The organism is Streptomonospora halophila, from assembly GCF_039542725.1.
Taxonomy (GTDB): Bacteria; Actinomycetota; Actinomycetes; order Streptosporangiales; family Streptosporangiaceae; genus Streptomonospora; species Streptomonospora halophila.
This window is the reverse complement of record NZ_BAABIK010000023.1, coordinates 1-56,178: the sequence shown is the minus strand read 5'-3', so window position 1 is coordinate 56,178 and position 56,178 is coordinate 1. Positions and strand designations below refer to the sequence as shown.

General features: G+C 72.0%; 52 protein-coding genes, 3 tRNA genes and 1 pseudogene (1 of these 56 only partly in view). 31 read left to right on the top strand and 25 right to left on the bottom strand.

Features of this window, described 5'->3' with window-relative positions:
• From ABEA15_RS18700 to ABEA15_RS18690, 3 genes are all read right to left on the bottom strand, one after another.
• On the bottom strand, positions 1-1,066 hold the 5' portion of the coding sequence (locus ABEA15_RS18700; protein ID WP_345557894.1) for a pyridoxal phosphate-dependent aminotransferase. 113 nt of this gene lie to the left of the window's left edge; 1,066 of the gene's 1,179 nt are visible here — the first part of the coding sequence; its start codon is at positions 1,064-1,066; its stop codon lies off the left edge, out of view.
• Positions 1,067-1,136: 70 nt separating this feature from the next.
• A complete protein-coding gene (locus ABEA15_RS18695) occupies positions 1,137-1,511 on the bottom strand; it encodes a BlaI/MecI/CopY family transcriptional regulator (RefSeq protein WP_344141701.1) in 375 nt (124 codons plus the stop codon).
• Between the two features lie 177 nt (positions 1,512-1,688).
• A complete protein-coding gene (locus ABEA15_RS18690) occupies positions 1,689-2,591 on the bottom strand; it encodes an SDR family NAD(P)-dependent oxidoreductase (RefSeq protein WP_344141703.1) in 903 nt (300 codons plus the stop codon).
• Between the two features lie 777 nt (positions 2,592-3,368).
• Here ABEA15_RS18690 and ABEA15_RS18685 point away from each other — a divergent pair.
• From ABEA15_RS18685 to ABEA15_RS18670, 4 genes are all read left to right on the top strand, one after another.
• The gene (locus ABEA15_RS18685) at positions 3,369-7,061 is read left to right on the top strand and encodes a multifunctional oxoglutarate decarboxylase/oxoglutarate dehydrogenase thiamine pyrophosphate-binding subunit/dihydrolipoyllysine-residue succinyltransferase subunit (protein WP_345557892.1); all 3,693 of its coding nucleotides are present in this window, start codon (positions 3,369-3,371) and stop codon (positions 7,059-7,061) included.
• A gap of 4 nt (positions 7,062-7,065) precedes the next feature.
• Positions 7,066-7,254 carry a DUF6104 family protein gene (locus tag ABEA15_RS18680; protein ID WP_345557890.1) on the top strand — a complete coding sequence of 63 codons (189 nt, stop codon included), beginning with the start codon at positions 7,066-7,068 and terminating at the stop codon, positions 7,252-7,254.
• Positions 7,255-7,543: 289 nt separating this feature from the next.
• Positions 7,544-8,401 (top strand): DUF4097 family beta strand repeat-containing protein, encoded by an 858-nt coding sequence (locus ABEA15_RS18675; RefSeq protein WP_345557888.1) that lies wholly within the window; start codon positions 7,544-7,546, stop codon positions 8,399-8,401.
• On the top strand, positions 8,398-9,531 hold the full coding sequence (locus tag ABEA15_RS18670) for a PadR family transcriptional regulator (protein ID WP_345557886.1): 1,134 nt from the start codon (positions 8,398-8,400) through the stop codon (positions 9,529-9,531). Before ABEA15_RS18675 ends, ABEA15_RS18670 begins: the two co-directional genes overlap by 4 nt.
• A gap of 132 nt (positions 9,532-9,663) precedes the next feature.
• On the opposite strand, the gene ABEA15_RS18665 is transcribed toward ABEA15_RS18670, so the two are convergent.
• Complete coding sequence (locus ABEA15_RS18665) at positions 9,664-10,632, bottom strand: zinc-binding dehydrogenase (RefSeq protein ID WP_344141710.1); 969 nt, start codon at positions 10,630-10,632, stop codon at positions 9,664-9,666.
• A 394-nt stretch (positions 10,633-11,026) separates the two neighbouring features.
• Here ABEA15_RS18665 and ABEA15_RS18660 point away from each other — a divergent pair, with 394 nt between their 5' ends.
• On the top strand, positions 11,027-11,923 hold the full coding sequence (locus ABEA15_RS18660; protein WP_345557884.1) for a helix-turn-helix domain-containing protein: 897 nt from the start codon (positions 11,027-11,029) through the stop codon (positions 11,921-11,923).
• A 12-nt stretch (positions 11,924-11,935) separates the two neighbouring features.
• Positions 11,936-12,136 (top strand): DUF397 domain-containing protein, encoded by a 201-nt coding sequence (locus ABEA15_RS18655; protein WP_344141713.1) that lies wholly within the window; start codon positions 11,936-11,938, stop codon positions 12,134-12,136.
• Between the two features lie 85 nt (positions 12,137-12,221).
• Here ABEA15_RS18655 and ABEA15_RS18650 read toward each other — a convergent pair whose 3' ends face one another.
• Positions 12,222-13,403, bottom strand: a complete 1,182-nt coding sequence (locus tag ABEA15_RS18650; protein ID WP_345557882.1) for an NAD(P)-dependent malic enzyme — start codon at positions 13,401-13,403, stop codon at positions 12,222-12,224.
• Between the two features lie 414 nt (positions 13,404-13,817).
• On the opposite strand from ABEA15_RS18650, the gene ABEA15_RS18645 reads away from it, so the two are divergent.
• From ABEA15_RS18645 to ABEA15_RS18630, 4 genes are all read left to right on the top strand, one after another.
• The gene (locus tag ABEA15_RS18645) at positions 13,818-14,777 is read left to right on the top strand and encodes an ABC transporter substrate-binding protein (protein WP_345557880.1); all 960 of its coding nucleotides are present in this window, start codon (positions 13,818-13,820) and stop codon (positions 14,775-14,777) included.
• A gap of 7 nt (positions 14,778-14,784) precedes the next feature.
• Complete coding sequence (locus ABEA15_RS18640; RefSeq protein ID WP_425579411.1) at positions 14,785-15,747, top strand: amino acid ABC transporter permease; 963 nt, start codon at positions 14,785-14,787, stop codon at positions 15,745-15,747.
• 72 nt (positions 15,748-15,819) lie between these two features.
• Positions 15,820-16,572, top strand: a complete 753-nt coding sequence (locus ABEA15_RS18635) for an amino acid ABC transporter ATP-binding protein (RefSeq protein WP_344142016.1) — start codon at positions 15,820-15,822, stop codon at positions 16,570-16,572.
• Positions 16,573-16,636: 64 nt separating this feature from the next.
• Entirely contained in the window at positions 16,637-17,152 is a 516-nt protein-coding gene (locus ABEA15_RS18630; RefSeq protein ID WP_345557878.1) for a GNAT family N-acetyltransferase, read from the top strand.
• 62 nt (positions 17,153-17,214) lie between these two features.
• Here ABEA15_RS18630 and ABEA15_RS18625 read toward each other — a convergent pair whose 3' ends face one another.
• Positions 17,215-18,012, bottom strand: coding sequence for a GNAT family N-acetyltransferase (locus tag ABEA15_RS18625; protein ID WP_345557876.1), 798 nt, complete (start codon positions 18,010-18,012; stop codon positions 17,215-17,217).
• Positions 18,013-18,197: 185 nt separating this feature from the next.
• On the opposite strand from ABEA15_RS18625, the gene ABEA15_RS18620 reads away from it, so the two are divergent.
• Positions 18,198-18,551, top strand: a complete 354-nt coding sequence (locus tag ABEA15_RS18620; RefSeq protein ID WP_345557874.1) for a GatB/YqeY domain-containing protein — start codon at positions 18,198-18,200, stop codon at positions 18,549-18,551.
• A gap of 43 nt (positions 18,552-18,594) precedes the next feature.
• Here the strand turns inward: ABEA15_RS18620 and ABEA15_RS18615 are convergent, their stop codons facing one another.
• A complete protein-coding gene (locus ABEA15_RS18615) occupies positions 18,595-18,774 on the bottom strand; it encodes a hypothetical protein (RefSeq protein WP_345557872.1) in 180 nt (59 codons plus the stop codon).
• A gap of 442 nt (positions 18,775-19,216) precedes the next feature.
• On the opposite strand from ABEA15_RS18615, the gene ABEA15_RS18610 reads away from it, so the two are divergent.
• From ABEA15_RS18610 to ABEA15_RS18600, 3 genes are all read left to right on the top strand, one after another.
• On the top strand, positions 19,217-19,414 hold the full coding sequence (locus ABEA15_RS18610) for a GntR family transcriptional regulator (protein ID WP_344141721.1): 198 nt from the start codon (positions 19,217-19,219) through the stop codon (positions 19,412-19,414).
• A gap of 280 nt (positions 19,415-19,694) precedes the next feature.
• A complete protein-coding gene (locus ABEA15_RS18605; protein WP_131097193.1) occupies positions 19,695-20,120 on the top strand; it encodes an ATP-binding protein in 426 nt (141 codons plus the stop codon).
• 41 nt (positions 20,121-20,161) lie between these two features.
• On the top strand, positions 20,162-20,920 hold the full coding sequence (locus ABEA15_RS18600; RefSeq protein WP_344141723.1) for an RNA polymerase sigma factor SigF: 759 nt from the start codon (positions 20,162-20,164) through the stop codon (positions 20,918-20,920).
• A gap of 53 nt (positions 20,921-20,973) precedes the next feature.
• On the opposite strand, the gene ABEA15_RS18595 is transcribed toward ABEA15_RS18600, so the two are convergent.
• The gene (locus tag ABEA15_RS18595; protein ID WP_344141724.1) at positions 20,974-21,393 is read right to left on the bottom strand and encodes a hypothetical protein; all 420 of its coding nucleotides are present in this window, start codon (positions 21,391-21,393) and stop codon (positions 20,974-20,976) included.
• A 121-nt stretch (positions 21,394-21,514) separates the two neighbouring features.
• Between ABEA15_RS18595 and ABEA15_RS18590 the strand changes: the two genes are divergently transcribed.
• Positions 21,515-22,450, top strand: a complete 936-nt coding sequence (locus ABEA15_RS18590) for a diacylglycerol/lipid kinase family protein (RefSeq protein ID WP_345557869.1) — start codon at positions 21,515-21,517, stop codon at positions 22,448-22,450.
• 314 nt (positions 22,451-22,764) lie between these two features.
• Entirely contained in the window at positions 22,765-23,016 is a 252-nt protein-coding gene (locus ABEA15_RS18585; protein ID WP_344141726.1) for a WhiB family transcriptional regulator, read from the top strand.
• Between the two features lie 194 nt (positions 23,017-23,210).
• Here ABEA15_RS18585 and ABEA15_RS18580 read toward each other — a convergent pair whose 3' ends face one another.
• Complete coding sequence (locus ABEA15_RS18580) at positions 23,211-24,761, bottom strand: sensor histidine kinase (protein ID WP_344141728.1); 1,551 nt, start codon at positions 24,759-24,761, stop codon at positions 23,211-23,213.
• 97 nt (positions 24,762-24,858) lie between these two features.
• Between ABEA15_RS18580 and ABEA15_RS18575 the strand changes: the two genes are divergently transcribed.
• Together ABEA15_RS18575 and ABEA15_RS18570 are read left to right on the top strand one after the other, a co-directional pair.
• Positions 24,859-25,602, top strand: a complete 744-nt coding sequence (locus ABEA15_RS18575; protein WP_344141729.1) for a GntR family transcriptional regulator — start codon at positions 24,859-24,861, stop codon at positions 25,600-25,602.
• A gap of 162 nt (positions 25,603-25,764) precedes the next feature.
• Positions 25,765-27,444 (top strand): acetolactate synthase, encoded by a 1,680-nt coding sequence (locus tag ABEA15_RS18570; RefSeq protein WP_345557866.1) that lies wholly within the window; start codon positions 25,765-25,767, stop codon positions 27,442-27,444.
• 19 nt (positions 27,445-27,463) lie between these two features.
• On the opposite strand, the gene ABEA15_RS18565 is transcribed toward ABEA15_RS18570, so the two are convergent.
• On the bottom strand, positions 27,464-27,850 hold the full coding sequence (locus ABEA15_RS18565; protein WP_344141731.1) for a thioesterase family protein: 387 nt from the start codon (positions 27,848-27,850) through the stop codon (positions 27,464-27,466).
• 97 nt (positions 27,851-27,947) lie between these two features.
• On the opposite strand from ABEA15_RS18565, the gene ABEA15_RS18560 reads away from it, so the two are divergent.
• Positions 27,948-28,349 carry an SgcJ/EcaC family oxidoreductase gene (locus ABEA15_RS18560; protein WP_344141732.1) on the top strand — a complete coding sequence of 134 codons (402 nt, stop codon included), beginning with the start codon at positions 27,948-27,950 and terminating at the stop codon, positions 28,347-28,349.
• Between the two features lie 25 nt (positions 28,350-28,374).
• Here ABEA15_RS18560 and ABEA15_RS18555 read toward each other — a convergent pair whose 3' ends face one another.
• From ABEA15_RS18555 to ABEA15_RS18540, 4 genes are all read right to left on the bottom strand, one after another.
• Positions 28,375-29,661, bottom strand: a complete 1,287-nt coding sequence (locus tag ABEA15_RS18555; RefSeq protein WP_386699760.1) for an HD-GYP domain-containing protein — start codon at positions 29,659-29,661, stop codon at positions 28,375-28,377.
• A 20-nt stretch (positions 29,662-29,681) separates the two neighbouring features.
• Positions 29,682-31,034, bottom strand: coding sequence for an HD-GYP domain-containing protein (locus ABEA15_RS18550; RefSeq protein ID WP_344141734.1), 1,353 nt, complete (start codon positions 31,032-31,034; stop codon positions 29,682-29,684).
• Positions 31,035-31,884: 850 nt separating this feature from the next.
• Positions 31,885-32,172 (bottom strand): mycothiol system anti-sigma-R factor, encoded by a 288-nt coding sequence (rsrA, locus tag ABEA15_RS18545; RefSeq protein WP_344141735.1) that lies wholly within the window; start codon positions 32,170-32,172, stop codon positions 31,885-31,887.
• A complete protein-coding gene (locus ABEA15_RS18540) occupies positions 32,169-32,813 on the bottom strand; it encodes a sigma-70 family RNA polymerase sigma factor (protein ID WP_344141736.1) in 645 nt (214 codons plus the stop codon). The genes rsrA and ABEA15_RS18540 overlap by 4 nt, the downstream gene beginning before the upstream one ends.
• A 447-nt stretch (positions 32,814-33,260) precedes the next feature.
• Here ABEA15_RS18540 and ABEA15_RS18535 point away from each other — a divergent pair, with 447 nt between their 5' ends.
• The 4 genes from ABEA15_RS18535 (at position 33,261) to ABEA15_RS18520 (ending at position 37,836) form a co-directional block, all read left to right on the top strand.
• A complete protein-coding gene (locus ABEA15_RS18535) occupies positions 33,261-34,079 on the top strand; it encodes a class I SAM-dependent methyltransferase (RefSeq protein ID WP_344142017.1) in 819 nt (272 codons plus the stop codon).
• A 145-nt stretch (positions 34,080-34,224) separates the two neighbouring features.
• The gene (locus ABEA15_RS18530; protein ID WP_345557863.1) at positions 34,225-35,871 is read left to right on the top strand and encodes a LuxR C-terminal-related transcriptional regulator; all 1,647 of its coding nucleotides are present in this window, start codon (positions 34,225-34,227) and stop codon (positions 35,869-35,871) included.
• A gap of 317 nt (positions 35,872-36,188) precedes the next feature.
• Entirely contained in the window at positions 36,189-37,625 is a 1,437-nt protein-coding gene (locus tag ABEA15_RS18525; protein ID WP_345557861.1) for an FAD-binding oxidoreductase, read from the top strand.
• Positions 37,626-37,683: 58 nt separating this feature from the next.
• Positions 37,684-37,836 carry a hypothetical protein gene (locus ABEA15_RS18520; RefSeq protein ID WP_345557859.1) on the top strand — a complete coding sequence of 51 codons (153 nt, stop codon included), beginning with the start codon at positions 37,684-37,686 and terminating at the stop codon, positions 37,834-37,836.
• Positions 37,837-38,013: 177 nt separating this feature from the next.
• On the opposite strand, the gene thiC is transcribed toward ABEA15_RS18520, so the two are convergent.
• The 3 genes from thiC to ABEA15_RS18505 form a co-directional block, all read right to left on the bottom strand.
• Positions 38,014-39,684, bottom strand: coding sequence for a phosphomethylpyrimidine synthase ThiC (gene thiC / locus ABEA15_RS18515; protein ID WP_344141739.1), 1,671 nt, complete (start codon positions 39,682-39,684; stop codon positions 38,014-38,016).
• Between the two features lie 361 nt (positions 39,685-40,045).
• The gene (locus ABEA15_RS18510; RefSeq protein ID WP_345557857.1) at positions 40,046-40,933 is read right to left on the bottom strand and encodes an SOS response-associated peptidase; all 888 of its coding nucleotides are present in this window, start codon (positions 40,931-40,933) and stop codon (positions 40,046-40,048) included.
• 71 nt (positions 40,934-41,004) lie between these two features.
• Entirely contained in the window at positions 41,005-41,487 is a 483-nt protein-coding gene (locus tag ABEA15_RS18505) for an OsmC family protein (RefSeq protein WP_344141741.1), read from the bottom strand.
• A gap of 181 nt (positions 41,488-41,668) precedes the next feature.
• Between ABEA15_RS18505 and aroA the strand changes: the two genes are divergently transcribed.
• Both aroA and rsgA read left to right on the top strand, forming a co-directional pair.
• On the top strand, positions 41,669-42,952 hold the full coding sequence (gene aroA, locus ABEA15_RS18500) for a 3-phosphoshikimate 1-carboxyvinyltransferase (protein ID WP_345557855.1): 1,284 nt from the start codon (positions 41,669-41,671) through the stop codon (positions 42,950-42,952).
• A complete protein-coding gene (rsgA, locus tag ABEA15_RS18495; RefSeq protein WP_344141743.1) occupies positions 42,949-43,941 on the top strand; it encodes a ribosome small subunit-dependent GTPase A in 993 nt (330 codons plus the stop codon). The genes aroA and rsgA overlap by 4 nt, the downstream gene beginning before the upstream one ends.
• Positions 43,942-44,023: 82 nt before the next feature.
• Here the strand turns inward: rsgA and ABEA15_RS18490 are convergent, their stop codons facing one another.
• Entirely contained in the window at positions 44,024-44,644 is a 621-nt protein-coding gene (locus ABEA15_RS18490) for a TetR/AcrR family transcriptional regulator (protein WP_345557853.1), read from the bottom strand.
• Between the two features lie 93 nt (positions 44,645-44,737).
• On the opposite strand from ABEA15_RS18490, the gene hisN reads away from it, so the two are divergent.
• The 3 genes and pseudogenes from hisN to ABEA15_RS18475 form a co-directional block, all read left to right on the top strand.
• Positions 44,738-45,562: a histidinol-phosphatase gene (gene hisN / locus ABEA15_RS18485; protein WP_344141745.1), complete on the top strand. Its 825-nt coding sequence runs from the start codon at positions 44,738-44,740 to the stop codon at positions 45,560-45,562.
• Between the two features lie 60 nt (positions 45,563-45,622).
• The gene (locus ABEA15_RS18480) at positions 45,623-46,141 is read left to right on the top strand and encodes a hypothetical protein (RefSeq protein ID WP_345557851.1); all 519 of its coding nucleotides are present in this window, start codon (positions 45,623-45,625) and stop codon (positions 46,139-46,141) included.
• 5 nt (positions 46,142-46,146) lie between these two features.
• Positions 46,147-46,305 (top strand): annotated as a pseudogene (locus ABEA15_RS18475) (lipoprotein ABC transporter ATP-binding protein); the annotation flags it as partial.
• Positions 46,306-46,439: 134 nt separating this feature from the next.
• On the opposite strand, the gene ABEA15_RS18470 reads toward ABEA15_RS18475, so the two are convergent.
• The 4 genes from ABEA15_RS18470 to ABEA15_RS18455 all read right to left on the bottom strand — a co-directional run bounded on the left by ABEA15_RS18470 (position 46,440) and on the right by ABEA15_RS18455 (position 50,312).
• Positions 46,440-46,516, bottom strand: a tRNA-Met gene (locus tag ABEA15_RS18470).
• A gap of 264 nt (positions 46,517-46,780) precedes the next feature.
• Positions 46,781-46,857 (bottom strand) — tRNA-Met (locus ABEA15_RS18465).
• A 173-nt stretch (positions 46,858-47,030) separates the two neighbouring features.
• Positions 47,031-47,107, bottom strand: a tRNA-Met gene (locus ABEA15_RS18460).
• Positions 47,108-47,249: 142 nt separating this feature from the next.
• The gene (locus ABEA15_RS18455; protein ID WP_344141747.1) at positions 47,250-50,312 is read right to left on the bottom strand and encodes a UPF0182 family membrane protein; all 3,063 of its coding nucleotides are present in this window, start codon (positions 50,310-50,312) and stop codon (positions 47,250-47,252) included.
• A 253-nt stretch (positions 50,313-50,565) separates the two neighbouring features.
• Here ABEA15_RS18455 and ABEA15_RS18450 point away from each other — a divergent pair, with 253 nt between their 5' ends.
• Positions 50,566-51,093, top strand: a complete 528-nt coding sequence (locus ABEA15_RS18450) for a PPA1309 family protein (protein ID WP_344141748.1) — start codon at positions 50,566-50,568, stop codon at positions 51,091-51,093.
• A gap of 12 nt (positions 51,094-51,105) precedes the next feature.
• On the opposite strand, the gene ABEA15_RS18445 is transcribed toward ABEA15_RS18450, so the two are convergent.
• The 3 genes from ABEA15_RS18445 to ABEA15_RS18435 form a co-directional block, all read right to left on the bottom strand.
• The gene (locus tag ABEA15_RS18445) at positions 51,106-52,167 is read right to left on the bottom strand and encodes a YlbL family protein (protein WP_344141749.1); all 1,062 of its coding nucleotides are present in this window, start codon (positions 52,165-52,167) and stop codon (positions 51,106-51,108) included.
• An 89-nt stretch (positions 52,168-52,256) separates the two neighbouring features.
• Positions 52,257-52,694 (bottom strand): molybdenum cofactor biosynthesis protein MoaE, encoded by a 438-nt coding sequence (locus tag ABEA15_RS18440; protein ID WP_345557848.1) that lies wholly within the window; start codon positions 52,692-52,694, stop codon positions 52,257-52,259.
• A gap of 147 nt (positions 52,695-52,841) precedes the next feature.
• Positions 52,842-53,921: an NAD-dependent epimerase/dehydratase family protein gene (locus ABEA15_RS18435; RefSeq protein WP_345557932.1), complete on the bottom strand. Its 1,080-nt coding sequence runs from the start codon at positions 53,919-53,921 to the stop codon at positions 52,842-52,844.
• 119 nt (positions 53,922-54,040) lie between these two features.
• On the opposite strand from ABEA15_RS18435, the gene ABEA15_RS18430 reads away from it, so the two are divergent.
• A complete protein-coding gene (locus ABEA15_RS18430; protein ID WP_345557846.1) occupies positions 54,041-55,501 on the top strand; it encodes a zinc-dependent metalloprotease in 1,461 nt (486 codons plus the stop codon).
• Between the two features lie 2 nt (positions 55,502-55,503).
• Positions 55,504-56,079, top strand: coding sequence for an NUDIX domain-containing protein (locus ABEA15_RS18425; RefSeq protein WP_386698955.1), 576 nt, complete (start codon positions 55,504-55,506; stop codon positions 56,077-56,079).
• Positions 56,080-56,178 lie beyond the last annotated feature (99 nt).

Genomic DNA, 56,178 nt, shown 5'->3' with positions numbered 1-56,178 from the left:
CCTGCGCCGGGACCGCCGCGACACCGGCCGTGTGCGGCAGCGAGCGGGCCAGCTCGATGCCGTCGCCGTAGCCCAGCGGACGGATGTCGGTGATGACGAAGTAGGTGCCCTGGGGCCGCAGGACCTCCAGGCCCGCCGTACGCAGCCCCGCGCACAGCCGGTCGCGCTTGGCCTGCAGCGCGTCCCGCTGGCCCAGCACCCAATCGCCCTCGTCGCGCAGCGCGTCGGCCACGGCCAGCTGGAGGGCGCCGTTGGCGGTGAAGGTGAGGAACTGGTTGACGGTGCGGGCCGCGCGCACCAGCGGCTCCGGCCCCATGACCCAGCCGGTCTTCCACGCGGTGACCGAGAACGTCTTGCCCACCGACGAGACCGCCAGGGTGCGCTCGGCCATGCCGGGCAGGGTCGACAGCGGGACGTGCTCGGCGCCGTCGTAGACCAGGTGCTCGTAGACCTCGTCGGTGAGGGCGATCAGGTCGTTCTCGCGGCACACCCGGGCGATCGCCGACAGCTCGTCGCGGGTGAAGACGGTGCCGGTGGGATTGTGCGGCGTGTTCACGATGATCATGCGGGTGCGCGGGCCGACGGCCGCGCGCAGCTCGGCCGGGTCGAAGGTGAACCGGCCGTCGGCGGCCGGGTCGGGCCGCAGGGTGACGGCACGGCGCACCCCGCCGGCCAGCGCGATCACAGCGGCGTAGGAGTCGTACATCGGCTCGAAGACCACGACCTCGTCACCGGCTTCGACCAGGCCCAGCACGCCCGAGGCGATGCCGGCGGTGGCGCCGACGGTGATGTACACCTCGGCGGCGGGGTCGAGGTCGATCCCGTAGCGCCGCCTGCGGTCTGCGGCGACGGCCGCACGCAGCTCGGGGCGCCCGGGTCCGGGCGGATACTGGTTGACGCCTTCGCGGATGTGCCGCGCGGCGGCCTCCAGCAGTGAGGACGGTCCGTCGGTGTCGGGGAATCCCTGCCCGAGGTTGACGGATCCGGTCTCGGTGGCCAGGCGGCTCATCTCGGCGAAGACGGTTTCGCCGAACGGGCGCATGCGCGTGACAAGGGGTTCGTCCACACCGGGCAGCATAGACGCCGGGCCGCGTGGCGCTCACGGCCCGGGGGCGCCCGGGGCGCTGCGGGCGGGGTCACAGGGCGCGGGTGCGCTGGGCGCGGACCTCGCTGAGCACGTCGCACAGGCGGGCCATGTCCTCGTCGCTGAAGCTCTCGACGAAGCGCAGCATGGTGGTCCCCGGGTCGCCGCAGCCGCTGAACACCTCGCTCATCACGCGTGCGGTGTGCTCCTCGCGGGACTCCCGCGGCCAGTAGAGCCAGGCGCGCCCGGCCTTCTCCCGCTCCAGCAGGCCCTTGTGGTACAGGATGTTGGTGACCGTCATGACGGTCGTGTAGGCGACGTCGCGGTCGTAGTCCATGGACGCGCGGACTTCGCGGACGGCCAGCGGGCGGTCCGACCGCCACAGCGCGTCCATGATGGCGGCCTCCAGTTCGCCGAACTCCCTCATCGCCACCCTCCCCGGCTTCGTTCCGCCATGGTAGAAGCGCCGGGGGCCGCCGCGCGGGCAAACGGTGAGCCGGGTACCGATACGGTCCCGCGACCTGCGTTGGCGCGGCGATACCGGTTCGCACGCACCGCGGCGCCACCGTTTCGCCGGGGAGGGGCGCCGCTTCGGGCCGGAGGCTCAGCCGCCGCTGCCGCGCATGTGCACGCGCGCCTGCTCGCTGAAGTCGCGCGGGATGACGTAGGGCCGCTCGGCGTTGACGTCGGGCCAGATGTCGCGCAGGTCCTCGGCCGTGCCGCCGCCCAGCTCGGCGCCGGGCCCCTCGGCCAGGAAGATCCGGGCGACGCGCCCGCCGCCCACGGAGTAGACCTCGCCGGAGGTCTCGCAGTCCTCGTGGGCCAGCCACACCACGGCCTGGCTGACGCGCTCGGGCGCCAAAAGCTCCTTCGGACCCTCCGGGAGCACGCCCTCGGTCTGCGGCGTGCGCGCCAGCGGGGCGACGGCGTTCGCGGTGATGTCGTACTTGGCGCCCTCGATGGCCACGGTCTTGGTGAGGCCGAGGACGCCCATCTTGGCCGCGGCGAAGTTGCTCTGCCCGAAGTTGCCGAACAGCCCGGAGGGCGACGCGGTGTTGACGATGCGCCCGTAGCCGTTGCCGCGCATGTAGCCGAAGGCGGCGCGGGTGACCAGGAAGGTGCCGCGCAGGTGGACGCCGACCACCGCGTCCCACTCGGCGACGCCGATGTTGCGGAAGGCGCGGTCGCGGAGGATGCCCGCGCTGTTGACGACGACGTCGACGCGCCTGTAGGTGTCCACGGCGGTCTCGACCAGCGAGCGGGCGCCCTCTTCGGCGGTGATGTCGTCGACGCTGACACACGCGGTACCGCCCTTGGAGCGGATCGTCTCGGCGGTCTCCTCGGCCGCCGCCACCGGGTCGGCGCCGGGGTCGTCGGCGCCGGTGCCGGTGTTCTCGCTGACCACGACCTTGGCGCCGCGCGCCGCGAGTCCGAGGGCGTGGGCGCGGCCCAGGCCGTGCCCGGCGCCGGTGACGATCGCGACGCGCCCGTCGAACCGCAACTCCATGTCCGCTCGTCCCCCCACAGTCGGTGTGCGGCGGGGCGGGCCGGTCCCGATCGCCGACCGGCGCCCCGCTCCAAGGCTCCCGGGTCTCATACCCGCTGTGCGGTCCGGACTCCCGCGGGGTGCGCCGCCGCCTCGCCCGATCGTGCCGCACGCCGGTGCCGCGCGGCGGCCCGCGCGCCGGGGCGGCCGGCGGCGCGGATCCGGCCCCGCGGGCCGGACAAGCACCGTGCGCGGCCCGGACCTGCTCCCTCTCCCGGCGAAACCCCCGTGTCTCGCCGGGGTCGGGACCAGCCGTCCTGTCCGGACCGCGCACACTACGTGAGACGCCGGTCCGCTGGATCCGGTTCCGGGCAATTCCCCGGCCGCGCCAGGATTGAGCGCATCCGCGAACGGGCATGGTGAGCGGCGCACACCGGCCGAACCCGATCCACCGCTTCCTCCCGACCGCATCTCGCCGGTCCTCCGCGGAACCGCCTCGCGCGCGTCGTGCAGCCGCGCGCCCGCCGTCGCCCCGACGGGCCTCCGGGACACGAAAACCGCAGGTCAGGTCAAGCGGACACCATGACAGTGTGAATCATTGTTAGCAATCTCCCAGTCCGTTACCGGCCTCGGGTCCCCATCGGCGTGCCTGGACAGCTAGCCTGTTACCCGAGATTGCTGACCGGGCGTGTGCTCCGGCGGCTCACTGCGAGCCGCTTGTGCCGGCCCGCCCCGAGGAGCGGCCATCTCGCCATACACACATTCACAAGCGAGCTGCGGAAGAGGGCGATCTCCGCCGTGTCGTCTGAGGCGTCTCAACCCCTGACAGATTTCGGCCCGAACGAGTGGTTGGTCGAGGAGCTCTACCAGAAGTACCTCGACGACCCGAACTCGGTTGACAAGGCATGGTGGAACTTCTTCGCCGACTACAAGTCCGGCGTTCCCCAGGCCAACGGAACGGGCAAGGGTGCAGCGGCCACGGGCACCCAGTCCGCTCCGGCGGACTCGGAGGCCACCAAGGGCGGCAAGGCCGCCGAGCCCAAGCGCGCGGCGTCCGCATCGGGCGACGGGAAGGGAAAGTCCGGGACCGGGCAGGACGCCGAGGGCGAGAAGCCCGTCGACGAGTCGCTCAAGGTCACCGAGGAGCGGCTGCGCGGCGCGCCCGCGCGTACGGCCGCCAACATGGAGTCCAGCCTCGCGCTGCCCACCGCGACCAGCGTGCGCGCGGTGCCGGTCAAGCTGCTGTTCGACAACCGCATCGTGATCAACAACCACCTGCGGCGCGGGCGCGGCGGCAAGGTGTCCTTCACCCACATCATCGGCTACGCCATGGTGAAGGCGCTGGAGTCCCTGCCGGAGATGAACCACTCCTACGCGGAGGTCGACGGCAAGCCGGGCGTGTCCAAGCCCGAGCACGTCAACTTCGGGCTGGCGATCGACCTGCAGAAGTCCGACGGCACGCGGCAGCTGGTGGTGCCCAGCATCAAGTCCGCGGACAAGATGGACTTCAAGGAGTTCTGGACCGCCTACGAGGACCTGATCCGCAAGGCCCGCAACAACAAGCTGGGCGTGCCCGACTTCCAGGGCACCACCATCAGCCTGACCAACCCCGGCGGCATCGGCACCGTCCACTCGGTCCCGCGCCTGATGCCCGGCCAGGGCACCATCCTGGGCGTGGGCTCGATGGAGTACCCCGCCGAGTTCCAGGGCGCGGCTCCCGAGACTTTGAACAACCTCGCGGTCAGCAAGGTCATGACGCTCACGTCGACCTACGACCACCGCATCATCCAGGGCGCCCAGTCGGGCGAGTTCCTGCGCCGCATCCACCAGCTGCTGCTGGGCGAGGACGGCTTCTACGACGAGATCTTCCGGTCGCTGCGGCTGCCCTACGAGCCCGTGCGCTGGACCCAGGACATCTCGGCCGGCGAGAACCAGCTCGACAAGACGAGCCGGGTCCAGGAGCTCATCCACGCCTACCGGGTGCGCGGCCACCTGATGGCCGACACCGACCCGCTGGAGTACCACCAGCGCCGCCACCCCGACCTGGACATCCTCCAGCACGGCCTGACGCTGTGGGACCTGGAGCGCGCGTTTGCCACCGGCGGGTTCGGCGGCAAGCAGCTGATGAAGCTGCGCGACGTGCTGGGCGTGCTGCGCGACACCTACTGCCGCACCGTCGGCATCGAGTACATGCACATCCAGGATCCCGAGGAGCGCGAGTGGATCCAGGCGCATGTCGAGCGCGAGCACGAGAAGGTCAGCCGCGACGAGCAGCTGCACATCCTGCGCCGGCTGAACAACGCCGAGGCCTTCGAGACCTTCCTGCAGACCAAGTACGTCGGCCAGAAGCGGTTCTCGCTTGAGGGCGGCGAGTCCCTGATCCCGCTGCTGGACGGGGTGATCACCCGCGCCGCGAAGGCGGAGCTGGACGAGGTCGTCATCGGCATGGCCCACCGCGGCCGGCTGAACGTGCTCGCCAACATCTGCGGCAAGTCCTACGGGCAGATCTTCGGCGAGTTCGAGGGCAACCTCGACCCCCGCAGCGCCCACGGCTCCGGCGACGTCAAGTACCACCTGGGCACCGAGGGCACGTTCGAGACCCCCGACGGCGACAAGATCGCGATCTCGCTGGCGGCCAACCCGAGCCACCTGGAGACCGTGAACCCGGTCGCCGAGGGCATCGTCCGCGCCAAGCAGGACGTGCTGGACAAGGGCCCGCACGGGTTCACCGTGCTGCCGCTGCTGGTGCACGGCGACGCCGCCTTCGCCGGGCAGGGCGTGGTGGCCGAGACCCTCAACCTGTCGCAGCTGCGCGGCTACCGCACCGGCGGCACGGTGCACGTCATCGTCAACAACCAGGTCGGGTTCACCACCTCGCCGGCCGACAGCCGCTCCAGCGTCTACGCCACCGACGTCGCGCGCATGGTGCAGGCCCCGATCTTCCACGTCAACGGCGACGACCCCGAGGCGGTGGTGCGGGTCGCCCAGCTGGCCTACGACTACCGGCAGTCCTTCAACAAGGACGTCGTGATCGATCTGGTCTGCTACCGGCGCCGCGGCCACAACGAGACCGACAACCCGGCCTTCACCCAGCCGCTGATGTACGACGTGATCGACGCCAAGCGCTCCACGCGCAAGCTCTACACCGAGGCGCTGATCGGGCGCGGCGACATCACGATCGAAGAGGCCGAGCAGGCGCTGCGCGACTACCAGGAGCAGCTGGAACGCGCCTTCACCGAGACCCGCGAGGCCGGCCGCAAGCCGATCGAGCCGGGTGCGGTGATCAAGCCCGAGGTGTTCGACGAGGGCCGCATCGACCACGCGTCGGTCGAGAGTGCCATCACCGGCGAGGTCGTCAAGCAGGTGGTCGACACCCAGGTGAGCCTGCCCGAGGGCTTCACGCCGCACCCGCGGCTCAAGCCGCAGCTGCAGCGCCGCGCCCAGATGCTCGAGGACGACGCGCTCGACTGGGCCACCGGCGAGATGCTGGCGTTCGGTTCGCTGCTGCTGGAGGAGCACCCGGTGCGCCTGGTCGGCCAGGACACCCGGCGCGGCACGTTCGGCCAGCGGCACTCGGCGCTGGTCGACCGCGACTCCGGACAGGTGCACACCCCGCTGAAGCAGTTCGACAAGGGCACCTCGAAGTTCTACGTGCACGACTCGCTGCTCAGCGAGTACGCGGCGCTGGGCTTCGAGTACGGCTACTCGGTGGTGCGCCCCGAAGCGCTGGTGGCCTGGGAAGCCCAGTTCGGCGACTTCGTCAACGGCGCCCAGACCATCATCGACGAGTACATCAGCGCCAGCGAGCAGAAGTGGGGCCAGCGCTCCAGCGTGGTGCTGCTGCTGCCGCACGGGTACGAGGGCCAGGGGCCCGACCACTCCTCGGCGCGCATCGAGCGGTTCCTGCAGCAGTGCGCGCAGGAGAACATGACCGTGGCGCTGCCGACCACCCCGGCGAACTACTTCCACCTGCTGCGCTGGCAGGTGAAGTCGCAGTACCGCCGCCCGCTGGTGGTGTTCACGACGAAGGTGATGCTGCGGCTGAAGGCCGCCACCTCGCCCGTCGCCGACTTCACCTCGGGCGCGTTCCAGCCGATGATCCCCGACACCACGGGGCTCGACCCGAAGAACGTGCGGCGCGTGGTGCTGTGCTCGGGCAAGATCTACTACGAGCTCGACGCCGCCCGGAAGCGCACGGGCGACACCAGCACGGCCCTGGTCCGAGTCGAGCGGCTCTACCCGCTGCCGGCCGAGGAGATCCGCCAGATGCTCTCGGGCTACCCCGAGGCCGGCGAGGTGCTGTGGGTGCAGGAGGAGCCGGCGAACATGGGCCCGTGGCCGTTCGTGGCGCTGGTGTTCTCCGAGCAGCTCGACCGCCCCTTCACCCGGGTCTCGCGCCCGGCGAGCTCGGCCCCCGCGGCCGGCTCGGGCAAGCGTCACGAGGTCGAGCAGCAGGCGCTGATCAACACCGTCTTCCCGCCGGCGGACTAGGCCGATGTACTTCACCGACCGGGGCATCGAGGAGCTGGAGCGGCGGCGCGGCGAGGAGGAGGTCTCCCTCGCCTGGGTCGCCGACCAGCTGCGCACCTTCACCGACCTCCACCCGGAGTTCGAGACCCCCGTCGAGCGCCTGGCCACCTGGCTCGCCCGCCTCGACGACGAGGACGGGGACGGGGACGAGTAAGCAGCACGCGCGGCGGCGCCGCCGCGCGTGAGCGCCGCACGGCGGCCGCGAGGGCGATCGGGGCACCGGGCCGGGTTCGGTCCGGTGCCCCGCCGCGTATCGTCCGGCGGTCCGCCGCGCGGGCGGGTGCGCGTGGAGGCGCGGGCGCGCCCCGGACCTCCGGGGGCCACCAGGGGCGCACCCCGAGCCGACCCGGACTCCTCCCCCGATATCTCACGACATATCTTGAAGTGCGGGGAGTCGCGACATATCGTGAGTCCAACAGCGGTTCGAGCCGAAAGGTATCCCGATGGCGCGTTGGACCATCGACCAGCCGACGACACGCACTCTGGACGGGATCGTGGCACTGCGCGTCCGGGTCATCGGCGGTCACGTCAACATCCTGCCCACCGACGACCCGGTGACGTTCGAGGTCTCCGACGTCTCCGGCGAGCCCGTGCTGGCCACGCAGGAGGCCGGCATCCTGACCGTCACCTACGACGACCTCACCGGCAGCGGCCTACTGGACCGCCTGCGCCCGGTGCAGCTGTCGGGCTACCGGGGCATGGCACGCCGCTCGGCAACCGTCAGCCTGCAGGTGCCGCGCGACTGCCCCGTCGAGGTCACGACCCTCTCGGCCCCGGTCGTGGTGGCCGGGCTGAGCGGCAAGACCCAGATCCGCACGGCCTCGGGCGACATCACGCTGGACGGGCTCACCGGCGAGACCGAGATCAACACCGTCTCCGGCAACGTCGCGGCCCGCGACCTGCAGGGCAGCCTGCACTTCAACACGGTCCGCGGCCAGGTCGCGGTCGCCGGGGGGCGCCTCTACGACCTCACCGGAAAGAGCGCGTCGGGCCAGTTCCTCGGCGACGTGGACGTGGCGCCGGCGGGCCGGGTCCGTCTGGGATCGGTCTCCGGCGAGATTGCGCTGCGGGTGCCCGCCGAGACGTCGGCGACCGCCGAGCTGCGCTCGGCGACCGGCAAGCTGGAATCCGACTTCGCCCTGGAGCGCCGCGACCAGCGGGCCCGGGGCAGCCTCGCCGGCAAGATCGGCAGCGGGGTCGACCCCGCCGGCATCACCGCCACGACCGTTTCGGGCGCCGCCTCGCTTCTGCGCCGCGAGCCCGACGCCCCCGCAGCGATCCCGAGGGGGAACGACCAATGAGTACCATCTTCGGCCACGGACGCCTGCGGCTGTACCTGCTGAAGCTGCTGGACGAGAGCCCGAGGCACGGCTACGAGATCATCAGCCTGCTGCGGGACCGCTTCCTGGGCGTCTACTCGCCCTCGCCCGGGACGATCTACCCGCGCCTGGCCCGCTTGGAGGAGGAGGGCCTGGTCACCCACGAGGAGGTCGACGGCCGCAAGGTCTACCGCCTCACCGACAAGGGCCGCGAGGAGCTGCACAGCCGCAGCGCCGACATCGACGACCTCGAACGCGAGATCACCGACTCGGTGCGCGACGTCGCCGAGGCCGTCCGCGAGGACGTGCGCCACACGATCAGCTCGCTGCGCGAGGAGCTGAAGGGCGGCGGCGCGGGCCGCAGGCCGCGCGGCGAGGGCGGCGGCGGGTCCGGGGAGTCCGGAGCGGCCGGCGGCGGATCGGAGTCGGCACGCGGCGGCGAGAGCGGCGGCGACCGCGAGCACGCGTCCCGCGGCTCGCGGTGGACGCGCGACTGGGAACGCTTCGCTCAGGGCTTCGGCGGCGCCTGGGGCAAGCGCTCGGGCGAGCGGCCCGAGTTCGACCAGGCGCTGCGCGACTTCTCCGAACGCGTGCGCGACGTGGTGCGCGAGGCCGGCCAGGTCGGCGAGTCGGCGGCGCACGACCTGCGCAGGATTTTGGACGACACGTTCGAGACCATCCGCCGCGACGTCGGCAACTGGGGGCCGCGCGACCAGGCCGAGCGCGAGGAGGACGACCGCTGCCGCGGCGGGTCCACGGGGTCGTCCCCTTGCGGCGCCGACGCGGCCGACGACTCCGCCGGCGGCGCGGCCGAGGACACCGGTACCGGGAAGGCCGGAGCGGCGTCAGGCTCGGCCGGGCCCGACGGGGGCGCGTCCTCAGGGGCCTCCGGGCCCTCCGAGGGCGCCGCGGGGCCGACCGACCCCTGGAGCACGGCGGTCGGCGGCCAGGCCGAGGGCGGCGGCGAAGGCGGCGGCGAGGCGCAGGGGGCGCACGGACGGCACGAGGCGCCCGCAGGCGAGCGGGACGGGGGCTCCGGGAGCGCCGACGACCCGTGGGGCAGGGCGGTGAACGAGGACGGCGACCGCCGCGACGGCGGCTCCGCGTCCTGAAACCGGCGGCCCGGACGCCCGACCGGTCCGGCGAAGGGGGGTGTCCCCGCGCGCGGCGCGGGGACACCCCCCTTCTCGCGCCTGGCGCGCGCCTGACGCGGGGCGGTCCGCGGTGCGGACGCCGCGAGGGGCTCAGACCCGGAAGACGACCTTGCCGAACAGCTCCCCCTGCTCCATCGCGGCGAAGCCCTCCTCGGCGCGGTCGAGCGGCAGCACCCGGTCGATCTCCGGGCGCACGCCGGTGCGGGCGCAGAACTCGGCCAGGCGACGCAGCTCGTCGCGGCCGCCCATGGTCGAGCCGAGCACGGACAGCTGCAGGAAGAAAACCCGGTTCAGCTCGGCCGGGGGCGCGTCGCCGCTGGTGGCCCCGCAGGTGACGATCCGCCCGCCCGGACGCAGCGAGCGCAGGGAGTGGCCCCAGGTCGCCTCGCCGACGGTGTCGAACACGACGTCGACCTTCTCCGGCAGGCGCTCCCCCGACGCGACGGCGCGGTAGGCCCCCAGCCGCTCGGCGCGCTCGCGCTTGCCGGCGTCGCGGCTGGTGGCGTAGACCCGGTGGCCCGCCGCGGCGGCCATACGGATGACCGCGCTGCTCACGCCGCCGCCGGCGCCCTGCACCAGGATCGGCGAGCCGGGTTCGAGGCCCGCGCGGACGAAGAGCATCCGGTAGGCGGTCAGCCACGCCGTGGGCAGGCAGGCGGCCTCCTCGAAGGAGAGCTCCGCGGGCTTGGGGACGAGGTTGCGCCGGGGGACGGCGACCTTCTCGGCCAGGGTGCCCGGATGGACCTCGGAGAGCAGGGAGCGCCGGGGGTCGCGGGTCTCGTCGCCGCCGCCCGCGTCGGGGTCGCCGATCACGGCGTGCACGATGACCTCGTTGCCCTCTTCGTCCAGCCCGGCGGCGTCGCAGCCGAGCACCATCGGCAGCCGTTCCTCGGCCAGGCCCACGCCGCGCAGGCTCCACAGGTCGTGGTGGTTGAGTGCGGCGGCCTTGACCCGCACCGTCGTCCACCCCTCGGGCGGGGCCGGGTCCGGCCGCTCCCCCGCCTCCAGCCCGGACAGTGGGTTCTTCTTGTCGATACGCGCTGCGGTGATAGCGAACATGCCCTGACCCTAACCACCTGGGCCGCCGCTGTGCGGCCCGCCCCGAGCGGCGTCCGGCAGCCGCGTCGAATCCGCCGGTCAGCGGGGCCTCGGCGGCTCCGCGGTCCCCCTAGAATTACCGAGGGGACATTCTCGCGCAAACGTCGGCCGGGCGTTCGGGGCGGAGGGCGCCCCGAAGGGTCCGGCAAAGCGCCGGGGAGGCCGTTTTCCCTTTCCCGGGAAAAGGTTCGCATTCTGCGGAAACATGCCTCCCGTACGCCCGCTGCCGCGGTGGATTTCCCGCACCCCGGCGTCGAGTAGCCTGCCTGTGCCGCGTGCGGAATCGCCCTGCCGACCGAGACCGTGCGGCGCCCCCCGCCGTATTCCGGCCTTGCCCGAACAGGAGGCACAGCCCGTGGCCGCTGCCGACAACCCCACGGCCCGCCGGCGCCGCCTCGGCGTCGAGTTGCGGCGTTTGCGGGAGAACGCCGGGATGACCGGCGAAGAGGCCGCCGAGCGCATGTCCTGGTCGGGCAGCAAGCTTTCCCGTATCGAGCGCGGACAGGTCGCCACCAACTCCGACGACGTGCGCGACCTGCTGGAGCTCTACGGTGTCGAGGACCCCGACGCACGGCAGACGCTGATCATGCTCGCCCGCGAGTCGCGCCGGCGGGGCTGGTGGCACGTCTACGGCGACGTGATGCCCGAGCGCTTCGACGTCTACCTCGGGCTGGAGCCGGAGGCCGGCGCGCTGCGGTTCTTCCAGTCCGAGATCGTGCCGGGCCTGCTGCAGACCCCCGATTACGCGCGGGCGCTGATGCGGGCGCACCCCTCGCCGGTTTCGGACGACGAGATCGAGCGCCGCACCGAACTGCGCATCCGCCGTCAGGAGGTCGTCTTCAACGACTCTCCACCGCAAATCTGGGCATTGCTGGATGAATCAATCCTTTACCGCCCGGTCGGCGGACGATCGGTCATGATCGGCCAAATGCGGCGCCTGCTCGACCTCGGTCGGAATCCTCAGGTGACATTGCAGGTGCTGCCGTTCGCGGTCGGCGCGCATTCGGGGCTCAACGGCTCCTTCGACATCCTGGAGTTCCCCGATTCGGACATCCACGCACCCCTGCTGGTGCACGTGGAGAACCTGACGAGCAGCCTCTACATCGAAAAAGCCAAGGAAGTGGCCTACTACACGGCCGCTTTCGAACACCTGCGCTTCGCGGCCCTGCACCCCGAGCGGACACGGGAGGTCATCGGCGAGGCGGAGCAGCGCCTGCGGAGCGGAGAGGAGGGGGAAACCGATGAGTCATGAAGGGAGCGCGGCATGGCCGCGAAGAATCCGCTGGGCGTGCGATGGCGCACGAGCACCTACAGCGGAACGGGGGGAGGCCAGTGCGTCCAGGTGATGCGCTGGGCCAGGGCCGTCCGGGTCCGCGACTCCACGGCGCCTGAAGGCACCGTGCTGCGGTTTCCCGCGGGGGCGTGGGCGGCGTTCGTCGTCGCCGCCGTCGGGCGCTGCCTCTAGCGCCGCCGCAGCAGACGGAGGGGGTAGCCGGTCCGGGGCAAGGGAGATCTGCGCCCCGGGCCGACTACGGAGAATAACCAGATGACTACCCCCTGGCGACACCGTCGCGCCGCGCCTGCGCGGCCACGGCCTCGGCGACCGCCGGGACCACCCGCGAGTCGAACGTGCTCGGGATGATGTAGTCGGGGCCGAGGTCGTCGCCCACCAGGTCGGCGATCGCATCGGCCGCGGCGAGCTTCATCGCCTCGGTGACGTCGCGTGCGCGCGCGTCCAGCGCGCCGCGGAAGACGCCGGGGAACGCGAGCACGTTGTTGATCTGGTTGGGGAAGTCGCTGCGGCCGGTCGCCACGACGGCGGCGTGGGCCCGGGCGACGTCGGGGTGGATCTCGGGAGTCGGGTTGGCCATGGCGAAGACGATCGCCTCGGGTGCCATCGAGGCCACGACCGGCTCGGGCAGCTCGCCGGCCGACAGCCCGATGAACACGTCGGCGCCCTCCAGCGCCTTCTCGATCGAGCCGCGCACGCCCGCCCTGTTGCTGATCTCGGCGAGCTCCGCCTTGATCGGCGTGAGGCCCTCGCGCCCGGCGTAGATCATCCCCTTGCTGTCGGCGACGGCGATGTCGCCGATCCCGCCGTCGACCAGCATCTTGGTCACGGCCACACCGGCCGCGCCCGCACCGGAGACCACCACCCGCAGGTCCGCGAGCGAGCGCCCGGTCTGCCGGGCCGCGTTGCGCAGCGCGGCGACCGTCACGATCGCAGTGCCGTGCTGGTCGTCGTGGAAGACGGGGATGTCCAGCCGCTCGCGCAGCCGCCGCTCGATCTCGAAGCAGCGCGGCGCGGAGATGTCCTCCAGGTTGACCCCGCCGAACGACGGCGCCATGCGCTCGACGGTCTCGACGATGTCGTCGACCCCCTCACACGACAGGGCCATCGGCACCGCGTCGACGCCGGCGAACTTGCGGAACAGCAGCGCCTTGCCCTCCATGACCGGGAGCGACGCCTCCGGGCCGATGTCGCCCAGGCCGAGCACCGCCGAGCCGTCGGTCACGACGGCGACGACGGAGCTCTTCCAGGTGTAGGTGTCGACGAGCTCCGGCGAGTCGGCGATCGCCGTGCACACCCGTGCGACGCCGGGCGTGTAGGCCAGGGCCAAACCTTCGTGGTCGGTGACCTCGACCGTGCCCTCGACCCGCAGCTTGCCGCCGCGGTGCAGCGCGAACGCCGGATCGTCGTCGAACAGGGAATGGGAATCAGTGGTCGTCATGATCTGTGCAATACCCCTCAGATATGCAAGCGCGCCCGAGCGGGCGGGGTCCGGGCGCGGCTTCGAGTTCGCCTCGGTCTCGGCGATCGGAAAAGGCGGCGCGCGGAGCGGCAGGGGTGCTAGGGATGCTAGGAGGACTCCCTCGGCCACGTCGTCGGCGATGCCGGAGGGAAGAGGAGCACGGTCTCCGCGGCTCGGTGCGAGCCAGGCGCCGCAGCGGTTCGGGGTTCACCCGTTACCCAATCCTCTCACAACGGTGACCCCACTAACATGCCGGTACGCCGACGATGGAACATTCACGTTCGCACGAACGACTATCCTGCCCACTTGTGCTGCGCGTCCGGCCTACCGCCGGGACGCGACGACGCGAACGCCGACCACCCGACGCCGTTCGCCCATGAGAAGGAGAGACACGTGGCCGTGCTGAAGCACTTGACCGCGCCGGCTGCCCGGATCGGACGCGTTCCCTACGCCGCCGGCGCCCTCGCCGCCGTTCTGGCCCTGTCGGCATGCGGAGGCGGCGGCGGTGACGACCAGGGAGGCGGCCAGGGCTCGGGGACCGACCCCGCGTCCACGCCCTCGGTCCAGGCCGACCCCGAGCTCGCGAAGATGGTCCCCCAGGAGATCCGCGACCAGGGAACGCTCAAGGTCGGCACCGACTCCACCTACGCGCCCGCCGAGTACCTCTCCACGGACGGCACGACCGTCGTCGGCTTCGACGTCGAGCTGTTCAACGCGGTGGCCGCCAAGCTCGACCTGGAGACCGACTGGCAGAGCTCCACGTTCGGCACCATCGTCGAGGGCGTCGGCAGCGGCAAGTACGACGTGGGGGTCTCCTCGTTCACCATCAACGAGGAGCGCATGCAGCAGGCCAACATGGTGAGCTACTACACCGTGGGTACGCAGTGGTTCACCGCCAAGGGCAACCCGGCCGACGTCGACCCCGACAGCGCCTGCGGCAAGAACATCGCGGTCCAGGCCAACACCGTCCAGGTCGAGGACATCGAGGCCCGCAGCCAGGAGTGCGTCGACAACGGCGACCCGAAGATCAACATCAGCAAGTTCAAGGGCCAGGACCAGGCCACCGAGTCGATCATCTCCGGGCGCAACGACGCCGGGCTGGCGGACATGCCCGTGGCGGTCTACGCGGTCGAGCAGACCGAGGGCAAGCTCCAGACGCTCGGCAAGCAGTACGAGGCCGCGCCCTACGGCGCCGTGGTCGCCAAGGACAACACCGAGCTCGCCGAGGCCGTCTCCGCCGGGTACCAGAGCATCATGGACGACGGGACCTACACCGAGATCCTGGCCAAGTGGGAGCTGGACGGCCAGGGCACCCTGGCCGAGTCCGAGGTCAATCCGTCCGTCGAAGGCTAGAAGGCACGTGAGCACAACTCCCGACGACCCCCGGCCGGCGCCCGGTTCCCAGGCGCCGGCCGGCCAGTCCCCTCCCGAAGCGATCAAGGCGGTGCCCGTCCGCCACCCCGGCCGCTGGGTCGCGGCGGCGGTGCTGCTGCTCTTCAGCGCGATGTTCGTGAACATGCTGGTCACGAACCCCGCGTTCGACTGGCCGTTCCTGTTCGAGCAGATGTTCTCCTCGCCGGTGCTGATCGGCGTGCGCACCACGGTGATCCTGGCGGCGGTGTCGCTGGCGATCGGCATCGTGATCGGCATCGTCGTGGCCGTGATGCGGCTGTCGGACAACCCGGTACTGGTGACCGTGGGCTGGGTCTACACCTGGTTCTTCCGCGCCGTGCCGCGCATCGTGCTGTGCGTGCTGTTCGGCAACGTGGCGATCCTGTACCAGACGATCGAGCTCGGGGTCCCCTTCGACAACTACTGGCTGCCGCTGCTGGGCTTCGAGGACGGCGCCCGGTTCTACTCGGTGCCGATGGAGACCCTGCTCAGCCCGTTCGTGGCGGCCGTCATCGCGCTGTCGCTGTCGCAGGGCGCCTACATGGCCGAGATCGTCCGCGCCGGCCTGCTCTCCGTCGACAAGGGCCAGACCGAGGCCGCGCAGGCGCTGGGCATGAACCAGGGCCTGGTGCTGCGCCGCATCACGCTGCCCCAGGCCCTCCGGGTGATCATCCCGCCGACCGGCAACGAGGCCACGGCGATCATGAAGGACACCTCGCTGGTGTCGGCCATCCCGCTGACCACCGAGCTGTTCTTCCAGCTGCAGCAGATCGGCGCCCGCACCTTCAACCTGTTCCCGATGCTGGTGGCCGCCTGCCTGTGGTATCTGGCGATCACCAGCCTGATGATGATCGGCCAGTACTACCTGGAGCAGGCGTTCAACCGCTCCAACCGCGGTGCGAGCGTGCGCGGCGCCGGGCAGAGGGCATAGAGCGAGTAGGACGGCGAGTTGACCCAGAACACCGCGGAGGCCGGCGTGGACGCCGGCCCCGGAAACGGCTCGATGGTCGTGGCCGAGAACGTGCACAAGTCGTTCGGCCGGCTGGAGGTGCTGCGCGGAATCGACCTGGAGGTGACCCGGGGCGAGGTCTGCTGCGTGGTGGGACCCTCCGGCTCGGGCAAGTCCACGTTCCTGCGCTGCATCAACCACCTGGAGAAGATCAGCGCGGGGCGGCTGTGGGTCGACGGGGAGCTGATGGGCTACCGGCAGCGCGCCGGCAAGCTCTACGAGCTGCACGACGCCCAGGTCGCCCGCCAGCGCCGCGGCATCGGCATGGTCTTCCAGAACTTCAACCTGTTCCCGCACATGACGGTGCTCGGCAACGTCATGGAGGCGCCGGTGCGGGTCCAGCGCCTGCCCCGCTCGCAGGCCCGCGAGCGCGCCCTGGAGCTGCTGGACCGCGTGGGCCTGGCCGAGAAGGCGTCGGGGTACCCGCGCCAGCTCTCGGGCGGGCAGCAGCAGCGCGTGGCCATCGCCCGGGCGCTGGCGATGCGCCCGGAGCTGATGCTGTTCGACGAGCCCACCAGTGCGCTCGACCCCGAACTGGTGGGCGAGGTGCTGGACGTGATGAAGGGGCTGGCCGAGGAGGGCATGACCATGGTGGTGGTCACCCACGAGATGGGCTTCGCCCGCGAGGTCGGCGACACGCTGGTCTTCATGGACGAGGGCGTCGTTGTGGAGTCGGGTGCGCCGCGCAGCGTGCTGGCCGACCCGCAGCACGAGCGCACCCGGTCGTTCCTGTCGAAGGTGCTGTGAACCGACCGAGCGGTGCCGGCGGCCGACCGCCGCCGGCACCGCTTCAGACAGCCGAGGAGAACCGTTGATCCGCCCCGCCCGCCCCGACGACGTCCCCGTCATCCACCGCCTGGTCCGCGAACTGGCCGACTACGAGAGGGAGCCCGAGGCGGCGGTGGCCACCGAGGCCCAGTTCCACGACGCGCTGTTCGGGGCCGACCCCGTGGCCGGGGCCCACATCGCCGAACACGTCCCCGAAGGCGGCGGGAGCGGTGAGGGCGCGGGCGGCGCCGCCGTGGCCGGGTTCGCGCTGTGGTTCCGCAACTTCTCCACCTGGACCGGCAACCCGGGCATCTACTTGGAGGACCTCTACGTCCGCCCGGAGCACCGGGGCCGCGGCTACGGCAGAGCGCTGCTGAAGACCCTCGCCGAGCTCTGCGTCGAGCGCGGCTACGACCGGCTGCAGTGGTGGGTTCTGGACTGGAACACGCCCTCGATCGAGTTCTACAGGTTGCTGGGCGCCGAGCCCATGGACGAGTGGACTGTCTTCCGCCTCGACGGGGAAGCCCTCCGCTCCCTCGGGGAACAGGCCGACGGCTGACCGTCCGAGCGGTGCCGGGTGGCAGGGCCGGTACCCGCCCCCGCACACGTCCGGCCCTGGACTCAGGCCTTTTCACGGCGCCAGATGTAGGGGGTCGTGGTCGAGACCCCGACCATGCCGGAGCGCTCCAGGATCGGGCGGGAGTACTCGCTGGAGTCGCTGTGGATCAGCGTCTTGCCCAGGGCCAGAGCCGAACGGGCCCGCGCCGCGGTCAGGGCCCGGTAGACGCCGCGCCCCCGCCGGTCCGCTCGGACCGCGCCGCCCCAGAGTCCGGCGAAGCCGGTACCGGCGACGGGCTCCAGGCGCCCCGCACCGACCATCGCGCCGTCGGCCTCGGCGACCCACAGTTCCATGCCGTCGGCACGCGCCAGGCGGCGCAGCAGGGCATCGGCCATCTCCGCGGAAGGGGGGTCGCCGAATGCCTCGTCGGACATCGCGCTCATCGCGCGCACATCGGCCTCGGCGGTGACACGGCGCAGGGTCACGCCCGTGGGCGGCGGGACGTCCTCGGCCAGTCGCCGCGCCGTGCCGATCATGATCGACTCCGTCTCCTCGGGCACGAACCCGTGACCCACAAGGGCCTCGTGCAGGCCGGGCGCGCGGTCGTGCCCCCGGCACTTCCACTTCACCCGGCTGATGCCGGGATCCGCGCGGTAATGGGCCAGCGCCTCGCCGACCATCCGCCTGATCGCGGCCGCGTCGGCGGAACCGAGGTCCCGATACGTGACGAACCCGCTGCCGCCCGCGAACGTCACCAGCCGCAGCGGGCCGCGGCGGGTGACGGACACGGCGCTGGGCGTCTCGGCGCTGCTGCGCAGTTGGTCGTCGTAGGCCCGGAGGAAGGCGGCGGCGTCGGTCATGGGCAGCGAGCGTGCCAGCGCCGCTCGCGGAGAACAACGTGTTTTTCCGAGCGGCCGCTCCCTCCTGCTGACCGGCCGATGGCTGCGCCGACCTGACCGGAGAACAAGACTCACCGGGGCCGCACCGGCGGGAGAGCCCCGAAATCCGGTCGACGGGGCCGGTGGGGTGGGCTAGGTTTCGGCGGGTGCGTATCGACATGCGCCGTGATCTGACGGCAGCCCTCAAGAACCGCGACAAGACCGCCGCGGCCGCGCTCCGCTCGGCTCTGGCCGCCGTCGAGAACGCCGAGGCCTCCGACGCGGACCTCCCGGCCGCCGCCGACAGCGAGCACGTCGCCGGCGGGGCCGTGGGTGTGGGCGCGGCCGAAGCGGAGCGCCGGGTGCTGAGCGAGGGCGACGTCCGCGCGATCGTGGCGCGGGAGGCCGATGAGCGCTCGGTCTCGGCGCAGGAGTACGAGCGGCTCGGCCGCGCCGACGCCGCGGAGCGCCTGCGCGCCGAAGCCGAGGTCCTGGGCCGCTACCTGGGGCCGGACCGCTAGGCACCGGCAGCGGCCCGGCCCCAGGAACCGGCCTTCGGACCGGCTACCGCTCGCCGCCGCCTCCGGGGTTCGGGCGGGGCCGCCACGGAGCGGGCAACTCTCCGCCGGAGCGCAGCCACATGTCCAGCACGCTGAAGGCGGCGTCGGCGTTGTCCTGCGCCCGCGCGCGCTGAGCGGGGCTCCCGCCGCGCTCCTTGAGGGCGTCGCTCAACGTGTCGTACAACGCGTCGGCGTGCGCTGGTCGGGCCGCTCCCAGCAGTCGGAGAAGTGGATCATCGGACACCCCCGGCCGCGTCGGCGGGAACCGTGTCCGGGGCATAGGGCCGGATGCGCGCCGCGCGGCTGCGCCACGGAGCGGCGGCGGGCCGCGCAGGGAGCGCCGGCGCGGGGGCGGCGGGCATGTCCGCGGCGTGGCGCAGGACCGCACGGAGACCCTGCGCACGCCGCATGAGGCGCAGGGATGTCGGCAGGAAGCGAACTAGAATACTCATGGCAACCGGTCCCTTCGGTTGTCCGGCCGCGGGGGTGTGTCCGCACCCGCCGCGGCGCTTTTATGGAGTAAAACAGCAGTATATCTATAGCATGCTTAGAACGCCAGCATTGCTGGGCATCTCTGACGTGCCTAGCTTGCCCGCGTGGAGTGGCGCGAAGGTGTTCCGAGATGGATGCAGATTGCGGACGAGCTGGAACGCCGCATCCGTTCCGGCGTTTACCCCCCGGGCTCCCGCGTGCCTTCCGTGCTCGCACTCATGGACGAGTTCGGCGTCGCATCGGCGACCGCGCACAAGGCGCTGGCGGGCCTCCGGAACCGGGGCCTTACCTACACGGAACCGGGCATCGGGTCGACGGTGCGAAAGTCGTAGCGGCCCGCCCTCCGGAGTGAGCGGCCCGGGAGGGCGACGCGAGGGCCCCTTCCCTCCGCTCCGAGGGACACGCCCCGCCGAATCCGCTGATAGCGCGCCGGTTCCGGTTGGGTCTCGGCATGGATTCCGCCGCTTTCGCGGGCTGTCCCCCGGTCCCGGGCGTGTCCGAGACTAGGGATAGGAGCCGCTACGGGACACGGGCGACGACGTGTGCACCGGAGGCGGACCGAAACAAGATAGATTGCACTCAAGCGGCAATCTCGCTTCCTGGAGGAGGCACGTGACCGAAGAAACCGCCGCACCGTCGCCGGGTGCAACGGACGTGCGCGACGCTGTGACCGTGCGGATGCCGGCTGACAGCGCCTACCTGTCCGTGCTGCGCACGGCCACGGCGGGTTTGGCGGCCCGACTCGACTTCACCCTCGACGAGATCGAGGACCTGCGCATCGGGGTCGACGAAGCGTGCGCGATGCTGCTCACCCAGGCACTGCCGGGGACCGACCTGACCACCGACTTCGAACTCACCGGCGACGGCATGCGCATCTCCGTCTCGGTGCTGACAGCCGACGGCCGGCTCCCCGCGCGCGACACCTTCGCCTGGACCGTCCTCTCGGCCCTTGCCGGAGAGGTCGACGCCGATGCCGGCCCTGACGACCGCGTCTCCATCGTGCTGCACAAACGTCGCGGTGTGGCGGAGACGGCGTGAGCGAGAGGGGGCCCGCTCTGACGGCGAAGACGGAGCACGCGGTGCCTGACCGCGCCCGTGCGCGCGAGTTGTTCGAACGCCTGAGCGAGCTTCCCGAAGACGCTCCCGAACGCCAGCGCATCCGCGACGAACTTGTCGAGCTGCACCTGCCCCTGGTCGAGTACCTGGCGCGGCGCTTCCGCAACCGCGGCGAGTGGCTGGACGACCTCACGCAGGTCGCCACGATCGGACTGATCAAGTCGATCGACCGCTTCGACCTGGACCGCGGCGTGGAGTTCTCCACCTATGCCACGCCCACCATCGTCGGCGAGATCAAGCGGCACTTCCGCGACAAGGGCTGGGCGGTGCGCGTACCGCGCCGGCTGCAGGAGCTGAAGCTGTCGCTGACCAAGGCCGTCAGCGACCTGTCCCAGCGCGAGGGCCGGGCGCCCACCGTCCACGAGCTGGCCGAGCACCTGGGGATGTCCGAGGAGGAGGTGCTGGAGGGCCTGGAGTCCGCCAACGCCTACTCCACGGTGTCGCTCGACGCGCCGGACAGCGGCGACGAGGACGCGCCTGCGGTGGCCGACTCGCTGGGCATCGTCGACGACTCGCTGGAGGGCGTGGAGTACCGGGAGTCGCTCAAGCCCCTGCTGGAGCAGCTCCCGCCGCGCGAGAAGCGCATTCTGCTGCTGCGCTTCTTCGGCAACATGACCCAGTCGCAGATCGCCCAGGAGCTGGGGATCTCGCAGATGCACGTGTCGCGCCTGCTGGCGCGCACGCTCGCCCAGCTGCGCCAGGCGCTGACCACCGACGACTGAGCGGCCGCCGCGCCGTTCACGCGGCCCGGCGCAGCGCGGGCGCCCGCTCGCCGCTACCCGCCCTCGCCCGGCCCGCCGCCGCGCGGGTCGTCGCCGAACAGGGTGGCGGTGGTGGGCGGGGCCAGCACCAGCGCCAGGCCCGCGGCGGCCACCGCCGCCATCACCGCTGTGACCGCGTACTGGCCGCTGGTGAACATGTAGTAGGCCACCACGAGCACGAAGACCTGTGTCAGCACGACCGGCGTGCGCGCCCAGTTGCGCAGCCGGAGCAGCCCCCAGGCGCAGTAGCCGGTGGCGGCGGCCGCCAGCAGGGCGAGGACGGTCAGCGGGATCGCCGCACCGGGCGCCGCGGCGTCGCCCGACAGGGTCTCGACGAGGACGACGGCGGCCCCGACGGCGATCGCGGCCGTCACCAGGGCCTGCACCGCAGCGGCGAGTGTGAGGGTGATGGGTCGTGAGGACACGTTCCACATTATCGGCCCCCGCCGGGCCCCTGCGGCGGGGCCCGAATCGGTGCCGCGCCCCCTTCCGGCCCGCCGGCCCCCCGGCGGGGCCCGGCTCGCAGCACTCCGGGCGCACCCTAGACTTGGCCGCGTGCGCGCCCTGTTCATCGTCAATCCCCAGGCGACCACCACCACGCCCCGCTCCCGCGACGTGCTGGTCGGCGCCGTCGCCCGCGAGATGGACCTGGACGTCGCCCAGACCGAGTACCGCGACCACGCCCGCGAGCTGGCCCGCCAGGCCGCCGGCGAGGGCTACGGGTTGGTGATCAGCCTCGGCGGCGACGGCACGGTCAACGAGGTCGTCAACGGCCTGCTGGCCACGCCCGAGGGCCTGGAGCGGCCCAGCTTCGCCGCTCTGCCGGGAGGCAGCGCCAACGTGTTCATCCGGGCGCTGGGCCTGCCGACCGACCCCATCGAGGCGACCGGCGCGATGCTTGAGGCGGCGCGCGCCGGAGAGCAGCGCTCGGTGGGCTTGGGCCGGATGCGCACCGACCAGGACGACCGCTACTTCACCTTCTGCGCCGGGTTCGGCTGGGACGCCGACGTGGTGCACGAGGTCGACCGGCTGCGCCGCAGCGGCCGCCGGGCCTCCCCCGGCCTCTACATCTCCGTCGCGCTCAAGCTGTTCCTGCGCGGCGACGTCAAGGTGCCCTCACTGCGCATCGAGGCGCCCGGCCACGAGGCCGTGCACGACCTGTACTTCGCCCTGGTCACCAACACCACCCCGTGGACCTACGCCGGCGCCGTGCCGGTGCAGCCGACGCCGCGCTCGCGGTTCGGGCTGGGCCTGGACCTGTTCGCGCTCACGCAGCTGCACACCGTCCGCACCGCGCAGCTGCTGCGCCAGATGATGTCGCACCGGGGCGTCCCGCCGTACGGGCCGGGCTATGTCTCGTGGCACGATCAGAGCGCGATCAGCGTCACATCCCGCACTCCGCGCGCATTCCAGATCGACGGCGAATACCTCGGACACCGAAAACGAGTCAATCTCGAATCCGTACCGAAGGCATTACGAATCATCGGTTAATCGCACGGAAACCAACCTGGTGATTACGCCTGTGACGCACACGACACGCCCCCGCCCAGGTTGGCGCACCGGGCGCTCTTGCATGCGTCGATCAATGCTGTCACGCTCAAAAGTGTCGCCGCACGTTACGGGCGAGTAAAAGGGAGATTCCGAGGTCAGGGAGCACGGCGCGACTCCGTGCGATCACCGGACCCCTGGGCGCCCGCAGATCGGGCGCACGCCGGACCGGGAGTCAACGATGACAAGCGCCTGGTCGCCGCCGACTTAGTGAATTCGTTCACAAAGCGATTCCCTCACCGTGAGGAGTGATCCGCATGGACTGGCGTCACCACGCCGCCTGCCGTGATGAGGACCCCGAGCTGTTCTTCCCGATCGGGAACTCCGGCCCGGCCCTCATCCAGATCGAGGAGGCCAAAGAGGTGTGCCGGGCCTGTCCGGTCAACACCGCGTGCCTCCGCTGGGCCCTGGAGACGGGCCAGGACGGCGGCGTGTGGGGCGGCATGAGCGAGGACGAGCGGCGCGCGCTCAAGCGCCGCCGCGCGCCGGTCGCCATGGCGCGCTCCTAGCGTTCGAAACCACTGTCATAGCATCGCACGGCTCGATCCGGCCGGACACCGCGCCCCCGGGTAAGCGGTCCGGTGCGGGCAGCCGGGCCCCGCCTCCGTCCGAGATCCGACGATCCTGTACTTGTCGCCATCGTGAACCCTCACAGGTGGCGATAAGCACGGGATCGATCGCAGCGGGGGCGCCGACGGGCACGTCAGGGATAGGGCTCGATGCGGCGCTCGACCGGCAGCTCGATCGCGACCTTGGTGCCGCCGTTCTCCTGCGGCTTGATCTCCAGCGAGCCGTCCAGCTCGCTCACGATGAGCGTGCGCACGATCTGCAGGCCCAGGCTCGCGGTGCTCTCGATGTCGAAGTCCGCCGGCAGCCCGCCGCCGTCGTCGAGCACCTCGATCAGCAGCCGGCCGCCGTTCTCCTCCTCGCCCAGGGGCGGGTCGTCGCGCCGCGCGTGTACCTCTATGCTGCCCGGCTCGTAGCGCAGCCCGTGCTCGACGGCGTTCTGCACCAGCTCGGCCAGCACCATGGACAGCGGGGTGGCCACCAGCGCCGACAGCAGCCCGAACTGGCCCGAGCGGCGCGGGACCACCGCCGTTCCGGTCGAGGAGACCTCAGCCGCCATCTCGATGACGCGGTCGGCGATGTCGTCGAAGTCCACGACCTCGTCGGGGGTGTGGGAGAGCATCTCGTGCACGATGGCGATCGAGCCCACCCGGCGCACCGCCTCGTCCAGGGCCGCGCGGCCTTCGGGCACGTCCAGCCGCCGCGACTGCAGCCGCAGCAGCGCCGCCACCGTCTGCAGGTTGTTCTTGACCCGGTGGTGGATCTCGCGGATCGTGGCGTCCTTGGTCATCAGCTCGCGCTCGCGGCGGCGCAGCTCCGTCACGTCGCGCACCATGACCAGCGCACCGATGCGCACGCCGCCCACCACCAGCGGGATGGAGCGCAGCTGGATGGTGGAGCCGCGGCCCTCGACCTCGGCCTCCTGGGGCACCCGGCCGCCCGCGGTCCAGGTCAGCGACTCGTCGCGGGCGTCCCCCGCGGCCGCGAGGTCCAGGGTGGTGCGGTCCAGGCGCGCGCCCACCAGGTCGGCGGTCAGCCCGAGCCGCCGGTAGGCCGACAGCGCGTTGGGGCTGGCGTAGACGACCTCGCCGTCCTGGTCGAGCCGCAGCAGGCCGTCGCCGACCCGCGGTGAGCGCACCATCAGGGGCCCCTGGTCGTTGAAGGGGAACTCCCCCTCGGCGATCATCTGCGCCAGGTCGCTGGCGCTCTGCAGATAGGTCAGCTCCAGCCGGCTGGGCGTACGCGCCGAGCTGAGGTTGGTGCTGCGCTGGATCACCCCGATGAGCTTGCCCGAGCGGCGCACCGGAATGGTCTCCTCGCGCACGGGCACACCGCCCGACCAGTCGGGGTCGCCCTCGCGGCAGATCCGCCCCTCGCCCCAGGCCCGGTCGATGAGCGTGCGCCGCCCCGACAGCCGGGCGGCCCGGCCGCCCGCGGCCGCATCCGCCGCCTCGTCGCGCAGCACGGTCTCGACGAGGTCGTCCTGGAACGCCGTGGGCCCGGTCGTGGGGCGCATCTGCGACACCGCGACCCAGCCGCTGTCGTCGCGCAGGCGCACCCACAGGACCAGGTCGGCGAAGGAGAGGTCGGCCAGCAGCTGCCAGTCCGAGACCAGTGAGTGGAACCACTCCAGATCCGCCGTTTTGAGCGCGGTGTAGCGCCGGATGAGATCACTGAGGTGAGGCACTCACAAATCATCCCACGGTTGCAGGCATACTCATAGGAACGCACTCGACCAGTGGTCCACACCAATAGCGACCGGGGAAGCGGTGGAGGAGTCCGACGTGACGGGTCAGCGAACGCTCGAAGACGGTCACCGAGTTCCAAAGTACTACCAGGTCAAAAAGCTGCTCCTGGAACTCATCGAGGCCATGCCCGCCGGCAACCCGGTGCCGCCCGAGCGCGCGCTCGCGGCCCAGTTCGCCACGTCTCGCACCACGGTGCGCCAGGCGCTGACGGAGATGGTGGTCGAAGGGCGGCTGCTGCGCATCCAGGGCAAGGGCACCTTCGTGGCCAAGCCGAAGGTGGCGCAGGTGCTGCAGCTCACCAGCTACACCCAGGAGATGCGCTCGCACGGCCTGCACCCGGCCACGCGCATCCTCGACGTGAGCTACATCAACGCCGACGACCAGCTCGCCGAGCTGCTGGCGATCCGCTCGGGCGGGCGGGTGCTGCGCATCGAGCGGCTGCGGTTGGCCAACGGCGAGCCGATGGCCGTGGAGACCGCGCACCTGGCGGCGCGGCGCTTCCCCGGACTGCGCCGGCAGCTCGACCGCTACGCGTCGCTGTACGAGGCGCTGGCCAGCGCCTACGACGTCCGCCTGGTCGAGGCCGAGGCCACCATCGAGACGGTGCTGGCCACACCCAACGAGGCGCGGCTGCTGGGCGTGGACGTGGGGCTGCCGCTGGTGCTGCACTGCCAGCACAGCTTCGACGGCGAGGGGCACCCGGTGGAGTGGGTCCGCTCGCTCTACCGGGGCGACCGCTACAAGTTCGTCACACGGCTTCGTCCCCCCGAGGAGGAGTGAGGGTGAGGCGCCGGGGCCGGGCACGGTCCCACCGGTCTACCGCGCCGGTGTGGTCGCGGTCACCGGCGCCTGGTAACTTACCGGCGAGTAGCGGGCCGGCCCGCTCCGCTCCCGGCCCCCTGCACGTGGCTCCGCCTACACGAAGGAGTTGTGACCGCCGCCATGTCCACGCCCCAGGTCTTCGCACCGCCGCCCTTCGCGGGCCCCCTGAGCGGCCACGGCGGCTCCCACGCGGTCGAGGTGGCCCGCCACCACGGCATCGACACCATGTTCACGCTCAGCGGCGGCCACGTGTTCCCGCTCTACGACGGCGCGGTCAAGCCCGAGCCCACGATGCGGCTGATCGACGTCCGCCACGAGCAGACCGCCGTCTTCGCCGCCGAAGGCGTCGGCAAGCTCACCGGACGCGCGGGCCTGGCCGTGGTCACCGCCGGCCCCGGGGTGACCAACGCCGTCAGCGGAGTGGCCACCGCCCGCTTCAGCGGCTCCCCGCTGATCCTCGTCGGCGGGCGCGCCCCCGACAGCCGGTGGGGCCAGGGGCTGCTGCAGGAGCTCGACCAGCCCCCGATGCTGGAGCCGGTCACCAAGCGCGCCTGGACCGTGCACGACACCGGCGGCATCGGCGCGGCCATGGACGAGGCCGCCCGGCTGGCCAACGACGCCCACCGCGGTCCGGTCTTCCTGGACATCCCGATGGACCGCCTCTACGACCAGGCCGAGACCGAGCTGTCGGCCGCGGCGCCTCCCGCTGACCGCTCTCCCGATCCCGGGCGCATCGCCGAGGCCGCCCGGCTGCTCGGCGAGGCCGAGCGGCCGGTGCTGGTCTACGGGTCCGACGTCTGGCTCGACGGAGCCGCACAGGCCGCGCTGGAGGCCGCCGAGGAGCTCGGCGTCCCGGTCGTCACCAACGGGCAGGGGCGCGGCGTACTGCCGGGCGGGCACCGGCTGCTCGCCAACCGGGCCCGCGGCGCCGCGCTGGGCCGGGCCGACCTCGTGGTCGTCGTCGGCACGCCCTTGGACTTCCGGCTGGGCCACGGCCTCTTCGGGGGCAAGGACGACTTCCCGTTGGCCCGGGTCGTGCACGTCGCCGACTCCGCAGGGCAGGTCACCGACCACATGACGCCGGCCGCCGCGGTCTGGGGCGACCTCTCGGCCGCGCTGCGCGGCATCGCCGGCGCCGCAGCGCCGACCGCCTCCGCGCGCCGCTGGTGCACCGAGATCGCCGAGGCCGCCCGGGCTGCGGCCGCCCAGGACGCGGACGTGCTGGCCAGCGAAGCCGACCCGATCCACCCGGCCCGCATCTACGGCGAGCTGAACCGGATCCTCGACGACGACGCCGTGGTGATCGGCGACGGCGGCGACTTCGTCTCCTACGCCGGCAAGTACGTCGAGCCCAAGCGCCCCGGCCGGTGGCTGGACCCGGGCCCCTTCGGCTGCCTGGGCACGGGCATGGGCTACTCCGCCGCGGCCCGGCTGACCCATCCCTCCTCGCAGGTGGTGACCCTGATGGGCGACGGCGCCGCCGGGTTCTCCCTGATGGACGTCGACACCCTCGTGCGCCACCGGCTCCCGGTCGTGATGGTCTGCGGCAACAACGGCATCTGGGGCCTGGAGAAGGCGCCCATGCAGATGCTCTACGGCTACGACGTCGCCGCCGACCTCACCCCCCAGACCCGCTACGACGAGGTCGTGCGCGCCCTGGGGGGCGGCGGCGAGCTGGTCACCGACCCCGAGCAGATCGCCCCGGCCCTGCGCCGCGCCTTCGACTCCGGGGTGCCCTACATGGTCAACATCGCCACCGACCCGGAGAACGTCTACCCGCGCAAGACGATGGGCGTCTGAGCGCGCCCGCGCAGGGGTGTCAGGACCGCGCGGCGGAGGTGAAGCGCGCGCGGTCCACCACGACCCGCTCGACGGTCCCGCCGGCCAGCGCGGCGCCCCCTCCGCCCACCTGCGAGACGGTCACGTCGAAGACCAGCCGCCGCCCGTCGACCCGGCTCAGCCGGGCTTCGGCGCGCACGCGGGCGCCCACCGCCGAGGCGGCCAGGTGCGACAGCGCCACCTCGGTGCCCACGGTCGTGGCGCCCTCGTCGAGCCGGCCCCGTGTGGCGGCGACGGTGGCGGCCTCGGCCAGCGCGAGCACACGCGGCGTCCCGAGCACCTCGGTGTCGCCGCTGCCCAGCGCGAGGGCGGTGTCCTGCGCGCCGACCACCAGGTCGGCGCTGCCCCGCAGTCCTTCGGTGATCACAACCGCCGATGCTACAGGCCGGTACCGCCCGCCGCGGGGACCTTTCGCGGCCGCATCCCTTGACCCCGATCTAAGTTGAGGATTCAGGATGGTCGGCATGGACAACGAAACCGCGGAAACCGAAGCCATCCAGCAGGTCGTCGCCGCCGTCGACCGCGCCCAGCGCGCGCGGGACGCCGAGGCCTTCCTCGCGCTCTTCCACCCCGACGCCGTCTGGACGACCGCGCACGGCAGGGTCCTCGTCGGGTTCGACGCGATCGCCGAGTTCACCCGGTCCGTCCTGCCGGGCGCGCAGGGGACCGGCGACGTGACCTACGAGACCCGCCACATCCGGTTCCTGCGGCCCGACGTCGCGGCCGTCAAGGTCAGCCAGGTCGACCACTCCGCCGACGGCTCAGAGGGCTCCCCGCTCTACGTCATGACCAAGCAGGACGACGGGCGCTGGCTGCTGCACGTCGGCCAGAACACCGCGGTGCGCTTCGATCAGGTTCCGCGGTGAGCGGCGCCGCGGCCGGCGGCGGGGCTCACCAGCGGCACGAGGCGCGCTCGATGGCGCGCGCGGCGGCCTCGACGACCTCGGGGTCGTACTCGCCGAAGCCGTCCATGCGCAGGCGCTCCAGCACCGCCTGCACACGCTCGGGGTCGCCGGACTCGCCGACGAGGTCGTCGACCGCGTTGGCGACCTTGATGACCCTGCTGCCCAGCGGCGGCGGGCCGTCGTCGCCGTCGCCGCCGTAGGGCTCGCACTGGCGGCGCACGAGCTCGGCCACCGAGTCGAGCACGCCGGTCTCGCGGATCACCGCCGACCCGAGCTCGGCGATGCGCCGCTGCTCGCGCGGCAGCGCGAAGACGGTGGCGCCGCTGGCGATGGGGTCGCGCAGCGACAGCTGGCCGATGTCGTGCATCAGCGCGGCGTACTCCAGCTCCAGCAGGTCGGACTCGCGCATGCCCAGCTCGCAGCCGATCGACTTGGCCAGCCTGCTGACGCGGCGCGAGTGGCCGGTGGCGACGTAGCCGCCGACCTCGGTGACCCGCGACAGGGCGCGCACGGTCTGCAGGTAGGTGAGCCGGACCTCGGCGAAGCGGCGGAAGGCCACCTGGGTGACCAGCAGGGGCGCGGTGAACACGAGCAGGCCCGCCAGGCCGGTGATGGTGCTCGCCAGCGCGATGAGGATGCCCGAGGATCCGATGGCCATGCCGAGGCCCGCGTGGGCGCGCAGCTCGTCGCGGAAGGCGACGGTGAGGCGGGCGCGCAGCCGCTCGGCGCGGATGGCGGCGGCGATGACGGCGTCGGTCAGCCACCCGGCCAGCACCAGTACGGCCATCAGGAGCAGCGCCGGCCACCACTGCGACTCCTCGGCTCCGGGAGCCAGGTCGCCGGCGAAGGGCCGGAACGCCAGTGTGATCACCACGATGACCATCATCCGGCGCGCGAGGTCGCTCCACTCGGGTGTGCGCCCGGCGGCGATGTGCGGCAGCTCGCCCAGCGCGAAGCCGACGGTGACCACCGCCAGGACCTGCCAGCCCGAGTGGTGGACGTGGTCGCCGCCGATGTTGAGCAGAAACGTGTAGCCGATGGCGCCGGCCGAGGCGACGGGTGCGACCTCGCGGTTGCCCGGCAGGGTGATGCGGGCCAGCTCGCCCAGCGCGATCAGCACGCCGAAGGCCAGCGCCGTCTGCGCGTCGGCGAACCCGGTGACCAGCGTCCACAGCAGCGACCCGGCGGCGAAGGCGGCGGCGACGACGATCACCAGGACGCGCACCGGCTCGTCGAGCAGCCGCCAGGCACCCGTCCGGCGGGGCGCGCGCATGCTGTAGAACTCCTCGGTGATCACCGCTCGGCCTCCCGCACCACGCGCAGCGGGACGCTCGGGTCGTCGTGGTCCTGCTGGGCCACCACGGCCGAGCCGTCGCCCGGCGGCTCCACGGCGTCGGGCAGCTCCCAGCCGTCGCGGTCGACGGCGGTGATCAGCGCCGCCACCATCGCCGGGTCGAACTGGGTGCCCGCGCCGCGCCGCAGCTCGGTGAAGGCCTCCTCGACGGTGCGCGCCTTGCGGTAGGAGCGCGTGGAGGTCATGCAGTCGAAGGCGTCGGCGACGGAGATGATCCGCCCGAACTCGGGGATGTCGGTACCGGCCAGGCCCATCGGGTAGCCGCGCCCGTCCATGCGCTCGTGGTGGTGCATGATCCCGCCGAGGGCCTCGTCCAGGAAGCCGATCTCGCGGACGATCTCGTAGCCGCGCATGGGGTGCAGCTGGATGGCGGCGAACTCCTCCTCGGTGAGCTTGTCGGGCTTCTGCAGCACCTTGGTGGGCACGCCGAGCTTGCCGACGTCGTGCAGCATCCCCGCGTAGCGGATGGTCTGCACGCGCTCGGCGGGCATGCCCAGCTGCTGGGCGATCATGCCCGCTCCCTTGGACACGCGCATGCAGTGCCCGCGCGTGTAGTAGTCCTTGGTCTCGACGGCCTGGCACAGCGTGGCCAGGGTGGCCTCGTGCGCGCGCTGCTCGGCCAGGCACTGGTCGAAGGCCCAGCGGGCGATGAACAGCGGGAGCAGCACCAGCAGGATCGCCGGCGCCCCGATCACCCCCCACACCACGGCGATGAAGAGCCCGAGCATGCCGTAGCCCAGCGACGCCAGCTCCAGGGTGGCCAGCGTGCGCCAGCGGACGCGCCGCGGCGGGGCCAGGCGGACCTCGCCCAGGCACCACATCAGCAGGCCCACCAGCACGGAGTTGCCCACGCCGTAGACGACGAGCGCCGCGCAGAAGGGCACGAGTATCCACGGGAAGTCGGCGCGCTCAGGCGGGCCGACCTCGCCGCCCAGGGCCAGGAAGGCGTGCCCGGTGGCGTAGCCCACCAGAGCGAGCTGGCCGCCGTTGAACATCCGCTTGACGACGTTCTGGCGGCGCAGCACGAAGGGCGCCGAGCACAGGGCGCCGGCGGCCGCGCCGACCGGGCCGACCAGTACGACCGCGGCCAGCGACGCCGCTGCGCCCGGCGAAACCCCCGCTTTGCCGTTGTGCATGGTGGTGCTGATCGACTCGGTGACCACGTAGAGCACCACGACCAGCGCGAGCGTGGCCGGGTCGATCCCGGTGAAGGGGCCGAGCCCGACCACGGCGAGGGCGCTGAGGAACACGAGCCCGATGTAGAGCCGGGCCGCTCCCGGAAGGGCACGCAATTCCTGGTACCTCCCACCCCAAAGCCGACCGAACCACCATGGTTTCATCGATTCCGTTCTACCACCAGCACCACCCGTTCACGCAGGCCAGTGCCCCGGTCGTGATGATTCCCTGATGCACCATTTCGGAAATGAGCCAACCCACGGCAGCCCCCCTGTTTTCCGGTCCGCACACCCATCCCGGCCCACGTAGCCGGGAACCCCCGGGTGCGCTGTGCGAATTACCCCATACGGTGGATATGGCGACCAGTTTAACGGCCCGCGCGAGGGGCCTGATTTCCCTGACCCGATCCACGGACCTCTGCCGACCGCCCACTGGCAAACCGTTTTCGGATTACGGAATTCCGAAGGAGTATCGTAGTCGCACCGATTACTCTCCGACATCATCCGAACACCGGTGAACCGAGCGTGTGCACGCCGCAGTACCGGGACTTCCGAGCACCTTTCCGACACCTGTCACCACCGGCGATCACATAACGTGATCACCATGGCACAGCATTCCGTATATCGTCTACAGTGGAATGCGACCATTTCTTGACCTGAATCCCGGCGGCTCCGGGCGTGTCGAGCCGCGCGCGCCGCCCGCACGCACCCGCCCGGCGACCAAAACCCGGTTCTCGGCGGATCCCGCCGATTCGCGGGCGGCGGTTTCAGCCCCTCACGGCGGAAAACACGCGAGTCCGGCGGCTGGACGCACCGGCCGCCGGACTCGTCGCAATTCACGACTTCCGCGGCTTTTCGCGAATGCAGAACTTGTTCGATGCGCCATCGGCCGCGTTGTCGGGTTGAGCGGGGGGCAGGGCCCGATGCCCTGCGGCCCGAGGGGCCCCCGGCCCGCTCGCGCAGTCGCCTAGTCGGCCTCCGCGCCTTCGCGCACCTGGAGGTCGGAACGCGCCGCCTCGATGCGGTGCAGCACCTTCGAGCGCAGGTCACCGGGGACCGGATCGGCGCCGCAATGTTTGGCCACCAGCTTCTTGACGACCTCCTCCAGACCGTACTCGGCCAGGCACGGGCCGCACTCGTCGAGGTGCTCGCGGATCTCGGCGCAGTTGCCCTCTTCGAGCTCCCCGTCGATGTAGGAGTAGACCTTCGCCAGCACCTCGCTACACGGGGTAGCGTGCTCTCCTCCGCAGCTCATCGCTGGTCCCTCCGACTCGACCCGCTGTTGGACGCCTCTACCGCGATACCCTCGCCGTCCGCCGAATCCAGGATTCCGCGCTCCAGCGCGTACTCCTCCAGCATCGAGCGCAGCTGTCGCCTACCGCGGTGCAGCCGCGACATCACGGTGCCGATCGGGGTGTCCATGATCTCGGCGACCTCCTTGTAGGCGAAGCCCTCGACGTCGGCGAGATAGACGGCGATGCGGAAGTCCTCGGGCAGATCCTGCAGTGCCCGCTTGACGTCGGTGTCGGGCAGGTGCTCCAGCGCCTCGGCCTCGGCCGACTTCAACCCGGAGGAGGAGTGCGACGCCGCCTGCGCGAGCTGCCAGTCCTCGACGTCCTCGGTACCGGCCTGCCGGGGCTCGCGCTGCTTCTTGCGGTAGGAGTTGATGAACGTGTTGGTGAGGATCCGGTACAGCCAGGCCTTGAGGTTCGTCCCCTCCTTGAACTGGTGGAACGAACCGAACGCCTTGGCGAACGTCTCCTGGACGAGGTCCTCGGCGTCGGAGGGGTTGCGGGTCATCCGCAGCGCCGCCGAATAAAGCTGGTCCAAGAACGGAAGCACGTCCCGCTCGAACCGAGCGCCCTGCTCGTCGAGTGTCTCCTGGCCCTGATTCAAGCCCGCCTGCCTCCTTGTGCTGGCCTCCCGTGGGGCAACCGTAGCCTCACGATACGACGCCGCACCCGCGGAGGGCACATCGCCGGGCGGCGAGACGCCCGTGCGCGCTTCGTCTAAGTCACAGGTAGCAGTAGGCATTGACCTGCCTTTGTTCTCCTCGTCTGGCCGCAGGAGCCGGAATCCGGACCCGGAGCGCCGCGGCGTGTTTCCGAGTTCCGCATCCGGCCTGCCGGGTAGTGATGTGCATGCCAACAACGCCCCGCCCCGGCTGATTCCACCGGTCGGGCCGGTTGTGCGCGGCACACAACCGCCGTTTCGGCGTACCCGTGGGGGTGACCCGTGCAAGAGTGAGGGTAAAACCCTCAACACAGACGTGGGAGAGGAGCATGCGTGCGACCGTCCTCCAACTCCGCGTCCCGCCCGCCGGAACACGAGACCGCCGAGGCCGTGCCTGACTCCCGCACAGCGCGTTCGGCCGCCGCGCACTTCGCGACCAGCGACTCCCTGTCCGCCTACTGGCGGTTCTACTGGGCGGTGGCGGACGCGCAGCTCGCCCGATGGCTGCCCGAGGAGCCCGGGCGCATCCTCGACCTGTCCGGACCCGACTTCCGCGGCGCGCCGCGGGCGGTGGCCGACGGGCACGACGTGGTCACCCTGCTGCCTTCGGCCGACCTCCGGCCGCGCCGCCAGCTGACCCTGGTCAACGGGCACGTGCCGGCGGCGCGGCGGCGCTCGCCCGGGCGCCTGCACCCCGTGGTCGGCGACACCACCTTCCTGTCGGGGTTCACCGGCGGCGCCTTCGACGGCGTGCTCGCCGACAACCGGGTGCTGTCGCGCCACCTGGCCACCGAGGCCTCGCTGGGCGAGATCGCCCGCGTGCTGCGGCCGGGCGGCCGGGTGCTGCTGTGCGTCGACTCGGTCGTGCTGGGCATGGCGCTGCTGGCCGAGCAGGACTGCTGGCCCGAGCTGAGCTTCGCGCCGCGGGCCGACGTGCTGCTGGTGCCCTGGCCCGACGGCTCGATCACCAGGTGCTTCACCGCCGAGCAGATCGGCGAGGTCGTCACCGACGTCGGCCTGGAGCTCGACTGGATCCGGCCGCGGACCGTGCTCTCGGCCTCCACGGTCGAGATGATGCTGGCCCGCGACTCCCAGGCGCTGGGACGGCTGGTCGACATGGAGCTGCGGGCGGCGGAGTCCGACGACTACGTGGGCGTGCACCTGCTGGCGAGCGCCCGCAAGCCCGGCCCGGCCCCGCAGCCGCGCTGAACGCCCGCCGCGCTTGCGGCTCAGGCCGTGACCGCTGGAGCCCGGGGCGCCTCATCGGACCGGCGGATGCCGGCTCCGGCTCCCCGCGTGTGCCGTGAACAGCACATACGCTGCGGTTACGGACTCACCGTCGGCGGGAGCGCTCATGGGCACCGTTGATCCACGCAGGCAGGGGCGGGATGCGTACGAGCGGCTGGCATGGCGCGAAGCGTACGAGGGTTTGTCGGCTGCCGACCGGCAGGCCCCGCTCATGGCCGACGATCTCGACCGGCTGGCCCGGGCGGCGTATCTGATCGGCGCCACGGACGTGGCGACCGGGACCTGGGAGCGGGCTCATCACGCGTTTCTGGACCGAGGGGAAGTGGCGGGGGCTGTCCGGTGTGCGTTCTGGATCGGGCTCACGCTTCTCCTTCGCGGCGAGCACGCCCGCGGCGGCGGATGGCTCACGCGGGCGCAGCACATCCTTGAGGATGCGGCGCTGTGCTGCGTGGAGCGGGGCTATCTGCGTGTCCCCGCGGCGCTGCGGGCTCTGAACGGCGGCGATGCCGAGGCGGCGAAACGTTCGTTCGTGGAGATCACTGAGATCGCCGACCTCTTCGACGACACCGACCTGCGGGCACTGGGGAGCCTGGGGCGCGGCCAGTCGCTGATGGCGCAGGGCCGGGCGGCACAGGGCGTGGAGCTGCTGGATGAAACGATGGTGGCGGTGACCACCGGAGAGGTGTCGCCGATCACCGCGGGGATCGTCTACTGTGCCGTGATCCTCGCCTGCCGCGGAATCTACGACCTTCGTCGCGTGCAGGAGTGGACGGAGGCGCTGAGTCGCTGGTGTGCCACACAGCAGGACCTTCAGCCGTACCGGGGCCAGTGCCTGGTGCATCGTTCGGAGATCATGCAGCTGCGGGGTGACTGGGCCGACGCCATGGACGAGGTATGCCGGGCGTGCAAGCACCTGTCCACCTCGCACGGCGACCCGGCGCTGGGCATGGCCCTGTATCAGCGTGCCGAGCTGCTCCGGCTGCGCGGCGAGTTCTCCCAGGCCGAGCGCTACTACCGTGAGGCCGGGGGCCGGGGGCATTCAGCGCAGCCGGGACTGGCTCTGCTCAGGCTGGCACAGGGCCGGCTGGACGACGCTGCCGCTGCCATCCGCCGGACCCTCGTGGAGACCGAGGGACTGGAGGAGCGGCCCGGTGTACTGGTCGGCTCCGTGGAGATCGAGCTCGCCGCCGGAGGCGTCGAGGACGCTCAGCAGGCAGTCGACGAGCTCGACAGGATCGCCGCCGGCTTCGAATCGCCGTACCTGCGGGCGGTGGCAGCGTACGCGCGCGGGTCCGTGCTGCTGGCCGCCGGTGCCCCGGAGGCCGCGTGCACGGCTCTGCGCCGGGCGTGGACAGCCTGGCACGGGAACGAGGCTCCTTACGAGGCGGCACGGGTACGGGTGGAGTTGGCGCGGGCTTACCGCCAGGTCGGCGATCGCGATACGGCCGAGATGGAATTGGAGGCCGCCCAACGGGTCTTCGCGGAACTCGGCGCGGCGCCGGCGCTGGAGCAGGTGCGGGAGCTGAGGGGCACAGCGGGCCGGGCCGCGCCCCGGAGCCCGGAAGGGTTGACCCCACGCGAGATCGAGGTGCTCCGCCTGATCGCGACCGGGGCATCGAACCGGGTTATCGCGGACCGTCTCGTGATCAGCGACAAGACGGTCGCCCGGCATGTGAGCAACATTTTCACCAAGCTCGGCGTCTCCTCGCGCGCCGCGGCTACGGCGTACGCATACGAGCACGACCTGGTATAGCGCCGTACCCGGCCGCCTGCGCAGAAATACCCACGCGGCGCGCGCACCCGAATTGGTCGACTCGACCGATGCGGAGCCCGCCGCCGACCTCGGACCCTTGGCTTGTAAGCGCCGTTGAACGCAGGCCGACGATGACCTCTCGGGACAAGGCGATGCGACCGGTGCGGTCCGCGGGTGGCGGGCAGACGACCAGCTGCCGGCTGCCATGCCGGTGGCCGAGCGGTGGGTCGGGCTGCCCGCGTCCGTGGTAGAGGACTGCCGCTACGCGCGGTCGGGACATCAAGGAGCAGAGGGGCGCTGGAAGAGGGGGAGTCGCCATGAAAACGAGAATGTTCGAGGTCGCCGGACTCGAGGGCGAGCGCGTCGGCCTAAGCGCCGCCCGGATCGAGCAGCTCGGCGCCCGGCTTGCAGGACCGCTGCTCACGGCCGGCGACGAGGGCTGGGACGAAGCCGTCGAGGTCTGGAACGCCATGGTCACCGCACGTCCGGCGCTCGTCGTCCAGCCGGTCTCTGCCCGCGACGTGGCGATGGTCGTGCGTTTCGCCGCGGACCACGGCGTCCTCTTGAGTGTCAAAGGCGGGGGCCACAACATCGCCGGCACGGCACTCGCCGACGGTGGGCTGACTCTCGACATGTCGCGCATGCGCGAGGTGGCTGTCGACCCGTCCGCGCGGCTCGCGCACGCTGGTCCGGGATGCCTGCTGCGGGACGTCGATCGGGCGACCCAGCAGCAAGGTCTGGCGACGGTGCTCGGCTTCGTGTCCGAGACGGGTGTCGCCGGCCTCACCCTCGGCGGCGGATTCGGCTATCTGACACGCCGGTTCGGCTGGGCGGCCGACAATCTGCAGGAGGTGGAGGTCGTCACGGCGGACGGAACGATCAGGACCGCGAGCCGGACGGAGAACCCGGACCTGTTCTGGGCCCTGCGCGGAGGAGGCGGCAACCTCGGCGTCGTAACCCGATTCACCTTCCGTCTGCACGAGGTCGGCCCCCTCATCACCGGAGGGCTCGCCGCATGGAGCGCCGACCGGGCGGACGAGGTGCTCAAGACGTACCAGGAGCTCACCGCGTCCGCTCCCCGGGAGCTGACGGCAGCGGTGATGATCCGGCTTGCGCCGCCGGCTCCGTTCGTCCCGGACGAGTGGCACCTCAAACCCGTCGCCGGGCTCCTCGTGTGCCACAGCGGCAGCGCCGCCGAGGCCGAAGCCGATCTCGCTCCGCTGCGCGCCCTCGGCGAGCCGATCTTCGACCTCATCGGTGAGAAGCCCTATGTGGCCCAGCAGTCGATGTTCGACGAGATGGAGCCCAAGGGGCTGAACCAGTACTGGAAGACCGAGTTCCTGCCCGGCCTGCCGGACGAATACCTGCCCACGTTCCGGGACGCCGCGCTCGACGTCGCGTCCCCCTTGTCGTTCTCCGTCGTCTTCCACATCGCCGGCGGGCTGAACGAGTCGGATGACGGCGGCGCTGTCGGGAACCGGGAAGCCCGGTTCATCAGCGGCTTCTCCGGGGTATGGCCGCCGCACGCCGACGGAGGCCGCATCGTGGACGCGGTCCGCAGGGGCTGGGAAAGCATCCGGCCGTTCTCGACCGGCGGGAACTACGTCAACTTCCAACTGGCGGAGGACGACGCCGACAGAACGGCCGCCGCCTACCGGGCCAGCTACGACGGTCTCCGGAGGGTCAAGGAGCGGTACGACCCCGACAACCGCTTCCGCGTCAACCGCAACATCAGTCCCCGAAAAGGAAGCTAGAGCCGCGCCGGCGGGGTTTGCCCTCGCCAGGCTCCACGGGAACGTCGGCTTCGCCAAGATGGCCGAGGCCATCGGCTACAAGCGGGAGCACATCGGCAAGATGCCTCGGCCGTACACCGACGGCAAGGGCGTTCGCCCGCGAACAACCCGGTTCCACAAGAATCCGGACGTGGTGGATGGTCTACGCATCCCGGTCCCGGTACCCGCGTGAGGCCGCCACGCGCGACTTCCACGAGCAGGTCGCGGCCGTCAATCGGGGTGCAGACAAGCAGGGCCTTCCGTTCTGGCCCCCGACGACCGACGATCCGGGCCCCGCTCGTATCGGAGAGCGGGGCCCGGACCTATGTGATCGTGCTGTCCCGACGGGTTCACGATCCGATCGTGGGGGTCAGTCCGCCATCGGCAGGTAGACCCGCTTGCCGCGGTCGGCGAACTCCTCGGACTTGTCCCGCATGCCCTTGTCGATGGCGGCCACCGTGGACAGGCCGTTCTCCTCGGCGTACCTGCGCACGTCCTGGGTGATCTTCATCGAGCAGAACTTGGGACCGCACATCGAGCAGAAGTGCGCGGTCTTAGCGGGCTCGGCCGGCAGCGTCTGGTCGTGGAAGGACTGGGCGGTCTCGGGATCGAGGGCCAGGTGGAACTGGTCCTGCCAGCGGAACTCGAAGCGGGCCGTCGACAGGGTGTCGTCCCACTCCTGTGCCCGGGGGTGCCCCTTGGCCAGGTCCGCGGAGTGGGCGGCCAGCTTGTAGGTGATGACGCCGGTCTTGACGTCGTCGCGGTCGGGCAGGCCGAGGTGCTCCTTGGGGGTGACGTAGCACAGCATCGCGGTGCCGTGCCAGGCGATCTGCGCCGCACCGATGGCCGAGGTGATGTGGTCGTAGCCCGGCGCGATGTCGGTGGCCAGCGGGCCCAGCGTGTAGAAGGGGGCCTCACCGCAGAGCTCCTCCTCCAGCCGCACGTTCTCGGCGATCTTGTGCAGCGGGACGTGCCCGGGACCCTCGATCATCACCTGCACGTCGTGGGCGCGGGCGATGTGGGTCAGCTCGCCCAGCGTGCGCAGCTCGGCGAACTGGGCCTCGTCGTTGGCGTCGGCGATGGAACCGGGCCGCAGACCGTCGCCGAGCGAGAAGGTGATGTCGTAGCGGCGGAAGATCTCGCAGAGCTCCTCGAAGCGGGTGTAGAGGAAGCTCTCCTCGTGGTGGGCGAGGCACCACGCCGCCATGATCGAGCCGCCGCGCGAGACGATCCCGGTGACGCGGCGGGCGGTCAGCGGGACGTAGCGCAGCAGCACCCCGGCGTGCACCGTCATGTAGTCCACGCCCTGCTCGGCCTGTTCGATGACGGTGTCGCGGTAGATCTCCCAGGTCAGCGAGGCGGGATCACCGTCGACCTTCTCCAGGGCCTGGTAGATGGGCACGGTGCCCACCGGGACCGGGGAGTTGCGGATGATCCACTCGCGGGTCTCGTGGATGCGCTTGCCGGTGGAGAGGTCCATGATCGTGTCGGCCCCCCAGCGGGTGGCCCAGACCATCTTCTCGACCTCCTCGGCGACCGACGAGGTCACCGCGGAGTTGCCGATGTTGGCGTTGACCTTCACCAGGAAGCCCTTGCCGATGATCATCGGCTCGGACTCGGGGTGGCACCGGTTGGCCGGGATGACCGCCCGGCCGATGGCCACCTCGGAGCGCACGAACTCGGGGTCCATCCCCTCGCGCGCGGCGATGTAGCGCATCTCGGGCGTGATCACGCCGGCCTTGGCGTAGGCCGCCTGGGTGACCGCGCCGTCCACCGGTTCGCGGTCGCGGACCCACTCCTCGCGCATGCGCTCCAGACCGGCGTGGACGTCGATCCCGGGCGCTGCGTCGGTGTCTGTGTAGGGGCCGGAGGTGTCGTACAGGTCGATGTGGCTGCCATTGTCCAGACCCACCCGCCGGTGCGGGACGCGCAGCGTCCGTGCGGAGTCGGGGTCGGTGACCTCCCGGTAGACCTTCTGCGATCCCATGATGGGGCCGGAGGTCACGGTGGGCTGGACACTACGGTCGTCGAGCGCCGTCAAGGCACGCCTCCCTACGTCGGAATTACCCGAACAGGTTCTGCGGTCGGCGGCACCCGCCCCGTTCTCGGAGCAGCCGCCCTCTCAGCCCGCCATGGCGCGAGCTCCCGCGGTTGGTGATGGTGCCGTCGGATCGGCCGAAGGGGCGATGGCCCCGCGGCTCGACGCGACGGTGTCGTCGGTGTCGTTGCCTTTGTCGCGAACACGGATGCCGCACCGTCGTCACGGTGCACCGCCGACCCGCGTCCGGCCCGGCGGCGATCCGGTGATCGGGGCCACCCTACCCACGGGGGGCGCGCCGGTTCCAGGGGCGGCGGCCCGCCGTCCGGTCGCGGGCGGTATCGGTCCGCCCGGCCGGAGGGGGTCAGAACAGCGTCGCGCCCGGGTCGCCGGCGGGTTCCGGCGGCTGGGGCTCGGGGTCGAGCAGTTCGGGGCCGTTGTTGCGGACGCTGTTGACGGCGGTGCTGACCGGGGTGACCGAGAACTCCCGCACCGGGGTGGCCGCGAGGGCCTGGTGCAGGTCGTCGGGCCCGGAGGCCGGGTCGAGCCACACCTGCCACAGTTTCGGCGGGACCACCACCGGCATGCGCTCGTGGATGCCGCTCAGCTCGGGCGCCGCCTGCGTGGTGACGACGGTGCAGCTCCACAGCCACGCCGCGGGGTCGCCGTCGGGGCGCGTGGGGTCGCGCCAGCGCTCGAAGAGCCCGGCGAACGCGAGCGGGGAGCCGTCGGCGTAGCCGATGGCGTAGGGGCGCTTGCGCGACCGGGCCTTGCGCCGCTTGTGGCCGGCGTCGGTGACCGGCGAGGTTCCGGCCTCGGTATCGCCCGGCCGGTCCTCGGGCAGGAGCTGCCACTCGTAGTAGGCGTCGGCGGGGATGAGGCAGCGCCGACGGGCGAAGGCGTTGCGGTAGGCGGGCTTCTCGGCCGCGGTCTCGCTGCGCGCGTTGATCATCTTGTAGCCGACGTTGGGGTCCTTGGCCCAGGACGGCACGAGCCCCCACCGCATGGTGCCCAGGGTGCGCGGCCCGCGGTACCCGGTGCCGGCGGCGGCCTCGCGCGGCGGGGTGCCCAGCACCACGTACACGGACTTGCCGGGGGCGACGTTGTAGTCGGGCGCCAGCTCCTCCAGCGGGGGCCGGGCCCGCGGGTCGGACGCGCCGTCCGCCGGGGCCGCGCTTTCGTCGGCCTCGGGGAAGTCGAACGCGAGCTGGAGCTCGTGCTGGTTGCGGGCTTGAGCGTATCGACCGCACATGCGAGCAAGCCTAGCGGCGGGCGCCGACATCCGGGCGCGCGCGGTGCGCGCCCGCCCTCGCGCTCACGCGCTCACGCGCCGCCCGCGACGCGGATCTCCGGCTCGTTGCGCACCGGGAAGTTCACCGAGCGCGCGATGAAGCACTTCTCGTGCGCCTTCTCGTGCAGGCTCCGCGCGGCCTCGGCCATGCCCGCCTCGGCGACCGTGACCACGGGGTGCAGCACGGCCTCGTCGAACTCGCCGGAGCCGTCGCGGTGGGTGGTCATGGCGGCCGTCGCGGTGTCGGTGTAGGCGACGACGTCGACCCCCGCCGCCGGCGCCAGGGCGAGGTAGGAGAGCATGTGGCACTCGCTCAAGGCGCTGACCAGGAGGTCCTCGGGATTCCACCGCGCGGGGTCGCCGCGGAACGCGGAGTCGGCCGAGCCCTTCAGCACGGGCCTGCCCTCGGCCTCCACGTCGTGGGAGCGCTCGAAGGAGCGGTAGCCGGTGGTTCCCTCGCCTGTGTTGCCCGTCCAGCGGACGCTGACCCGGTAGTGGTGGACCTTGTCGGCCATCTGGGCCTCCTCTGCTCGCGTGCGCCGCCGGCGCGGCGCTGCTGTCGGCGCGGCGGGGCGCGCCCTCCTCCGGCATCCTCCCCCACGGCGTCCGGGCGTCCCCGTCCGTCCCGCCCGGAACCGGCTTCAGCGGCGCCGCGCCCGGCGGCGCGGTCCGCGGGTGCCGGATAACCTTGGAGGCATGCCCGAACCCGCGCAGCACTGGCCCGCACCCGCCGCCCGCACACCCGTGGACGCCACGGTCACCCTGCCCGGTTCCAAGTCGATGACCAACCGCGCGCTCGTCCTGGCGGCGCTCTCGGAGAACCCCGCGACGGTGCGCCGACCGCTACGCAGCCGCGACACCGACCTGATGGCCGCGTCCCTGCGCGCACTGGGAATCGGGGTGGCCTCCTCCGGCGGCTCCGGCGACGACTGGGAGGTCGCGCCCGCTCCCCCGCGCGGGCCCGCACACGTGGACGTCGGCAACGCGGGCACGGTGATGCGCTTCCTGCCGCCGCTGGCCGCCATGGCCGAGGGCGAGGTCACCTTCGACGGCGACCCGCGGGCGCGCGAGCGCCCGGTCGGCCCTCTGCTGGAGGCGCTGCGTTCGCTGGGCGCCGACATCGACGACGACGGCCGCGGTGCGCTGCCGCTGGCCATCCGCGGAACCGGCGGGGTGCCCGGGGGCACCGTGCGCCTGGACGCCTCGGGCTCCTCCCAGTTCGTCTCGGCGCTGCTGCTCAGCGGCGCCCGCTTCGAGCACGGCGTCGAGGTCCGCCACGACGGCCCTCCGGTGCCCTCCCAGCCGCACCTGGACATGACCGTGGAGATGCTGCGCGCGGCCGGGGTGTCCGTCGACACCTCGGTGCCCGACGTGTGGCGGGTGGCGCCGGGGCCGGTGAAAGCCGGCGAGGTGGTGGTCGAGCCCGACCTGTCCAACGCCGCGCCGTTCCTGGCGGCCGCGCTGGTCACCGGAGGCCGCGTGACCGTGCCGGGCTGGCCCGAGCGCACGGCCCAGCCGGGCGACGCGCTGCGCGACCTGTTCGCGCGCATGGGCGGCGAGGTCACCGCCGGCCCCGACGGGCTGACGCTGCGCGGCACCGGCGAGATCCACGGGATCACCGCCGACCTGCGCGAGGTCGGCGAGCTCACCCCCACGGTCGCCGCGGTCGCGGCACTGGCCTCCGGCCCGTCGCGGCTGACCGGCATCGCCCACCTGCGGCGGCATGAGACCGACCGGATCGCGGCGCTGGTCCGCGAGATCAACGCGCTGGGCGGCGACGCCGTGGAGCTGCCCGACGGTCTGGTGGTCCGGCCGCGGCCGCTGCACTCCGGCGTCTTCCACAGCTACGACGACCACCGCATGGCCACATCGGGCGCGGTGATCGGCCTCGCGGTCGGCGGAGTGGAGGTGGAGAACATCGCCACGACGGCCAAGACACTGCCCGGATTCCCCGAGCTCTGGGCCGAGGTGACGCGGTGAAGGGCGGGCGGCGCGACCTGGACGAGGACGACGTCCGCGTCCGCCCGCGCGGCGGGTCGCGTCCGCGCACCCGTATCCGCCCCAAGCACGAGGACGCCCGCGGCGGGTTCGTCACCGCCGTCGACCGCGGCCGCTACCGCTGCCTGGTCGAAGGCCGCCCGGTGGTGGCCATGAAGGCGCGCGAGCTCGGACGCGGCAGCATCGTGGTCGGCGACCGGGTTGCGCTGGTGGGCGACCTGTCCGGGCTCCCCGACACCCTGGCGCGGGTGGTGCGCGTCGAGGAGCGGGCCTCGGTACTGCGCCGCACCGCCGACGACACCGACCCCGTCGAGCGGGTCATCGTCGCCAACGCCGACCAACTGGCCATCGTCTGCTCGCTGGCCGACCCCGAGCCCCGGCCGCGCTTCGTCGACCGGTGCCTGGTCGCCGCCTTCGACTCCGGGCTGGACCCGCTGCTGTGCCTGACGAAGGCCGACCTGGCCGAGCCCGGCGACCTGCTGAGCACCTACGGAGGGCTGCGGGTGCCCCACGTCGTCACCAGCCGCACAGGCGACCTGAGCGCGCTGCACGGGCGCCTGGCGGGCCGCACCAGCGTCCTGGTCGGCTACTCCGGCGTGGGCAAGTCGACGCTGGTGAACCGGCTCGTCCCCGATGCCGAACGCTCGGTCGGCGACGTCAATCCGGTCACCGGGCGGGGCAGGCACACCTCCACCTCGGCCGTCGCGCTGCCGTTCGAGGACGGCTGGATCATCGACACCCCGGGCGTGCGCAGCTTCGGGCTGGCCCACGTCAGCCCCGGCGACGTGGTGGCGGGCTTCCCCGATCTCGACGAGGCGGCGGCCGAGTGCCCGCCCGGCTGCCCCCACACCGAGGACGCGCCCGGCTGCGCTCTGGACGCCGAGGTCGCCCGAGGAAGGCTGGACTCCGACCGCGTGGCCTCGCTGCGCCGCCTGCTGAGCAGCCGCGACGCCGAGGACGAGCGGCACTGACACGGGGCATACGGGGCGGACGCCGCGCGGACCGGGGCGCCGCTGCGCCGGCGGGCCGATGCCGCGGCGACCGGCGCCGGTCTCACCGGGCGGGGCGCCCTTCGCCGGCGGACTCCCGGGATGCGGCGACCATGCTACGCACCGCCAGCTGGACGCGTTCGGCGGCCTGGTCGGGCTCGGTGGGCAGCAGCACGTACGACAGGGTGAGCCGCAGCGCCACCTCGGCCACCGCCTCGGCGCGCTCGGCACCCAGGGCGGGCAGGCGCCCGCGCAGGTACTCGGTCATCCGCGATCCGAGCTCGACGTGCAGCGGCGCCGCGCGCGTGGTCAGCACCGGCAGCAGCTCGGAGTCGCCGGTGATGATCGCGCCCATCAGCGGGTCGTCGGCCGACGCGGTCAGGGTCCAGCGGGCCGCTTCGGCGACCGCGCGGGCGGGGTCGCCGGTCGATCCGGCGAGGATGTCCATCACCCCGTCGAGGAACCGCCCGGCCTCGCGCACGACCACGGCCTGCAGCAGGCCCTCTTTGCTGCCGAACTCGTTGTAGAGGGTCTGGCGCGACACTCCCGCGCCCGCGGCGATGTCGGCCATCCGCATCCGCGCCCACCGGCCGGCCACGACCTCGACGTAGGCGGCGTCCAGCAGCCGGGTCCGCGTGCCCGACGCGTCGGAGCGCGGGGTGCGCTGCCCGTCCGACCGGTCCATGCCGCCATACTGTCACGACAGTCCCGCGATTTCTCCGATCCCGCAGGGCGCCGGTAGTCCGCTCCGGTCCCCGGAAGGGTAGCGTAAGCCGCCATGGCGTCCTTTGACGATGATCTGCGTCTTGCCCACGTCCTCGCCGACGCGGCCGACGACATCTCCCTGAAGCACTTTCGAGCGCTCGACCTGAAGGTCGAGACCAAGCCCGACCTGACGCCCGTCACCGAGGCCGACCGCTCCGTCGAAGAGACCCTGCGCGGGGTCCTCTCCCGCGCCCGGCCGCGCGACGCCGTGGTGGGAGAGGAGTACGGCCGGACCGGTGTCAGCCACCGGGTCTGGGTCCTCGACCCCATCGACGGCACCAAGAACTACGTGCGCGGCGTGCCCGTCTGGGCGACGCTGATCGCCCTGCTCGAAGCCGACCGCCCGGTGGTCGGTGTCGTCTCCGCGCCGGCGCTGACCCGCCGCTGGTGGGCCTCGCGCGGCGGGGGCACCTGGAGCGGCCGCAGCCTGACCAAGGCGACCCGCTGCACGGTGTCGCGGGTCTCGGCGCTGGAGGACGCGTCCCTGTCGTTCTCGGAGATGTCGGAGTGGGAGAACCGGCAGCGCCTCGACAGCTTCCTCGGGCTGACCCGCTCGGTATGGCGCACCCGGGCCTACGGGGACTTCTGGTCGCACGTGATGGTCGCCGAGGGCTCGGTGGACATCTCCGCCGAACCGGAGCTCTCGCTGTGGGACGCCGCCCCGCTGCCCGTCATCCTGGAGGAGGCCGGCGGGCGCGCGACCGACCTGCGCGGCCAGGACTTCTCCGACGGCGGCCCGCTGGTGTGCACCAACGGCGCCCTCCACGACGAGGTCCTCACCCAGCTCAACGGCGGCCCCACCCCGGGCGGCGGCCCGGCGCCGCTGCGGCTGACCTGACGGGCCGCCCCGGACGGCGGCGGGACGCGAAGGCCTTCGGGGCGTAGTAGTCTGCGGCTCGTGTCGCAACAGTCCAGCCGTACCCCCCTCCGCCTGCTGCTCCCGGCCGCCGCTGCGGCGTGCCTCGCGCTGAGCGCGTGCGGATCCTCCCCCGGACCGTCGATGGAGGAGCTGGAGTCGCAGGTCGCTCCCAGCACCGACGCCGCGGCGCCGGTCGCCGATCCCTCGGCGCTGGCCGAGCTCCGCTTCGATCCGGAGAAGGTCACCTGCGACCCCCGGATCACCACCAACGCCCGAGGCGCCTGGGAGACCTCGGCGCCCCGCACGGAGGTCTCCAAAAGCGCGCCCCTGAAGCTGCGCGACAACAACGGCTCCGGCGACGTCCCCGTCACCGCCACGGTCTCCGCCCCCGACGGCACGACCTACAAGGCGGAGGCGTCGGTCTCCGCCGACAAGTGGGTCGAGCTGGCCTTCCCCGGTGACTTCGCGGACGCTTCGCTGGCCCCGGGCCCCTTCACCGTCGTCTGGACCACGGACAAGGGCGCCTACATCGCCTGCGACGGCTTCAAGGGCGCATAGCCCCGCCCACCGGCGCGCTCGACACCGGAAACGGGGACATGGTGGTCGACGTCCTGCGCGGGATGAGCCGCGAGGGGTGCGCCGTGGTGATCGCCACGCACGACGACCGGGTCCGCGACGGCTGCGACACGGTCTTCGACGTCCACACCTGCGCCGGCGTCTGAGGAATCGGGCCGGCGGGCTCCCGCAGGCCTCCGGCCCCGCCGCGGCGGGTTCGCCGATTCGGGGCCCGGACGTTCTGCGGGGAATGCGAAAGGCCGGTGGGAAGGAATCGGGATTCCTTCCCACCGGCCTTTACTGGTAGCGGGGACAGGATTTGAACCTGCGACCTCTGGGTTATGAGCCCAGCGAGCTACCGAACTGCTCCACCCCGCGTCGATGTGATTCCACAATACCGCTCCCCGGCCCCGAAACCAAACCGGCTACCGGGCCCCTCACGGCCCCCCGCGGGCGGGAGAGTGACGCGTCACACCCGGTCGGAGGGCGTGCCGGGAAAGCGGGCGGTGCCCCGTCGACGGCGCGCGGGCCCCGGTTCCCCGAGCCGGGACCCGGGCCGCCGCAGGGGATCGGAACCGGACCAGGGAGAAAAGAAAAACCGGTGCGGAAGGAAACCGAATTTCCTTCCGCACCGGCCTTCGCTGGTAGCGGGGACAGGATTTGAACCTGCGACCTCTGGGTTATGAGCCCAGCGAGCTACCGAACTGCTCCACCCCGCGTCGGTGTGATTCCACAGTATCGCTCCCCTGCCACAACACCAAATCGGATTCCCCGACCGGCGCCGCCTCCGGGAGCGGGTCGCGACTCGCCGTCCGTGCAAGCCGCGACTCGCCATCCACCGATCGACGAGAAGAGCCCGGCCCCGGTTTCCCGGGAGCCGGGCTCTGCCACGTGGTAGCGGGGACAGGATTTGAACCTGCGACCTCTGGGTTATGAGCCCAGCGAGCTACCGAACTGCTCCACCCCGCGTCGGTGTGATTCCACAGTATCGCTCCCCTGCCACAACACCAAATCGGATTCCCCGACCGGCGCCGCGGAAACGGCGGCGCCGCGGCGGGCAGGTGCGCGCACCTGCCCGCCGCGGCCGCCGACCGGGCACGGACGGAACGGCTCAGTTCGAGCCGCCACCGCCTCCGTCGCCTCCGCCGTCGCCGGAGCCGCCGCTCTGGCCCGAGGCGTCCTCGGCGCGCTCCAGCGCGTCCTTCAGCCGCTGGTTGGCCTCGTCGTAGGCGCTGAAGTCGCCGTCCTTCAGGGCCTGCTGGCCCTCCTCATAGGCCTGCGCGGCGTCTTCGAGCGCTGCCGAGAGCTCCTCGCTGCCCCCGGCACCGCCACCGCCGCCGTCCTGCTCGCCGCCGTCGTCCTCGTCGCCCTCCGGAAGCGGTGCGCCCCCCTCGAAGAGGTTGTTCAGCGCCTCCTGCAGGTTGTTGCCGATCGCGACCTCCTCGCCGAAGCCGACCATCACCTTCTGCAGCAGCGGATAGGAGGTCTGGCTGCCCTCGGCCTGCACGTACAGCGGCTCGACGTAGAGGAGCCCGTCGGCGAACGGCAGGGTGAGCAGGTTGCCGTTGATGATCCGCGACTGCTCGCTCTGCTGCAGAGGCAGCAGCTCGTCGCGGATCGCGTCGTCGGCCGCGAACTGGGCCTGGACCTGGCCCGGGCCCATGACCACGGTGTCCTGCGGCAGCTGCAGGATGCGCAGCTTGCCGTAGTCGTCCTCGGTCGCGTCGCTGTTGACCGCCAGGAAGCCGGCCAGGTTCTCGCGGCCGCGCGGCACGAACGTCGACGTGACGGAGAAGTCGGCGTCGTCCTCGCCCGGGTAGCGGATGGTCTGGCGGTAGGGCGGCTCGGGGCTGTCGCCGTCGGTCGTCGGGTTGGCCGGCACGTTCCAGAAGTCCTGGCCGCCGTAGAAGGCGTCGGCGTCGGTGATGTGGTAGCGCCGCAGCATCTCCCGCTGGACCTTCACCAGGTCGTCGGGGTAGCGCAGGTGCGACATCAGCTCGTTGTCGATCTCGCTCTTCTTGGTGATCACCCCGGGGAAGGCGTTGGACCAGGTCTTGAGCACCGGGTCCTTCTTGTCCCAGCCGTAGAGGGTGACCGTGCCGTCGTAGGCGTCGACGGTCGCCTTGACCGAGTTGCGGATGTAGTTCACCTGGTTGCCCGGCAGCGCGTTGACGGTGTCGGTGCTCTGGGTGAACGTGTCCTCGGTCGCGTCGGCGAGGTCGATCCGCTCGGAGTAGGGGTACATGTTGGTGGTCGTGTAGGCATCCACCACCCACTGCACGCGGCCGTCGACGATCGCCGGGTAGGGCTTGCCGTCGGCGGTGAGGAACGGGGCCACCCGCTCGACGCGGTCGGCCGGGTCGCGCTCGTAGATGATGCGCGACTCGTCGGAGATCGCGCTGTTCAGCAGGATGTCGGGCTCCTGGTAGCGCAGCGCGTAGAGGATGCGCTTGAAGAAGTTGCCCAGCTCGACGCCGCCGTCGCCCTGGTAGCGGTTGGTGCGCTGGCCGCTGCCCTGGTTGGCGCCACCGCCGCCCTGCTCCTCGTTCTGCGCCTCGGGGCTCTGGCCGCCGCCTTCGCCGCCCTGGCCCTGCTGGTCGCCGCCCTGGGCGTTCGCCTGGGCGCCGGCCGGCGCGTTGGCGTTGTCCGGCGAGGGGTCGCCCTCGGGCTCCCCGGCGTCCTCGCTGGTGGTCACGTCGTCGCTGCCGCCGCCCAGCGGGTAGTCGTACTCGGGCTCGGCGTTGACGATGACGTACTCGGCGCCCTCGCGCCCGAAGTAGATCCGCGGCTCGTACTCGCCCGTGACCTCCGACAGCTCGCCCTCGGGCGGGATGTTGTACTCGGTGAAGACCGGCCGCCCCTGGTCGTCGACCTGGTTGCCGGCCGCGGCGACGATTCCGAAGCCGTGGGTGTAGACGGTGTGCCGCGTCAGCCAGTTGTCCTGGTCTTCGGGCGGGCCCGACAGCTCGCGCGCGGCGATGATCGTGTCGACGTTGTTGCCCTCGTCGTCCTCGTAGCGGTCGACGCTGAGGACCTCGGGGAACTGGTAGAAGCCGCGCACCTGCTGCATCTGCTGGAACGTCTGCGAGACGACCGAGGGGTCGACCAGGCGGACGCTGGGGATGGTGGCGGCCTCCTCGGACAGCTGCTCCGCCGTCAGCTCGGTCTGCGCGTCGTAGTCGGTGACCTCGGCGCTGCCGATGCCGTAGGCGGCGCGCGTGGCCTCGATGGTGCGCTGGATGAAGGGGCGCTCCAGCCGCTGCTCGTTCGGGCTGACCTGGAACTGCTGCACGATGGCGGGGTAGACGCCGCCGATGAGGATGGCCGACAGCACCAGGAGGCCGAGGCTGGCCACCGGCATCATCACGTTGCGCACGTAGATGTTGGCGAAGAACAGCAGCGCGCAGACGACCGAGATGACCGAAAGAATGATCACCGCGTAGAGCACCGCGTTGACGTCGGTGTAGGAGGCGCCGAAGGTGTAGCCGCGGCTGGAGAACACCAGCCCGTACTGGTCCAGCCAGTACGCGGCCGCCCGCAGCAGCACGAAGACGCCCAGCAGGACCGACAGGTGCACGCGCGCGGCCGGGGTCGCGCGCTGGCCCTGGCTCTGCAGCCGGACGCCGCCGTAGAGGTAGTGCACGACCACCGCGGCGATGAACGCCAGCACCACGGCGGCGAACAGGTAGCCCAGCACGACCCGCATGAACGGGTAGGTGAAGGTGTAGAACGAGATGTCGCGGCCGAACTGCGGGTCGTTCACTCCGAACGACGCGCCGTTGGCGAACTGCAGGTAGGTCCCCCACTCACCGCTGGCCGAGGCGCCGGTCAGCACGCCCAGGCCGGCCACGATCACCCAGAAGAAGATCTTGCGCCGCGGGTCGATCGACATGCGGTAGCGCGCCAGCCCCTGCTGCTCGGGGCTCATGGGCGGCGCCAGCGGGCGGGACCGGTAGGCGAAGAACATGCTGGCGCCGACGGCCGCGGCCATGAGCAGGCCGGCGACGGCGAACAGCAGCGAGCGGGTGCGCAGTTCGGTGAGGAAGACGGTCGAATACCCGACGGAGTCGAACCACAGGTAGTCGGTCCAGAAGTTCGCGGCGGTCAACAACCCCGCGATGACGACGACCACGACCACCGCGACAGGCGCGAGCAGCCGGGATCGACGGGGCATGCGCGCGGACGGTGCGCCGGGCGATCGGAAGCTCACGCCTCCCCCTCATAGTTGGCACTGCAGTCGGTATCGGGGGACTCGGTCCCTTTGGTATCGGCAACTTATTGGGCGGCCCCCGGGTTCCCGAAACCCCGCGCCAAGCGATGACAAGATGACATCGACTGGGATTCGGGCGGGCATCGGAGCACCCGTGGTGCGACTTTACTCGGTGGAACGCGCCCTTCCGGTCCCCGCCGTCGGCCACCATGGGCGGGTGTCTTTCAACATTCGCGAAGCCGTCCTGGAACTCGAGCGCCACGCCGCCGGCCAGGGCTGGGACCAGCCGGTGCGCATCTACGCGCTGGTGCCCACCACCGACCTGATGGAGCGCGAGCCCGCTCTTGCCGAGATGCTGGGCCTGACCGGTGAGATCGCCGACGACGACCTCACCCCCGTGGAGCAGGAGCCGCTGCCCGGCGAGGTGCCGCTGGAGGAGGCGCTGGGCCGGATGGCCTGGCCCGAGGCGGTCACCGGGTGCGCCCTGGTGATGGAGCGCCTGGTGCTGAAGGGCTCCGACGCCACGCTTGAGCCGCCCCGCGACGCCGACGCCGGGTCGTGGGCGCAGAACCAGGAGGGCAGCGAGGAGGTCCGCATGGTGGCGGGCGTGCTGCGCGACGGCAGCCGGCACTCCGCGCTGCGGATGCGCCACCACGACTCCGAGGACGAGGTGCTCAACGGCGAGGACCTGGTTCCGGCGCTGACCTCGGCGCTCGCGCTCACGCTGGAGGACGAGGAGGAGTGACGCGGCGGGGCTCTACCCCGGCTGGCAGCGCGGGAGGTCGCCGGACCCCTCGCCGCTGCGGATCTTCTTCAGCGCGCCGACGGCGTCGTCCAGCTCGTCGACCCTGACCACCTCGATCTCGCCGGTGGCCGCGGAGTCGAAGGTCTGCGAGCAGCTGTCGGAGGCGACGAAGAAGTACTCGGCTCCGAGCCGCTCGGCGCTGACCATCTTCTGCGCCACGCCGCTGACACCTCCAACCTCCCCCTCGGGGGTGATGGTGCCGGTGCCGGCGATCTGGTGCCCGCCGGTGAGGCCCTCGGGGCTGAGCCGGTCGATGACTCCGAGGGAGAACATCATCCCGGCGCTGGGACCGCCGATCTCGCCGACGCTGATGTCGACCTCGAAGGGGAACTCCATCCGGTCGGCGACGAGGATGCCGATGACGGCGTTGCCCTCGTCGTCGGCCGCGGTCTTCACCTCGGCCTTCACGGGCTCGTCCGCACCCTCGCGGTCGAGGGTGAGCGAGACCGCGTCGCCGGGTTCGCGGTCGCCGACGAGTTCGACCGCCTCGTCCTTGTCGGCGACCGGCTCGCCGTCCACGCGGGCGATGACGTCGCCCTTGCGCACCTCGCCCTGGGCCGGCTTGCCCTTCATCACCCGTGCGACATAGGCCTCGGTCTCGTAGTCGACGCCCAACTGGGTGAGCGCCGCCGCCGTGGCCTTGCGCTGCGAGCTGTTCATCTCCACGGTCTGGGTCTGGGTGATCTCCTCGACGCTCTGGTCGGGCGGGAAGAGCGCCTCCTGCGGCAGCACCGCCTGGGTGGGCGAGAGCCACGCGCCCAGCACGGTGAACAGGTCCATGTGCGTGTCGGGGCCGCCCGTGTACTGCACCGTGACCATGGACAGCCCGCCCTCGTGGCTGTAGCTGCGGGTCCCCTCGATCCGGATGATCCGCTCGCCGCCGCTCTCACCGAGGGTGTTCAGCGCGATGCCGGGGGAGGCGACAAGGTAGGGAACGGGCAGATACACCGCTCCCACCGCGAATCCCGCCAACAGCAGCACCGCGACGATCAGGGTCATAGCACGACGGAACATGCTGCACACCCTAAACGGCGCACGGACGGCCCCCGCCGGGACCCGCCGCGGCCGCGGGGCCGCCTACGTGCGCTCGCCGGCTCTTCGGCCTACTCGGCACCGACCCACTCGGTGCCGCCGTCGGAGAACCCTTGATGCTTCCAAATGGGCACCTGGGCCTTGATGTCGTCGATCAGCCGCCGGCAGGCGTCGAACGCCTCGTCGCGGTGCCCGGCAGCGGCGGCGACGACGACAGCGGTGTCGCCGATCTCCAGATCCCCGACGCGGTGCAGCGCGGCCACCCGCCAGACGGGGCGCCCGTCGCCGGAGGTGTCGGCGACGACCTTCTCCATGACGCCGCGCATCTCGGCCTCCGCGCGCGGGTGGGCGGAGTAGGCCAGGCGGGCGACGGCGCGCCCGTGGTCGTGGTCGCGGACGGTGCCGATGAAGCAGGCGGTGCCCCCCGCCCGGGGGTCGCCCACCGCGGCGAGGACCTCGTCGACCGAGATCGGGGCTTCGCGCAGTCCTACCAGGCTGATGGCATCCACATGCCGACGTTATCAACAGCGGCGGCCCGCGGACGGTCGGCCAGCGCGCTTTCCGCGGGGTCGCGGCGGATCGGCGCCGGCCGCAGCGCCGGGGTGGCCCTCGGTGCGCCGGAGGCCGCGGGAGCGCGCGGGCGCGGCGAGCCGGGTTCAGCGGCCCCGGCGCTTGCGCAGGTGGCGCACCGCGGCCGCGGTGCCGATGGCCGCCGCTGCGGCGCCGGCGGCGCTCGCCGCGGTGATCGTCACCTCCTTGCGGCCGACGTTGCGGCCGACCAGGGCGGACTTGCCGCTGCGCGCGTCCAGCAGGGCACGCAGCGCCTCGGCGTTATCGTAGGCCGGGCGCCATCCGCTCTCGCGCAGGGCGGCGCAGTCGACGACGCACGGGTAGACCAGGAACTTCAGCTCGGCGGCCGTGGCGGGCGTGAGGCCCGCACTGTGCAGCCGCTGTGTGGCGCCGAAGACCAGGTTGGCCGGCAGGTCGAAGCGGCGCAGGCCGGCGATCTCCTCGGCCTCGTCCTGGGACAGGGCCCCCTCGCAGCCCACCGCGACCGCGCCGCTCGCGCCCTCGACGCCGCGCACCGCCACGTGCTCCAGGGCGGAGGCGAGGTCCTCGATGTGGCAGAACTGCCAGGTCTGCCGGCGACCGCGGACGGTCAGCAGCCGCGGAGCGGCGAAGTGCCGGGTGAGCACGGTGTCGAGCCCGGGGCCCACCAGCGGCGCGGGGCGCACCACCGTCACCGACAGGCCGGGGTGGGAGCGCCGGGCGCGGCAGGCCAGGTCCTCGATCTCCACCCAGTCGCCGACGAGGCCCGCCCCGGTCTCGGTGCGCACCTCGGAGTCCTCCGGCATCGGGACCGGGTTCTCGGGGTCGGCGCCGTGGACCATGGTGCTGGTGACCAGGACCACCCGGGGGACGCGCTGGGCGGCCGCCGCGGTCAGCACGGTCTGGGCGGCGCGCAGGTTGTCGGCCCGCCGCTGCTTGGCCGGGGTCTGCAGGGTGCGGTCGTCGTCGGTGTGCACGAGCACGTCGACACCCGGCAGGCAGTGGGCGAGCCGGGGATCGCGGACGTCGGCGGTGCGCCGGGTCGCGCCCGGCGGCGGGCCCTCCGCGTCGTCGCGGTGACCGCCGATCGCGACGACTTCGGCGACTGCGCCGGAACCCGCGGCGGTGACCAGGCGTTCCACAAGGAGACGGCCGATGCCTTCGGCGGCTCCGGTGACCGCGATCACCGGAGCCCCGGGACGTGTGGTGTGCTGTGGGCGAACCTGGCTCGTTTCGGTATTCACTCCGGGCGGCTCCCAGCTAACGTGACAGTGGAGACAAACCTAATCCTGCCTGAGGTCTAATCGTGAGCGACCTACCTTTTGGTTTCAGCATGCCGAACGACCCCGACGACGAGTCCGGGCGCCGATCGGGCGACTCCGGCTCGGGTGCCGGCAGCGGCGGCCCAGGCGGTGGCGGCCCCGGCGGTGGTGAGCCGGGCATGCCGGGCGGCTTCCCCTTCGGCGACCCCCAGCAGATGGCGCAGATGCTGCGCCAGTTCGCCGACATGATGGCGGCGCAGCCCTCGTCCGGCGAACAGCAGGCCGAGTCCGGTTCGGTGAACTGGGACATGGCCAAGAACATCGCCCGGCACGCGGTGTCGCAGAAGGGCGACTCCAGTGTCGGCGCGCACGACTTCGCCAAGGTTCAGGAGGCCCTGCGCCTGGCCGACCTGTGGACCAACGAGGCCACGTCGCTGCCGTCCGGCGTGCACACCATGCAGGCGTGGAGCCGGTCGGAGTGGGTCGAGAAGACCATGCCGACCTGGTCGAAGCTGTGCGAGCCGCTGACCCGGCGGCTGGTGGAGTCCATGGGCCAGAACCTTCCCGACGAGATGCAGTCGATGGCGGGCCCGCTGATGGGCATGGTGCGCCAGATGGGCGGCATGCTCGTGGGCCAGCAGGCCGGCCAGGCCATCGGCGAGCTCGCCGGCGAGGTGGTGGGCTCGACCGACGTCGGCCTGCCGCTGGCCGGCGAGGGCACCGCGGCGCTGCTGCCCGACGGCGTCACGGCCTTCGGCGAGGGCCTGGGCATCCCCGAGGACGAGATCCGGCTCTACCTGGCCGCGCGCGAGGTCGCGCTGCACCGGCTGTTCGGGCACGTGCCGTGGCTGCGCGCACACGTGTTCACCCTGGTGGAGGACTACGCCCGGGGCATGTCCTTCGACATGAGCGGGCTTGAGGAGAAGCTCGGCCAGATCGACATCGCCAACCCCGAGGCCCTGCAGGAGGTGCTCTCGGGCAGCGAGGGCGAGGGCCTGTTCCAGCCGCAGGACACCCCGCAGCAGAAGGCGTCCCTGGCGCGGCTGGAGACCACGCTGGCGCTGGTCGAGGGCTGGCTGTCGGTCGTGGTCGACGCGGCGGTCGCCGAGCGGCTGCCGCAGTCGGCGGCGCTGGCCGAGGCCACCCGCCGCCGGCGGGCCACCGGCGGGCCCGCCGAGCACACCTTCGCGACGCTGGTCGGGCTGGAGCTCCGGCCGCGCCGGCTGCGCGAGGCGGCGGCGCTGTGGACCGCCCTGGAGGACGCGCGCGGGATCGAGGGCCGCGACGCCGTGTGGGAGCACCCCGACCTGATGCCTTCGGGCGACGACCTGGACGACCCCGACGCGTTCGTGCACGGCCGCGCCGGCTCGGAGGCCGACGAGATCGACATCAGCCAGTTCACCGACGCCTCCGACGAGCCCTCCACCGACGGCGGCCGCGACGAAGGCGGCGAGGACCGCGGCGACGGCACCGGCTCGGGCGGCTCCGGCGGGGGCCCGGCGTGATCCTGGACCGGCTGCGCGCGGCCGCCCGCTCCGAGCTCGCGGCCTGGCGTGCGCCCGAGGCGGCGCAGGAGGAGCTGCGCCGCCTCTACCTGGACCACCTCCACCGCCATCCCGACGCGATGGCGCGCACCTGCGTCGCCGGGCACCTGACCGCCAGCGCCGCCATCGTCGACCCGGACGGCACGAGCGCCGTGCTGACCCTGCACCGCAAGATCGGCAAGTGGCTGCAGACCGGCGGCCACTGCGAGGAGGGCGACGCCTCCTTGGGCGAGGCGGCGCTGCGTGAGGCCGCCGAGGAGTCGGGGCTGTCGGGCCTGCGGCTGCTGCCCGGGCCGATTCGGCTGGACCGGCACCGGGTGGGCTGCGCAGGCGGCACCTGGCATCTGGACGTGCAGTACGCGGTGGTGGCCGCGGAGCGGGAGGCGCCGCTGTCGATCGACGCCGCCGAGTCCTCCGACCTGGGCTGGTTCGCCGTGGAGGAGATCCCCGACCCCACCGACGACGCCTGCCGCGCCCTCGTCCGCGCGGCGGCCGAGGCGGCGCGCACCCGCCCGGAGCCGGGTTTCGCACCCTCGTAGGCGCGCCCGGCCGGTAGGCGCGCCCGGCCGGCCGAATGCGGGCCGCGCTCCCGCGCTCCCGCGTTCCGGCGCTGTGGGCGCCCGGCGGCCCGGCGGCCC

Bases quoted from the DNA above. Each gene is read 5' to 3' on its own strand.
- ABEA15_RS18490 (WP_345557853.1), bottom strand. From the start codon at position 44,644: ATGGACCGGTCGGACGGGCAGCGCACCCCGCGCTCCGACGCGTCGGGC.
- ABEA15_RS18665 (WP_344141710.1), bottom strand. From the start codon at position 10,632: ATGTTCGCTATCACCGCAGCGCGTATCGACAAGAAGAACCCACTGTCC.
- ABEA15_RS18670 (WP_345557886.1), top strand. From the start codon at position 8,398: ATGAGTACCATCTTCGGCCACGGACGCCTGCGGCTGTACCTGCTGAAG.
- ABEA15_RS18510 (WP_345557857.1), bottom strand. From the start codon at position 40,933: ATGTGCGGTCGATACGCTCAAGCCCGCAACCAGCACGAGCTCCAGCTC.
- aroA (WP_345557855.1), top strand. From the start codon at position 41,669: ATGCCCGAACCCGCGCAGCACTGGCCCGCACCCGCCGCCCGCACACCC.
- ABEA15_RS18625 (WP_345557876.1), bottom strand. From the start codon at position 18,012: ATGACCGACGCCGCCGCCTTCCTCCGGGCCTACGACGACCAACTGCGC.
- ABEA15_RS18675 (WP_345557888.1), top strand. From the start codon at position 7,544: ATGGCGCGTTGGACCATCGACCAGCCGACGACACGCACTCTGGACGGG.
- ABEA15_RS18530 (WP_345557863.1), top strand. From the start codon at position 34,225: ATGGGCACCGTTGATCCACGCAGGCAGGGGCGGGATGCGTACGAGCGG.
- ABEA15_RS18595 (WP_344141724.1), bottom strand. From the start codon at position 21,393: ATGTGGAACGTGTCCTCACGACCCATCACCCTCACACTCGCCGCTGCG.
- ABEA15_RS18455 (WP_344141747.1), bottom strand. From the start codon at position 50,312: ATGCCCCGTCGATCCCGGCTGCTCGCGCCTGTCGCGGTGGTCGTGGTC.
- ABEA15_RS18570 (WP_345557866.1), top strand. From the start codon at position 25,765: ATGTCCACGCCCCAGGTCTTCGCACCGCCGCCCTTCGCGGGCCCCCTG.
- ABEA15_RS18525 (WP_345557861.1), top strand. From the start codon at position 36,189: ATGAAAACGAGAATGTTCGAGGTCGCCGGACTCGAGGGCGAGCGCGTC.
- ABEA15_RS18585 (WP_344141726.1), top strand. From the start codon at position 22,765: ATGGACTGGCGTCACCACGCCGCCTGCCGTGATGAGGACCCCGAGCTG.
- ABEA15_RS18650 (WP_345557882.1), bottom strand. From the start codon at position 13,403: ATGACGACCACTGATTCCCATTCCCTGTTCGACGACGATCCGGCGTTC.
- ABEA15_RS18680 (WP_345557890.1), top strand. From the start codon at position 7,066: ATGTACTTCACCGACCGGGGCATCGAGGAGCTGGAGCGGCGGCGCGGC.
- hisN (WP_344141745.1), top strand. From the start codon at position 44,738: ATGGCGTCCTTTGACGATGATCTGCGTCTTGCCCACGTCCTCGCCGAC.
- ABEA15_RS18655 (WP_344141713.1), top strand. From the start codon at position 11,936: ATGGCCGCGAAGAATCCGCTGGGCGTGCGATGGCGCACGAGCACCTAC.
- ABEA15_RS18610 (WP_344141721.1), top strand. From the start codon at position 19,217: ATGCAGATTGCGGACGAGCTGGAACGCCGCATCCGTTCCGGCGTTTAC.
- ABEA15_RS18505 (WP_344141741.1), bottom strand. From the start codon at position 41,487: ATGGCCGACAAGGTCCACCACTACCGGGTCAGCGTCCGCTGGACGGGC.
- ABEA15_RS18635 (WP_344142016.1), top strand. From the start codon at position 15,820: ATGGTCGTGGCCGAGAACGTGCACAAGTCGTTCGGCCGGCTGGAGGTG.
- ABEA15_RS18520 (WP_345557859.1), top strand. From the start codon at position 37,684: ATGGCCGAGGCCATCGGCTACAAGCGGGAGCACATCGGCAAGATGCCT.
- ABEA15_RS18695 (WP_344141701.1), bottom strand. From the start codon at position 1,511: ATGAGGGAGTTCGGCGAACTGGAGGCCGCCATCATGGACGCGCTGTGG.
- ABEA15_RS18690 (WP_344141703.1), bottom strand. From the start codon at position 2,591: ATGGAGTTGCGGTTCGACGGGCGCGTCGCGATCGTCACCGGCGCCGGG.
- ABEA15_RS18560 (WP_344141732.1), top strand. From the start codon at position 27,948: ATGGACAACGAAACCGCGGAAACCGAAGCCATCCAGCAGGTCGTCGCC.
- ABEA15_RS18555 (WP_386699760.1), bottom strand. From the start codon at position 29,661: ATGCGCGCGCCCCGCCGGACGGGTGCCTGGCGGCTGCTCGACGAGCCG.
- ABEA15_RS18445 (WP_344141749.1), bottom strand. From the start codon at position 52,167: ATGTTCCGTCGTGCTATGACCCTGATCGTCGCGGTGCTGCTGTTGGCG.
- rsrA (WP_344141735.1), bottom strand. From the start codon at position 32,172: ATGAGCTGCGGAGGAGAGCACGCTACCCCGTGTAGCGAGGTGCTGGCG.